Here is a 43,238-nt window from a genome sequence, read left to right as displayed (position 1 = left end):
GCGGGCATGTGGAAGGTGTAGACGGTGATGTAGAGCGCGGCCGCCGCCCTGCTGTCACCGCGCAGCGGCTCCCACGCATGGCCCATCGCCACCAGCACGATCGCCAGGTACTTGGCGTTGTCGAAGAACGAGTCCCGCTTCTTGGCCGGCCTCCCTGCCCGCGCCGCTGCGCCGCCCGGTACTGCCCCGCCGCCGGACGCCTCCTCGAGGGCGGTAGTGGGCCGCTGCGGGGGCAGCGGTATCCCGTGAGTGCTCGTGGACCGCAGCGTGTCGCTCAAGATGCCTCCCGCAGTGAACCCATACCTGCGCAATCACGTCTTACGACTAATGCGGGTACCACGCTGTCGCAGAACATTCCCCGCACCCTGCCACGCGCATCTACAGAGCTGTAAAACCTCACTGCTGGCGGTGGCGTGGTGGTAGCGGGTCGGTCGGCAACCCGCTGTCGCGAAGACAGGTACGGGGCGGGGTCACGCCTGACTGAGGATGACCAGCAGCGCCATGCCCTCGGCGACGACCTGGGTGGCGAGGGCGGCTTTCCGCATCCGCGCGGCCGGTGCGGCCAGGGCGAAGAGGAGCGCCATGGCGCCGACACCCGTACTCCACCAGAACAGCCAGCCGGGCAGTCCGGATGCGCACTGCTCGCCGTACGTCATACAGCGTGAAGTCCGCTCCGAGGCGAGAACCAACACACCGGCCGCCACCACCATCGGCACGAACAGGAGGGCGGCCACGGAGGCCCACAACCGCGTGCGGTCCTTCGTCGACACGGGCTGGGGAGCGGCGGGGACGGGGGCGGATGCGTTCATGCCCTCATCCAACTTGGGCGACCCCCTCCGCACAGCCGCCCAGATACTCAGATCCCGGGCCCCGCGTACTCAGGCGGCATGGGCCCATTCGGGTGCCCATCGCAGGTGCCAGCGGGCGGGCCTTGCTGCGCGTCTCCCCCTGTCCGAGCAAGAGCGCCGCGAACGGCTACGTCAACACACCGCCACACGTGGCTGATTCGGTGCCGCCGCCGACCGCGTCACCCTTCCATATCCTCTACAGTGCTGTAGATTTTTTTCCGGGCCCGCGCTGCGTGCCCACACGTGAGACACCGAGGAGGAGAGCAGTGGGAGTTTCCCTGGCCAAGGGTGGCAACGTCTCGCTCAGCAAGGAGGCCCCCGGCCTGACCGCCGTACTGGTGGGTCTGGGCTGGGACGTGCGCACCACCACGGGCACCGACTACGACCTCGATGCGTCCGCCCTGCTGGTGGACGAGTCCGGGAAGGTCCCGTCCAGCCAGCACTTCGTCTTCTACAACAACCTCAAGAGCCCCGACGGTTCGGTCGAGCACACCGGCGACAACCTCACCGGCGAGGGCGAGGGTGACGACGAAGTCGTCAAGGTGAACCTCTCCACCGTGCCCGCCGAGGTTTCGAAGATCGTCTTCCCGGTGTCGATCCACGACGCCGAGAGCCGCGGCCACAGCTTCGGCCAGGTCCGCAACGCCTTCATCCGGGTCGTCAACCAGGACGGCGGCACCGAACTCGCCCGCTACGACCTCTCCGAGGACGCCGCCACCGAGACCGCGATGATCTTCGGCGAGCTCTACCGCAACGGCGCGGAGTGGAAGTTCCGTGCCGTGGGCCAGGGTTACGCGTCCGGTCTGTCCGGCATCGCGAACGACTTCGGCGTCAACGCCTGACAGCACGGGCTTCGGCCTCGGTGTCCGGCGACACCACCTTGCAGTCCCCCGCCGCTCGCATCGCGACCCAGCGCATGCGGGCGGCGGCGCCCGCGTCCTTCCACCATCTCCCCACCAGGCGGCCTCACATGTCATCCGTGAACCTGTCCAAGGGCCAGCAGATCAGCCTCAGCAAGTCCGACGGCGGCGCCCTCAACGTCGTACGCATGGGGCTCGGCTGGCAGGCCGCCCCACGCAAGGGGTTCCTCGCCAAGCTGACCGGGAACCGCGAGATCGACCTCGACGCCTCCGCCGTGCTCATCGCCGGCAAGGAGGTCGTCGACGTCGTCTTCTTCCAGCAGCTCACCAGCAAGGACGGCTCGGTCCAGCACAGCGGCGACAACCTGGTCGGTGGCACGGGACAGGGCGACGACGAATCCATCGTCGTCGACCTCCAACGCGTCCCGGTACACATCGACCAGATCATCTTCACCGTCAACTCCTTCACCGGGCAGACCTTTGCGGAGGTCCAGAACGCCTACTGCCGCCTCATCGACGAGTCCAACAGCCAGGAACTCGCCCGCTACACCCTCACCGGCGGCGGCAGCAACACCGCCCAGATCATGGCCAAGGTCCACCGCTCCGGCAACGGCTGGCAGATGGCAGCCATCGGCGAACCCGCGACCGGCCGCATCTTCCAGGACCTGCTGCCCGCGATCACCCGCCACCTGTAGTCGCGACACCAGGGCTACCGGCGTATCGCCGAATGACTGAGCGCACAGGGGGCTGTCACTGCGGTGAGTCGCTGCCGCGAGACCACCCGCGCTTCTCTCCTTCATCGATGAGGCGCCGCCCGGCCTCCCACAGCGCGTGGGAGGCATCTCCGATCACGGCCTTGCGACTGCGCACGTCGTCCGCCGTGACGCCCGGTGTCCGCCAAGTGCCGCCGCGCGCCATCCAGTTGAGCAGCAGTGGCTGAAGCCGGTCCATGGCCTTGGCGAAGCGGGCTTCGGGAGTGTCGCGTGCTTCGAACTCGTCCCACAGGGCCCGGATACGCCGTGCCTGATCGTCGGGCAACAACGCGAACAGATCATCAGCAGCTGCCACTTCCCGCTCCTGCTGATCCAACCCGGCGGCACCGTCGTAGAGCGGGGTGTCCCCTGCGTAGATCTCAATGAGGTCGTGGATGAGGACGAGTTGGACGGTGTGTCCCACATCGATGGGCTCGTCGGAGTATTCGGCCAAGAGCACCACCATCATCGCCAGGTGCCATGAGTGCTCGGCGTCGTTCTCGCGGCGCTGGACCGCGGCAAGCGGCGACTGCCGCAGGATCGCCTTCAGCTGATCCACCTCGATGAGAAAGGTGAACTGCTTGCGCAACCGCTCGTCCAGATCCTCGGGGAACGGCGTCTTGTCTGCCAGCAAGCCCCTGTCATCGCTCATAGAGGCATCGTCACATGAGGCAGCCCCGGGCGGCGCGATCACAGCGCCGCGGCACTCACAACTGCTCGGCTCGCGCCTTGAGTTCCGCCGCCACCGGGCCAAGGATCTCCCCCTGGGCAACCGAGCCGCCCTCCGCCGCGTCGCCGAAACTGTTCACGGAGACCAGTTCGCCCAGCCCCGTCTTCTCCTCCAAGTCGGCCAGCCAGGGCCCGCCGCTGGATCCGCCTTCCATCGGGCAGCGCACGCTCTGGGTGCCTCCGGATGTGGTCGACGTGCTGCCCTCGCAGTACATGAGCCGTTCGCCGCGCTGCTCCTGGCTGTCGGGGTAGCCGAAGACGGTCACCTTGCCGCCGGGCTTGCGGCCCTGGGCCAAGGTCTGGCCGCCGACCGCGTCGGTCAGTGTCCTGCCCTTCTGCGGGTCCACCACGACTGCGGCGACGTCGGTCCTGGCGTCCTGCTCCCAACTGCGCGGCATCGCGACCGCCCGCACCACGAACGCCCCGTACGGGCGCTTGCCTTCGTCGTAGCCCGGCACGAAGACCATGTTGGTGTAGTGGTTTCCCGGGGAGGCGGGCAGCTGTACGCAGTGGCCGGCGGTCAGCACCGCGGAGCGGTTGCGGCTTTGGACCGCGGTGGCGGTGCAGTAGGAGTCCTGGCCCTTCTCGTTGGTGAAGAAGAGGCGTCCCACCGTCTTCATGGCCTCGCCGCGCCAGGGTTTGACGGACGCGGCGTCGTGGCCGAGCTCGACGCCCGCGGCGACCTCGTGCATCCGATCCGCGGTCCAGTACGCGAGGGTCTCCTGGCGCTCGGCCTCGGTGAACTTCACCGTAGTGAGTGCCGCCTCAGCGCTCGGCGGCCTCGTACTGCCGATCGGGTCTCCGGACCCGACGGCCACGACGGTGGCGGCAGCCAGCATGGGCGCGATGATCCAGCGCATGGCCTCACACCTCCTGCCCGGATGCGGCACGTGCGGCACAGGCAACGTGCGGCACAGGCAACACATGCGGCTCATGGGCTCGGGACATACCCCGGGTACGAGGTTATGCGAGGGCCGGACGATCCGCCTGTCGAGAGCCCGGATCCCTCTGCCATCCTGCGAATCTGCCCAGGTCAGTGGAGGGTGGGGCGGTAGATGAGCTCCTGTGTGTGGCCGTCGAGCGTGCGGTGCTCGATCAGTTCGAGGTCGAAGTCGGCCGCACCGCGGAAAATCGGGTCCACCCCGGTCTGACCGGTGATCACCGGGAAGAGCGTCACCTGAACGCGGTCGACCAGACCGGCAGCCATCAGCGAACGGTTCATCGACAGGCTGCCGTGCGAACGCAGCGGGACCGGGGACTCCTTCTTGAGCCGGGCGACGACGTCGACCGCGTCACCGCTCACCAGGGTCGCGTTCGGCCAGTCGAGGGGCGCTTCGAGCGTCGTCGACACCACGGTGGTCGGCAGGTTCCTCATCCGGGTGTTCACCGGGTCACTGACCTCGGCCTCCGCGGTGCTCGGGCCCAGCAGCTGAACGAACTGCCGGAAGGTGTTGGCTCCCAGGACCATCCGCTGTTCCTCGTTGTATGCGGCGAGGCGGCGGTCGAGGAACTCGGGGCCCTGCTTGCCCCAGTAGCCGCCCCAGTCGCCGCCGCTGTAGGAGCCAAAGCCGTCGAGGCTGCAGAAGACGTCGAACGTGTACGTGACGGTCATGATGCTCTCCTCGGGTGCGGGGCTTCGACACTGACACTGACCTGGGCTTCGGCGGCCTTTGCCTTCATAGACCCGGCGCGCACCCGAAACTCATCGTTTTGGCGACCCGCTCGGCTTCGCACCCTCAGGATGTTGCGTCCCCATAGCGTGCGGCGAGCGCCGCGGCCCGGTCGCGCAGGGAGATGCGCAACGACTGCGGAGCCAGGGCTTCCGCGTCCGTGCTGAGCTGCCACAGCGCCCAATCGGCGTGACGGGAATCCTGGAAGGTCACCTCCAGCCGCAGCCAGCCGTCCGCGTCGGGTTCTTCCGCGCGGACAGCCAGCGCGGTGTCCAGCAACTCCTCCCGCCGCATCGGATTCACCCGTACCAGCACGGTGATGTGGTCGCCGCCGGAGAGGAACTGCGCGGAGCGTTCCCGCCAGATCCGGTCCAGGTCGACCCGGTTGGGTCGCACGGCCGCTTCGGGAAGTTCCTCGGCGGCCACCACCCGCGACAGGCGGTAGGTGCGGTCCTCGCCGGATCTCGTGGCCAGCAAGTAGCCCCGGTCGCGTACGGTGACCAGGCCGATGGGGTCCACCGTGCGCCACTGCGGCGGCTGGCCCGTGGCCGCGTAGTGGATGCGCAGTTTGTGTCCGGCGAGCACCGCGCGCCTGACCTCGCTCATGGTGGTGCTGGGTACGTCCTCCATGACCAGCCGGCGTGACAGTAGGTCGGTCTCCGGGTCGACGAGGAATCGCTGGGCCGCGTCGCTCGCGGAGGCCCGGCTGCTCTCCGGCAGCGCGTCGACCACCTTCCGCAGGGCCGAGGCGAGCGCTGTTCCGAGGCCGAACACCTGCTCGCCGCGCCCCGATCCGGCGGTCAGCACGGCGAGGGCCTCGTCGTGATTCAGTCCGGTGAGCTCGGTGTGGAAGCCGGGCAACAGCGCGAACCCGCCGTGCCTGCCGCGTTCCGCGTAGACCGGGACGCCGGCCGCGGACAGTACCTCGATGTCCCGCAGCACGGTGCGGGTGGACACCTCCAGCTCGCGGGCCAGTGTGTCCGCCGTCATCCGACCGTGCCGGCGCAGCAGGAGCACCAGTGAGACCAACCGGTCGGCGCGCATGGGAAAACCCTAGCGAAATACATGACTGAGGGTGTCGTGATTTGTTGAGAGGCTCGTTGACGCGACGTCAAAGCCTGTGGCCCCGGCGGCTGTCGAGCCGATGACTGCGCACCTCCCATGAATCGAATGGAGCTGAAGTGGCAGTGGAACGAACGGCGATCAACCCGGTGACGTGGTCGGTGGACATGGGATTCAACCAGGGTGAGGTCGTCTCCGGTCACACACGGACCCTGTACATCTCGGGGCAGACCGCGATGAGCGGTGACGGCAAGCCCCAGCATGACGGTGACATCGCGGCGCAGTTGGCGCTCAGCGTCGACAACCTGGAGGGCGTCCTCGGCGAGGCCGGCATGTCGCTCGCCGACCTCGTCCGCCTCAACGTCTACACGACCGACGTCGACCTGCTCCTCCAGCACTACGGCGTGCTGGCGGCCCGGTTGGGCGCTGCCCGGGTGGCGCCGACCTCCACGATGCTCGGCGTGACGCGACTGGCGATCCCCGGCCAGATGGTCGAGCTCGAAGGGACCGCCGTCGCGTGATGCGACCTCACCGGCCCTGATGCTCCTGCCGGTTGAACCGCACGAGCAGCAGGGCCGGTGCCATCCACCGAGCTACGCCGGATCCGGCAAGTCCATCAGCGCCAGCTTGGCAGGGGCGATCACCACCGTGATATCGGCGATTCGGCCGTCGACGACGGCGAACGCGAGGACCGAGAGCGGGGTGCCGTCCTCGCGCCAGGACATGACCCCGGGAAGGCCGTTGACGAGTACCGCCCGCCCTTGCGCGGCGGCGCCGGCGGACAGTTGCGCGCCGGCCGCGACCTTGGTGGCGCCGAGGGTGACGACCACGCCGGCTGCGGTGTCGACGGTCAGTTTCACCTCGGGGTCGAGTACCCGCAGCAACTCCTCGAATTCGCCCCGGCGGGCCGCCGCCAGGAAGGCCTGGACCACCTCTCGCTGCTCCCGGCCGGTGCCGGTCGGCCGCTCGACCGCCCGCACCTTTCTGCGGGCGCGGCTGGCGAGCATCTTGGTGGCGGCGGTGGACTTGCCGAGGATCTGGCTGATCTCGTCGAACGGCACGGCGAACAGGTCGTGCAGTACGAACGCAAGCCGCTCGCTCGGCCCGAGCGACTCCAGGACGACGAGCAGCGCGACCCCGACCGAGTCGGCGAGCACTGCGTCGTCCTCGGGAACAGGACCGTCGTCAAGCGTCACCACGAGTTCGGGCAGGCCGACGTCGTAGGACGCCTCCGGGCGTGCCTGGCGCGAGCGCAGGACGTCGAGGCTGATCCGGCCGACCACCGTGGTCAGCCAGCCGACGAGATTGTGGATGGTCGCCGCGTCCTGGCGCGAGAGCCGCAGCCAGGCCTCCTGGACCGCGTCCTCGGCATCCGCGTGCGATCCGAGCATGCGGTGGGCGACCGCGCGCAGCCGGTCGCGCTGGGCCTCGAAAGCCTGGGCCATCGGGTCCGTCGCTTCGGTCGGGCTGGTGTCGGTCATGTAGTTACCTTTCTCGGCTCTGCTCCGTCATGGGTGATGACGGGCCCGAAGGGGCGCAGGTAACCGATGAAGGAGCCACATGCCACACCGTATGGAAGCACGCATGAACGTCCCGGCGAACCCCGATGTGACCACTGCGATACAGCACCTCTACAAGGCACTTCACTCCGGGGGCGTGGACACGCGCCTGCTGTCGCTCGTCCATCTGCGGACCAGCCAGATCAACGGATGCAGCCCGTGCGTCTTCGCCGCGATCGAGGCGGCACGCAAGTCCGGGGAGACGGACGAGCGGCTGCACAACGTGGTCGCGTGGCGCGAGACGCCCTTCTACACCGAGGAGGAGCGGGCGGCCCTCGCCCTTGCCGAGGCCGCCACCCGGATCCAGGACGGTGCGCCGGGCGTGACGGACGAGATCTGGGATGCCGCCGCCGACCACTTCAGTGAGGAGCAACTGGGCGCGATCACGCTGGAGATCGCGATGACCAACTTCTTCAACCGGATCAACCGCACGCTACGAGAGCAGGCCGGCAAGACCTGGTGACGTGAGCCGGGGCGTGCCCGGCCGTCGTTCGTACGCGGCGATGCGCGCGCCCTCCCCGGGAAGGGGCGACGCGCAGGGGCCGGGTCGGGGATCGTGGTGGCATGACGGAGCACAGGTTCGACGTGTGGGCCGCCGGGGACGCCTACGAGCGCTACATGGGCCGGTGGAGTCGTCTGGTCGCGGATGAGTTCGTGGCGTGGCTGGACTGCGGGGACGGTTTGCGGTGGCTCGACGTGGGCTGCGGGACGGGGGCGTTGACCGCGGCGGTGGCCGCGCGATGTCGGCCCCGGCAGGTGGTGGGGGTAGACCGGTCCGCCGGGTTCGTGGCTGCGGCGCGTGCCGCTCTCCCCTCGGCGTCCTTCGCCGTCGCCGACGGGCAGTCGCTGCCAGTGCGTCCTGCGGAGTGCGATGTTTCCGTCAGCGGCTTGGTGCTCAACTTCCTTCCCGCGCCAGGTGCGGCGGTGGCCGAGGCGGCGCGGGCCGTGCGGCCGGGCGGGCGGGTCGCCGCGTATGTGTGGGACTACACCGAGGGCATGGCGTTCCTGCGTCACTTCTGGGATGCGGCGGTCGCGGTGGATCCGTCGGCCTCCGCACTGGACGAGGGCCGGCGGTTCTCGGGGTGCGACCCGGACCGCCTCCGAGTGCTGTGGACGGAGGCTGGGCTCGTCGACGTGGCTGTCGCTCCGCTGGAGGTGGCCACCGTCTTCGCCGGCTTCCCTGATCTGTGGGAGCCGTTCCTGGCCGGGCAGGGCCCCGCCCCCGGCTACGTCGCCACCCTTGCCCCGGACGCCCGCGACCGGCTGCGCGAAACGTTGCGCGAGGGCGTGCCGACGCGGCCGGACGGGTCGATCGTGCTCACCGCTCGCGCGTGGGCAGTCCAGGGACGGCGGGCCCGCATCAGCGCCTGAGAGCGGCGGTCCGTGTTCTGGCGCGGCCATGCCTTCAGTGCTGGATGAGGCCGCCGACCGGGACAGGATCGACGTGGCCGGTTGCCGGGAGGACCTCCGCCAGGGCGAGGCCGATGTCGACGAGCGATGACCGGCGCAGGCCGGTGACATCGGAGACCGGAGTCCAGGCTGACTCGGCGATGTCGCCGTTCGGCTCGGGCCGGAGCCGGCCGCCAGTGATACGGACCCGGTAGAAGATGCCGACATTCTGGTGCTCGACTCCCGCACGTGCGGCGGCCGCAGGGATCACCCGTGAGTCGACTCCCAGCAGGCGATCCACCACGGCGGCGCATCCGGTCTCCTCGGCGACCTCCCGGATCACCGCGTCGAAGGGATCCTCGCCCTGCTCGACCCTGCCGCCCGGGAGCGTCCAGTTGCTCGCGCCCTCCGGTGATACGTGGCGGGTGAGCAGTACCCGCCGGTCCTCGATGCACACGGCGTACGCCGCCAACCGGAAACTCATCCCCCGCACCTCCCGCCGGGGACCCTACCCAACAGGTGATGTCACGGCGTACCTCCGAGGTCGTCGGAGCGCCCGGCTTCGAGGCGCGACCACTGGGGAATGGGGCGTCCGTTGGTCCGCATCTGATCGTCGTCCGGTGATTTCTGCACGCGGGGCCAGCCGGTGGGCGAGTCCTCCCACAACTCCTGTCGTCCGTACACGGTGAGGTCCATGAGCGCGAGGCTGTAGTCCATCTCCTCTACGCCGCGCAGGGTCGTCCAGTAGGTCTCGAAGACCCGGTCGCCGTCCCGCAGGTAACACACGAGGTGCATCATCCCGACGTGGCGCCCCACGAGGAGTTCGTCCAGGGACGGGAGTGCGGAGTACCACGGCACGGGCCAGTCCATGAAGTCGCGGTAGCGCCTGCTCTCCTCGTAGGGGCCCTGGCAGAAGACCGCGTACGTGATGTCGCGCGAGTGAAGGTACGACAGCTCCTGGACCTGGCTGGTGACCCAGGTGCAGCCTTCACACTGCTCGACCGCGGTGTGGCCGGGGTGCCACATGAAGTAGTACGCGATGAGCTGCCGACGCCCTTCGAACGCGTCGAGCAGAGTGACCGGACCGTCGGGCCCGGTCAGCTCGAGGTCGGCTGCCACCTCGACCATGGGCAGGCGGCGTCGGGTCGCGGCGATCGCGTCGCCTTCGCGGGTGTGCGCCTTCTCCCGGACCCGCAGTCCGTCCAGTTCGGCCTGGAAGACGGCTCGGTCGACCACTGGCGGAAACGCCGGCGCGGGGTCGACGGTCCTCTTCTCTTGGTCAGTCACGGTCCTGTCCCATCGTCGCTTCATCGGCGGGGTCGCTCGCCGGACGCTCCGCCAGTTCCTTGATCCCCAGCAGGCGGGTCTCCCAGGAGCGGCTGATCCGGTCGAGTTCCCGGGCCAGTGCGCCGATCCGGGCACCGACGGCGAGGTGGACGACCTCGCGCCCGCGCTGCTCGGACTCCACAAGCCCGACCTCGCGCAGCACCTCCAAGTGCTTGCCGATCGCCTGCCGACTCACCGGCAGGACCCTGGCCAGCGCGGACGCCGACATGGCGCCCTGACCGAGCCGGGTGAGGATCTCCCAGCGTGTCGCATCTCCGAGCGCGGCGCACACGGAGGGGAGGGTGGCGGTCACGGGTGTGCCGCCGGGGCCGGCTCGCTCTTCTCGGTGAACGCCTTCGCGGCTTCGAGCTCGGTGAGCCACCCCTTGTCGTTGCCTTCGCGCTCCTTGAGCCACGCGGCCGGGTCGTCGGCGAGGCCGGAGAATCCGCTCTCCACTACGCGCAGGGTGACCCCGCCGCCGTCGCGCTCGTCGATCCAGAACTCGACCAGTGTCGAGGGTGTGGTCTCGTCGCGGGACGGGGTTCCGATCCAGCGGAATGCGGCGTAGCGGGGCTTGTCGAGCTGCACCGTACGGAACCGGAACTCGCCCAGCGAGGCATGGCGCAGCACGGCCACGTCGCCCTCGTACCGCAGGTCGGGCGCGGCCTCGACCGCACCGTCGTTGACGTACCAACCGGGCCGAACGACCAGCTCCCAGACCCGCTCGGCGGAGGCGTCGATGTCGATGTGCCGAGCGATGCGATCGAGCTCGGCCAGTTCAGCGGCGGTGTGGGCGGTGTCAGTCATGGGGCTCTCCCTCGGGAATCATCCGGGAATCATCTGCAACTCAATGGTTGCAGATCCGGCGCTCGACTGCAACCGGAAGGTTGCAGGTGCGGTCGATTCCGTCTCCCGCGTGGGCGCCCCCCTCCCCGGCGGGTCCGTTCTCGCGCGCGGGCGGCGGTCCCTCCCCGGCAGATCCGTTTCAGGTGGCGAGCTCCCATCCCTACATCCGCAGGTCGGACGGCAGGGCCACTGGAGTGTCAGAGGTGGCTGCCATGATCCCGGGATGAGCTCCGACGCCCCCACCCTGCAGCAGTTCACGTGTTCCAGCGCCGTAACTCCCCGCCTCCGGCGCGCCCTTGTCGAGTGCTGGGTCGAGGTCACCAACACGGGTGGCGCGGCCGGTTTCCCCTTCCCGCCTGTCGATGCCGACACCGTGGCCCCGGCCCTGGATCGCATCATCGACCTGCTCTCCCCGGAAACCAGTCGACTCCTCACGGCGACCGTGGGTGGGGAGTTGGCGGGCTGGCTCAACGTCCGTCGCGACCGGTTCGAGCTGGTCGCACACTGGGGCACGCTCCACCACGTCCAGACCCGCCCCGACGTACGCGGGCGCGGCATCGGACTTGCCCTCATGAGTGGAGTACGCGAGGTCGCCCGCAACGAGATGGGGCTGGAGCAGCTGCACCTCGCCGCCCGTAGCGACGTCGGACTGGAGGACTTCTACGGGCGGCTCGGCTGGAGGGAGGTCGGTCGGTGGCCGGATGCCCTCCGACTTGCCCCGGGCGACGATCGCGACGAGGTTCTCATGATCCTCGCTCCCCTCTGAACGCCACCCGGACGGCCACTTGGAGCCCGACCACTGCAGGCTCGTCGTCCGTCAGCCGCAGCAAGTACCCCGGTCCGTCGCCCCAGTTGACGGCACCAGCACCCGCTTGGCCCCCTCGGGCTTCGCCGCGCGGACGATCGCCGAGTGCATGCCATCGCCGACCTCGTGAGTCGGGGTGACCTCGACGGCGGTGAATCCGGCGGTCTCCAGTCCCTGCCGGTACTCGGCGAACGAGAGCGCTCCGGCGATGCAGCCCACGTATCCGCCGCGTTCGGCCCGGTCCTCGGGGGAGAGGCGATCCTCGGCCACTACGTCCGAGATACCGATCCGGCCACCGGGCGCCAGCACGCGGAACATCTCGGCGAAGACGGCCGGCTTGTCCACGGACAGATTGATCACGCAGTTGGAGATCACGACGTCGATCGTTCCGGCGGGCAGCGGCACTGACTCGATCGCACCCTTCAGGAACTCGACGTTGGCGGCCCCGGCCTTCTTCGCGTTGGCCAGTGCGAGAGCGAGCATCTCCTCGGTCATGTCGAGTCCGTAGACCTTGCCCGTCTCCCCTACCCGCCGGGCCGAGAGCAGGACATCGATGCCGCCGCCCGAGCCGAGGTCCAACACCCGCTCCCCTTCACGCAGTTCTGCGACAGCGAGCGGATTTCCACAGCCGAGGGATGCCGCCACGGCCTCGCCGGGCAGAGCATCCCGCTCCTCCGCCCCGTACAGTCCGGAGCCGAAGTTTTCGTCGATCTCGACCGCCTCGGGGCCACAACAGGCCGTGCCACCGTCGATGACCTTGATGGCCGCTGCGGCGTAACCGGCCCGGACGCTCTCGCGGAGGTCGGACTGCTCACTCATGACGGAACTCCTTCCTCACTTCGAAGTCTGTGGAATCAAGCGTGCTCCCTGGATCGACATTCGTCAACATAGAGGTACGTCGAATCAGAGGGCGAGGCATCCGTGCCAGGCCCTCAGGCATGCAGGGCGAGATAGGGCGCAAGGGCCAGCAACGTACCGACCAGGACGTAGGTCAAGCGGTGTGCCGGTACCGCGTGGGCGATGCGCCAGCCGATGAGGACGCCCGCCAGTTCCGGCACTCCGACGAGCGCCGCGAGCGGCCAGTCGATCGCGCCGTGCACCGCGTACCCGACCGTTCCGATCGACGCGATGACCACGGACTGCGCCTGCGCGGCCGCCAGCGACGACAGGACCGGCAGGCCGCACGCCACCAACAGCGGCACACTCAGCATCGGGCCGCCCAGGCCGAACAGACCCGCGGTGGCCGACACCGCCACACCGACCGCGGCCGTCAGCGCCGCGGGAAGCCCGGCGGCGTCGTCGGCTCGCTCCGCCCGGCGCCGGCGCACCCACACCAGGATCCCCGTCAGGGCCACGGCCGCGGCGAGCAGCAGGCCGAACACCCGCCCGGAGACACGGGTGTTGAGCATGACGCCGAGCGGGGTTCCCACGAGCGCAGCCGCGGCCAGCAACACCGCCGTACGACGCGTGGCCTTCTCGCGCAGCTGGCCCGAGCGCGTGTAGGCGGCGGTCCCCAGCGCGCCGGTCGCCACGTGGGTGGCGATGGCCGTCCCCGCCACCCCGGCCGGGGAGAGGCCGGTCAGGAGGAACATCCCGATGGTGGGCAGTACGCCACCGGGACCCAGCGCCGCGATGCCGATCCCTCCCACGAGTCCGAACAGGGCCAGGGCCGCCAGGGTGAGCGGGCCGAGATCCGTGAGCACCGTGTTCATGCGCGGTCCGGCCGGATCGGGGCGCGCCGCAGTTGGGCGTGCAGGGCCAGGCGGTCGGCGCGCACTCTCAGCCACTCCGCGTCGACGGGGCGGCCGTCCGCCAGGCAGGTGAGCCGGTCGATGGCGAAGAGGGCGGCCCCATCGTCGACCTCCAGGAGCCGCGCGGTGTCCTGGTCGGCGGTCACCGCGTGCACCGTGACATCGGCGGCGCCGAGACGGATCCCGGAGGTCTCCTCGATCAGGTCGAACACATCACGATGGGCCAGGTCGCAGGCGAGCAACGGGCGGCCGATGTCCGGGGCGAGCCAGGTCGAGTCGGCGGAGAGGGGCCGTCCGTCCAGACAGCGGAGCCGTTCCAGATGCACGGCCTCGGCACCTGCGGGGAGCCGCAGCCGCTCGGTGACCGCGTCCGGGGCATGGGCCACCACACGGGCCACGCGCACCTCATTGGTGACCGTTCCATGTGCGGTGAGTGTCTCCGCCAGGCCCGTCAGACGGTCCAGGCCGTGGCCGTACTTCGGGGTCGCCACGAGGGTTCCGACACCGCGCCTGCGCACGATCAACCCCTCCTCACGCAGCATGCCGAGCGCCTCGCGCACCGCGTTGCGGGTCGCGCCGAACGAACCTGTCAGCAGGCGCTCGTCGGGCAGTACGCCGTCGGAGAACACGCCCTGGGTGATCTGCTGGCGCAGCATGTCGGCAACCTGGCGGGCCCGCTCAGCTCGTGGCCCCGACGGTGCGCCGGGGTCACGCGTCGACATGAGTCGTCGTTCAACCATCAGTCGATGCCTCCTGTTCCTGCCCGAACGTACTCCGCCTCGTGTTTCGCCGGAGTTACGCCACCATCGCTGACCTGCGCAAACGCATGACCTGCGGCTTTGTCGCGGCGGCGGACGGCAACGCCGGTCAGCCACGTGGGCCGATCGATCCGCGGCAGGGGCAGCAGGTCCCTGGAGCGACGTGCCGCGACGCGAAGGGGCAGCGCCCGTGCGGGACCTCACAGTAATCAGCCATTTATCCCAACTCACCCTGACACTAGGGCATTTATCTTCCGCGGCTGTCGCCCCGGCGTTACGTTCACCTCGCACCCAACCCGCCCCCTCCGGGACGGGCACCCACGCTCGTCAGGTGAGAGGAGATCAGCAGATGTCCAAGGTCGATACGTCAGGCACATGGACCGCCATCAGCATCAACCCGCCCAACCTCGAGGGCCTCACCACCGACAACGTCAAATGGGGCATCCCCGCAGGCAGCGGCAAGAGCGGCTACCTGTTCGCCGGCGGGACCGTCGACGTCCTCCTGGACGGAACGGAGTTCACGCTGGGCACCATCACCCACCAGAACTTCCCGATCCAGGGCATGCCGCAGAACCAGTTCGATGTCGACCTCGCCGTGCGCGTCCTGTTCGAGGACCAGGTCCCGCACGACTTCAGCTTCCGCTTCCAGCACAACGAGACACCCAACGTCGGCCCGAACCCCGAGGACATCGTCGACCTGCCCACCCGGGTGTCACCGGAGACCGTGACCATCGACAACACCGAGTACGCCGTCGTCATCACGGGGTTCAAACAGGGCGGCCAGATCGTCACCCGGTTCATCAGCCCGGAGAACGCCGCCAACAGCGCCGACCTGGTCGCCGTGCTCGCCCGCACCGGGCAGCCGGACGTCCACATCACCACGGTGCGCTTCAAGGGCGAGGTCAAGCGCACCCAGGCCGACGAATACGTAGAGGTCGTCAACCGGGGCACCGCGCCCGCCGATGTCTCCGGCTGGGTCCTTGGCGCCGACGACGCCGGGCAGAACTACACCTTCCCGCCCGGCACCGTGCTCCTGCCCGGCCAACGCATCCGCATCTACACCAACCAGATCCACGCCGAATGGGGCGGCCACACCTACGGCAGCGGACGCCCCATCTGGAACGACCGCGGCGACGCCGCCAAGCTGCGCGACACCCAAGGCGGCCTCGTCTCCGAGTACCGCTACGGATCCGCCGCCACCCCGTAGGAACCTGCTGCTCAACTCCGGGACCTGCAACAGGGCGACGTGCCCGAGCCCGCCCACACCTGACGAAGGGGCCGAGATGGCCGAGGTCGAGTTCGAGTACGAGTCGCCGGAGATCCCTGAGGACGGCTCCACCGTCACGTGGCGGTGGAGCGTCGTCAACAACCAGCCCCAGGCGGTCAACGGGGTCGTGATGACGCATCACTTGTCGCCCCCGCTGCCCATCGAGCGGGCGACCGGTCCGTCCGAGGTCCAGGGCGAGGTGATCAAGAGCCGGTGGGAGGCGATGGCCGCCGGTGAGCGCGCCACGGGCGAGATCGTCGCCAGGCTGCCCGATGACCTGACCGGCACCGTGCAGATCCGGGGCCGGGTCGTGTGGCAGAGCTCTGATGCGCCTGATGCGCCTGACCCAGTATTTGACGCAACTGACGCAACTGAGTGAGGCATCTGGCCACTTCGGTCGCCTGCGGCCGTGCCGGGCGGCACCTCCGCTCGGAGGATGACGACGCTCTCCGCCGCCCGGCTGATCATGCCGCTCACTTCTCACCCCGGCAGCATGCAAGTCCGCCGCTCAGGCTGACGGATCGCGTCGCCGTGCGTCTGAGAATCATCCGCATGAGCCTTCACCTGACCCCCGCGACAACATCCGTATCGGCACCGCCCCGTTGGGCGGTCTGGGCCGCGCACTTGACCGCACTGGTGGTCCTGCCGAGCGGACTGTGGCGCATCGCCATGGTCTTCGGATCCCCCGCCGGCTACACCGAGGCGGGCTTCGGTCCCTTCGAGACGTTCGGGGCCAAGGTATGGATGCTGACGCTCAGCGTGCTCTGCGAGGCGGCCGCCCTCCTGACGATCGGCCTGGTACGGCCGTGGGGCGAGGTCGTGCCGCGCTGGATCCCGCTGATCGGAGGGCGCGCGGTCCGCCCCATGGCCGCCGTCGTCCCAGCAGCCGTCGGTGCGGTGGCACTGACCGTGCTGTGGGCCAATGTTCCCTGGTGGTGGACGTTCCCGCACGATGACATGACGGACACGGGCAACCTCGTCGTCGGCATCCTCTACCAACCGCTGTTCCTCTGGGGCCCGTTGACCGCGGCCGTCACGATGTCCTACTACCGCCGCCATCGCGCCGCACAGCGCCCCCGGTCGGCAGGCTGAAGGGCACGACCGTGGCGGCCTCAACTCCCCTGAAACTGCCGCGTCGCCTCCTCACGAAGGGCGTCGATCAGCGCCGTGACATGGGGCCGGTCGCTCCGGTTGATCGCGGCCACGCCGATGTGTCGGACAGGACCCGGTGACTTCATCGGGACGGTGCACAGGCCGGGGATCAGCGGGGTGAGCGCGATCGAGGGGATCAGGGAGATTCCCACGCCCGCGGCGACGAGCGAGCGGGCGAAGAAGTAGTCGGTGGTGGTCCCGCGCACTTCGGGATCGAAGCCGGCGCGCTCGGCGTAGCGGCGCAGGTACGCCTCGGTCTTCAGGCAGCCGAGTACCCAGGGTTCGGCCGCCAGCTCGGCGAGGTCCAGCGCGCCGCGGTCGGCGAGCCGGTGCCCCTGTGGCAGCACGACGTGCAAGGGGTCTTCCAGGAGTTGCGTCCATTCCAGGCCGGCGCTGGAGCCGGGACCTACGGGCAGCGGGCCGTCGAAGTGGTAGGCGAGGGCGAGGTCCACCGCCCCCTGGCGGACGAGCGGCAGGGTGTCCTCCGGTTCGCCTTCCCTGATGTGGAGCACGGTGCGGGGATGGGCGGCCATGAGCCGGGTGACAGCGGCGGGCAGCAGGATCCTGCCGCCGCTGGTGAAGGTGGCGACGGTCAGTTGAGTACGGCCGGTACTGAGTCGAGCGATCTGCTGTTGTGCGTGTTCGAGCTCCGCGGCGACGGATTCGGCGGCGCCGACCATGATCCGGCCCGCCTGGGTGAGGGTCACGCCGCGCGTGCTGCGGGCGACGACCTGCGCGCCGAGGCTGCGCTCCAGGGAGGCCACGTGCTGGGAGACGGCCGAGGGGGTGAGGAGGAGAGCCGTGGCCGCCTGGTTGAAGCTGCCGTGCTCCGCCACCGCCCGCAGGACGCGGAGCCGCTGCACATCGATCAACAGTTTTCCTTAATACGCATCCAGTAAGTCATGGCTTCTACTGCTGACGATAGGTCTCCAGGATGGAGGCATGCAAAGGATCTGCGTCATCGGCGGAAGCCGCTACTTCGGAAAGCTCCTGGTGCAGCGTCTGTTGGCGGCGGGCCACCAGGTCACTGTGATCAACCGTGGTTCCACACCGCCGCCTTCGGGCGTCGAGCACCTCGTCGTCGACCGCGACGACGAGGCCGCCCTGACGGGCGCGCTCGCCTCCCGCACCTTCGACGTCGTGGTGGACCAGGTCTGCTACACCCCGGTGCAGGCCGCCATCGCCGCCCGCGCCTTCACCGGCCGCACCCGGCGCTACGTGATGACCTCCACCATCGAGGTCTACGACCCCATGACCGCCGCGCTGCCCGCTGTGCCGGTCGGCACGCCGGTTCCGGAGGAGACCGTCGACCCAGCCACCTGGCAGGTGGCCATGGACCTCCCCTGGCACGACGACGCGTACTTGGAGGCGCACTACGCCGAGGGCAAGCGCCAGGCGGAAGCCGTCTTCACCCGCGCCGCCGGATTCGCGTTCACCTCCGTACGCAGCACCCACGTACTGGGCGGCGGCGCCCAGGAGTTCACCGGGCGGCTCGCGCACTACGCCGAGCGCATCGCCCGCGGCGAGGCGATCACCGTGCACGCGCAGGCGCTGCCCACGGTCTTCATCCACTACGAGGAGCTGGCTGACCTGCTGCAGTGGGCGGCCACCGCCGACTTCACCGGCCCGGTCAACGCCTGCTCCGACGGCCCGCTCGACGTCCGTGACTTCACCGCGATCGTCGCCGCGCAGGCAGGTCGGGCGCCCGTCCACCGGACCGTTCCGGCCGGCGATGAGGCTTCGCCGTTCTCCTTCGACCGTCACTACGCCATGAGCAACGCCCGCGCGAAGCAGCTGGGTTTCTCCTTCTCCCGTACGACCGACTGGCTGCCCGGTGCCGTCGCCGAAGCCCTCGCCATCGAGCCGTCCCCCACCGCCTGAAGGAGCTGATCCACCATGCAGTACCGCACCATCGCAGGCACCGCCGTCAGCGCCATCGGTCTGGGCGCCATGCCGCTGTCCATCGAGCACCGCCCCGACGAGGCGCGGGCCATGGCCACCGTCCACGCCGCCCTCGACGCGGGCGTCACGCTCATCGACACCGCCGACAGCTACCACTGGCACGCCGACGAGGTGGGCCACAACGAGCAGTTGATCGCCCGCGCCCTGGCCCGCTACGGCGGCGACACCTCCGGCGTCCTGCTGGCCACGAAGGGCGGGCGCGGCCGCCCCGGCGACGGCAGTTGGACCGTTGACGCCACCCCGGAACACCTCGAGCGCGCCGCCGAGGCCTCCGCCAAGCGCCTGGGCGTCGACGCGATCGGCCTGTACCAGCTGCACAAGCCGGACCCGGCCGTCCCCTGGGCGGAGTCCGTCGGCGCGCTGCGCGAGCTGCTCGACGCCGGCACGATCCGCGCCGCCGGCATCTCCAACGTCACCACCGCCCAGATCCGCCAGGCGCATCAGATCCTGGGCGACGGACTCGGCTCCGTACAGAACCAGTACTCCCCCGCCGTCCGCGACAGCGAGCCCGAGCTGCGCCTGAGCACCCGACTGGGCCTGGCCTTTGTGCCCTGGAGCCCGCTGGGCGGCATCCGGCGCAGCTCCCTGGACGGCCCGTCCGGCCCCACCGCCGCGAGCACCGCCTTCCACCGCATCGCGGACGACCGCGGCGTCAGCCCGCAGCAAGTCGCCCTGGCCTGGCTGCTCGCCCGCTCCCCGGCCATGATCCCGGTGCCCGGAGCCAGCCGCCCGGCCTCCATCACCGACTCGGCTCGGGCCACGGACGTCGAGCTGAGCGCGGAAGAGCTGGCGCTGCTCGAGGAGGCTCTGCCGGGCTGAGGCGGGACCCTCACTCAGCCGCCGCGGGCAGGGGCGGGACGCTGAGGGACGCATCCCGCAGGATGTCGTCCACGCTCATCGCCGCGCCCCGCTCGTACGCGCCGTCGAACCCTGCGACGTCCAGGACGGCACGGATGCGCGCCTCAATGCGGGCGACGTCGTCCCGCTCGCCCTCCGGCAAGGGCGCGCCGACCGAGCGGCGGGCCGCGGCCGCGGCGCCCAGGAGCAGCGCCGCGTGCTCGGCCGCACCGGCCAATGCCCGTGCCCCCGCCAGGCCTTCGAGGCCCAGGGCGAGGGGCAGCAGCCCGGTGCCGCGGGCCGCTGTCAGGCCGTCGAGCTGGAGTTTCAGGGCGGTGTCCGGCTCGTCCCGGAGTTCGGCGATGAAGCCGAGCTCCGCCAGGATCAGCGAGGGCACCTCCGGCTCGTACCCCATCTGCCGGTGGATCTCCAGAACGCGTTGCATGTGGGTCTCGGCGGCGTCCAGGTCGCCGGCACGGCGTGCGCCCATGCCGAGCCCGATCTCGGCGTACTGCTCGCCGAACGCGTCCGACTGGGCGACCGCGAGCCGCCTGGCCCGCTCGTGGAACTCACGGGCGCGCGGATGGTCCCGGCTGAGCAGGGCGATTCGGCCGAGGCCCGAGAGCTGGTAGGACACCTGCGGCCACAGCTCCAGGTCCTCGGCCATGCGCAGCCCCTGGCGGCGCAGCCGCCCTGCCTGTTCGTAGTCGCCCGTCACCTCCGCGTGGACCTGCAGCGGCTCCATCGCCCTCAGTTGGCCCCACTGGTCGCCCAACTCCCGGAACAGCTCCAGGCTGCGCTCGCCGTGGCGCCGCAACGCGCTGAAATCGCCGCGCAGTTCGGCGTGGAAGGACTGGCCCGCGAGCGCCGCGGCCGTGCCCCACCGGTCATCGAACGACCGGAACGTGGCGAGCGCGGAGTCGATCAACCGCAGACTCGGTTCCGGGTCGCTGATGCCGTACAGGTTGGATGCCACGAACCACTGCGCGTGCGCTCGGCCCAGCGGGTCGTCGATGTCCTCGTACGGCCGCAGCGCGCTCCGGTATTCGCTGACCGGGTCGGCGCTGCCGCCAAGGAGCAGCCGGAAGCCGCCGAGCCAGGCCGTTGCCTTCGCGACCAGGACGGCCGGGGCGTCGGCGGCGGACAGGGCCTGGTTGAGGGAGCGTTGGGCCTCGCCGTTGCGACCCCTGAGGTACCAGTACCAAGCCATGGCGTTGACCAGGCGCAGGGCGCACTCGCCGTCCCCTGCGGCCAGGGCGCTCTCCAGCGCGGTACGCAGGTTCGCGTTCTCCGCGTCGAGGCGGCGCAGCCACTGGCGCTGTCCGTGTCCCCGCAGGTGCGGCTCGGCCTGCTCGGCCAGGGTCGTGTAATAGCCGCGGTGGCTGCGCTGCAGGGCGGCCGACTCGCCGGATTCCGCGAGCCGTTCGGCGGCGTAGGCGGCGACCGACTCCAGCATCCGGTAGCGGGGGCCCTCGGTGCCGCCCGACCCGTCGGTCATGACGAGCAGTGAGCCGTCCACGAGCCGGGCCAGCAGGTCGAGTACGTCCACGCGCTCCAGGCCTTCGCCGGCGCAGAGTTCCTCCGCCGCGGCCAGGGTGCAACCGTCGGCGTGCACGGCCAGCCGCCGCAGTACCGCCTGCTCCCGTTCACCGAGCAGCTCCCAACTCCAGTCGATCATCGCGCGCAAGGTGCGCTGGCGGGCCGGGGCGCCGCGCGAGCCCACGGCCAGGAGGTGGAAACGGTCGTCGAGGCGGGCCGCCAACTCGTGTACACCGAGCGCCCGTACGCGGGTCGCGGCCATCTCCAGGGCCAGCGGAATGCCGTCCAGGCGGACGCAGATCGACACGACCGCGTCGAGGGTGTGCGCGTCGAGTTCGAAGCGTGGAGCGGCGGCCGTGGCGCGGGCCACGAACAGCTCGACCGCACTGAACTGCCGTACGTCCGCGGCGCTCAGGCCGGTCGCGGACTCCGGACGCCGCAGCGGTGGCACCTCGTGGAGGCGTTCGCCGGTGATGCCGAGCGGCACCTGGCTGGTGGCCAGGATGCGCAGGGCGGGGGCAGCCTTCAGGAGTTGCCCGGCGAGTTCCGCGCCGGGTCCTGCGACGTGCTCGCAGTTGTCGAGGATCAGCAGGGTCGATCGGTCGCCCAGGGCGTGGGCGACCCGTGCGGCGAAGGCCGGCGGCGCGTCCCCGGGGTGTGCCGTGTCGTCCCTGATCCCGAGCAGTGCGCCGAGCGCCTCGTACGCCTCGGTCCACCCGGCCGCGGGGGCGGTGGACGCCGGGTCGAGCGCGGCGAACTCGGCGAGGTGGATGCCTCCGGGGAAGTGCGCGTCGAGCCGTCTGGCGGTGGCGAGGGCTAGCTGGGTCTTGCCCACGCCGCCGGGTCCGGTGAGCGTCACCAGGCGGTGGGCGGCGAGCAGCGCGCGCAGGTCCTCGACCGCCTCGCCCCGGCCGATCAGTTCGGTCAGGGCGGCCGGTACGTTGCCCGGCGGTCGGGCCGCGGAGGTGTCCGGGGGCGGCGGGGCGACCAGCGCCGGGTCCTGGGCGAGGATCGACTGGTACAGGTCCGTCAGCTCGGAGCCGGGGTCCACGCCCAGCTCCTCGACCAGGCGGGTGCGCAGTTCGGCGTAGCCGCGCAGCGCCTCGTCCTGCCGGCCGGTCAGGTACAGCGCCCGCACGTGCGCGGCGCGCATTCGCTCGCGCAGCGGGTGCAGGGCCACCAGGGCGCCCAACTCGTCCGCGACCAAGGCGTGTTCGCCCAGTTCCAGGCGCGCTTCGGCCTGTTCCTCCACCGCGGTCAGGCGCTGTTCCTCCAGGCGGGCGGCGGCGCCGCGGGCGAACTCCTCGTCGGCGAAGTCGGCGAACGCGGGCCCGCGCCACAGGGCGAGGGCGTCCGCCAACAGGGCTGCCCGTACCCGGGGTTCGGCGGCCTTGCGTGCGCGACCGAGCAGGTCCTGGAAACGGCCGGCGTCGATCGTGTCGGGGTCTGCCCGCAGTTCGTAGCCCGGTGTGCGCGAGACGACCAGGGACCGGCCGCCCGCTTCCGCGTCTTCCAGGACGCGTCGCAGTTGCCACACCTTGGTCTGGAGCACACCCTGCGGATTGCTGGGGAGCTTGTCGCCCCACAGGTCCTCGATCAGCCGGTCGGTGGAGACCGGGCCGCCGCGGTGGGCCAGCAGATACGCGAGCAGGGCGCGGACCTTCAGCTCGGGGACCCTGACTTCGGTTCCCTCGGCCGTCCACACCCCCAGCGGTCCCAGCACCCCCAAACGCATGGTGATCAGGCTAACCGACGCCCGTCGGGCACCTGCTCCTGCCGACGGACTCGCTCCTCCCGGCGGTTTCGGCCCGCCGAGAGGTCACCGGGAGAAGACCGGGAGAGGTCCGGGAGCGGCGGGGCGCACCGTGAGTCGTGAGTCCGAAGGAGCCAAGCCCAGGAGGGGAGTCCCGTGCCGGATCGCAGACTGAACGTGGCCGTGCTCATCGGCAGTACCCGCACCAACCGCTTCGGCCCGGTGCCCGCCCAGTGGATCGCCGCCGAGGCGGCCAAGCGCGACGACTTCGACGTCGACGTGATCGACCTGGCCACCGTGTGGCTGCCGGACGTGCTGCCGCAGAGCCTCGACGGCCGTCTGCCGCAGGCCGTGCGCGACCTCGCCCCCTGGCTGACGCGGGCCGACGCGTTCGTGATCGTCACGCCGGAGTACAACCACAGTTTCCCGGCGTCGCTGAAGAACGCCATCGACTGGTACGCGCAGGAGTGGAAGACGAAGCCGGTCGCGTTCGTCTCCTACGGCGGCATCGCGGGCGGCCTGCGCGCGGTGTCCGACCTGCGCGCCATCTTCCCCGGGCTGCACTCGGTCACCGTCCGGGACTCCGTCTGCTTCCCCGACTGCCGGGACAAGTTCGACGACGACGGCCACCCCACGGACCCCGAGGGCTGCACGGCGGCGGCCACCATCATGCTCGACCAACTCGCCTGGTGGGGCCATGTGTTGCGTGACGCCCGCACGCACCGGCCGTACCCGGGCTAGCACTCCCGCTCGCAGGCGGATGCCCGCACGCAGCGCCACACAACAAGTCAGAGAAAGGACGACTCATGTCACCGAACGCTCCCGAGGCGCCCGTCCGGAAGGCCGGGACACGGGAATGGCTGGGGCTCGCCGTGCTGGCCCTGCCCACCCTGCTGATTTCCCTGGACCAGAGTGTGCTGTTCCTGGCCCTGCCCCATCTCGCCGAGGCACTGCAGCCCACCGGCACGCAGACCCTGTGGATCATGGACATCTACGGGTTCCTGATCGCCGGATTCCTCATCACGATGGGCACGTTGGGCGACCGGATCGGCCGCCGCAAGCTGCTGATGGTCGGTGCGGTGGCGGTCGGCCTCACCTCGATCGCGGCCGCGTACTCCACCAGCGCGGAAGCGCTGATCGTCACTCGCGCGCTGCTCGGTGTCGCCGCCGCGGCGCTGATGCCGTCCACGCTCGCGCTGATCAGCAACATGTTCCAGGACCCCTACCAGCGTGGCCGTGCCATCGCGGTGTGGGCCAGCTGCTTCATGGGCGGCACCGCGCTCGGCCCGGTCGTCGGCGGCATGCTCCTGGAGTCCTTCTGGTGGGGTTCGGTGTTCCTGCTCGGCGTGCCCGTCATGGTGCTGCTGCTGATCGTCGCGCCGCGCGTGCTGCCGGAGTACAAGGACCCGAACGCGGGACGGATCGACCTGTTCAGCGTCCTGCTGTCGCTGGTGTCGATCCTGTCGATCATCTACGGCCTCAAGGAGCTCGCCCGCTACGGCTTCGAGCCGCTGCCGATCGCCGCGGTCCTGGTCGGCCTGGCCGTCGGCGCGGTGTTCGTGAATCGGCAGGGCACGCTGGAGCACCCACTGCTGGACCTGAAGCTCTTCAGGGTGGCCGCGTTCACCGCCGCGCTGCTGATCCTGATGGTGTCGATGCTCGGAACGGGCGGCGGCTACCTGTTCATCACCGGGTTCCTGCAGATGGTGGAGGGCATGTCGCCGATGGAGGCGGGCCTGTGGATGGTGCCGTCGGCCGTCGCGTCGATCCTCGCCGCGCAGATCGCACCGGTCTTCGCCAAGCGCTTCCAACTCGGCACGGTGATCGGCGCCTCGCTGCTGATCGGCATGGCGGGTTACGCGATGCTCGTCTTCGTCGACCCGGTCGGCGGACTGCCGCTTCTGCTCGCCGGTTTCGTCGTCATCTTCATCGGTGTCGGCACCTTCGGCGCACTGGGCACCAACATGGTCGTCGGGTCCGTACCGCCCGAGCGGGGCGGTTCCGCGGCGGCCCTCTCCTCCATCAGCGGCGACCTGGGCAACGCGCTCGGTGTCGCCACGCTCGGCAGCCTCGGAGCCGCCGTCTACCGCGACTCGATCGCACCGCCCGCCGGTACCCCGGCAGGCGCCTCCCAGGCTGCCGGGGCGAGCATGGAGGATGCCGTCAACGCCGCCCGAGAGCTGCCCGCCGAGCAGGCCGAGGCCTTGATGACCGCCGCCAGGAGCGCCTTCACCCAGGGGCTCAACACCATCGGCATCGCGTGCGTGGTCATCACCGGGCTCAGCACGGCTATTTCGCTGACCGTGCTGCGCAGGCGCCGCGGTGCCACCGCCTCCGGCGACGTCCCGGCCCATCAGGAGGAGAGCCGGGAAGAGCGCGCCGCCGAGGTGAACCTCACTTGATGGAGGTGTCCCCGAGGGCTTCAAGGACCGGCCGGAGGCCCTCGGCCGCCTTCCGCACCAACTCGCGGTCCACACCGGCGAGCAGCCGCGCGTAGTTCGCCAAGTGGTCGCTGAAGGCGGCCCGGGTCACCTCGTGCCCGCGCTCGGTGAGGCGGATCTTCACGGTGCGCCGGTCCTCCCCGTCGCGCACCCGTTCCACCAGACCCTTGGCCTCCATCTTGTCGATGCGGTTGGTGATCGTGCCGGAGGACACCATGGACGCCTTCAGGAACGTCCCGGCGGTGAGGGCGTAGGGCGGTCCGGAGCGCTGCAGGGTGGTCAGGACGTCGAACTCCCCGGCATCCAGGCCGTGTTCGGCCGCGGTTGCCTTGACCGTCTTGTCGACCATCACGTCCAGCCGCTGGATGCGCCCGAGGAGCTGAACAGGCCAGAGGTCGCCCTCCGAGTCGGGGCGCTCCTTGACCCACTGGCCGATGATCGCGTCCACGGCATCACTCATCGCCATCACTCCTCTCGATACGAACTCTCTCAATGAGGACTCTATCAGTGTTGGTTCTCTTAGTTTCGAGATACTTGACTCTGAGAGAGTCGGATGCTCTTATCTCACTATCGAGATTGTCGAGACTGAACGACAGGAGCACCCGATGTCCGAGCTGGCCCTTCACCCCGCCGCCCAGGACCTCCTCTTCCGCGAGGCCCGTACCGCCAACACCTTCACCGCCGAGCCGGTGACCGAGGAGCAGATCCAGGCGGTCTACGGCCTGGTCAAGTACGCGCCCACCGCGTACAACCAGTCGCCGCTGCGCGTGGTCCTGGTCCGGTCCGCCGACGCCCGCGAGCGGCTCGCGGACCTCATGGCCGAGGGCAACCGGCCGAAGACCGCGACCGCCCCGCTGGTCGCGATCCTCGCCGCCGACAACGAGTTCCACGACGAACTTCCCGCGCTGCTCCCGCACTTCCCGCAGGCCAAGGACCTCTTCTTCGCCGACCGCGCGGTCCGGGAGGACTCGGCGCTGCTCAACGCCACGCTCCAGGCGGCGTACTTCATCCTCGGCATACGCGCGGCGGGGCTGGCCGCGGGCCCGATGACCGGGTTCGACTTCCCGGGCGTGCAGAAGGAGTTCCTCGACGACGACCACACCCCGCTGATGGTCGTGAACATCGGCCGCCCGGGTCCGGACGCCTGGTACCCGCGCTCACCGCGACTCCCCTACGAGCAGGTCGTCACCACCGCCTGAGCCGCTCGGACGCCTCCGGGCGTCCACGCCCTCGCCCGCCGACCCGTCCATCCCGGAGCCGCCAGCATGTCTCAGCACACCCAGACCCGCCCCGGTCGCACGCCATCCATCGCTCGACCGTCGGCAGCTCGCCAAGTCCCCGCCGCCTGGCTCGCGTTGCTGGCCACCCCGGTCGCCGCGAGCGCCAACAGCCCCGTCCTGATCCTCCCCGGCATGGCCGAATCGCTCGGCGTCGGCACCGCCTCCGCGACCTGGCTCGTCACGGTCTTCGCCTGGGCCATGGCCGTCGGCACCCCGTTGATGGCGGGCCTGCTGCGCCGCCGCGGTCTGGGCACCACGCTCAAACTGAGCGCCACTCTGACCGTGACCGGCACCGCCGTCCTCGCCGTGGCGCCCTGGCTGCCCCTGGCCATGGCGGGCCGGGCCGCCCAGGCCGCGGGCGGCGCGGGCCTGATCACCGCGGCGATGAGCCTGGCGGGCTCGGTCCGCCGCATGGGCGTGATCACCGCGGGCTTCGGGACGCTGGGGGCGGTCGGCCCGCTGCTCGGCTCGGCGATCGCGGACACCGCTTCCTGGCGGGTGTCCCTGGCCATCGGCGCGGTCGCCCTCCTCGCCCTGCCGGCGGTCATGCGCCGCGCCGACCTGTCCGCGCCGTCCCGCAGCACCCCCCTCGACGGCCGGGGCGCCGCCCTGCTCGTCCTGACGGCCACGGCCCTGGTGCTCATCCCGCGCTACCCGCTCCCGGCAGTGGGCGCCGCCCTGGCGACCGGCGCGCTGCTGGCCCTGCACATCCGCTCCCACCCCACCGGCTTCGTACCGGCATCCCTGCTGCGCGCCCGCGCGTTCGTCCTCTCCGCCGCGCTCGCCTGCACCCTGGCGACCTCGTACTTCACCCTGCTCTTCACCGTGCCGCAGCTGTTGCGGGACCGCACCGACTGGTCGGCCTCCATGATCGGCACCGGCCAGCTGGTCGCCCTGCTCGCCGGCTCGGCGCTCTCCATGGCGCTGGCCGCGGCCTCGGCCCGGATGACCCGCCCCCGGGTCCTGACGATCCTGATCACCGTCGGCGCGCTCGCTCCGCTCACCGCCGCACTCACCCCGTGGGCGCCGCTGCTCCTGCTGGTCGCGACGCTGGCCGTCATCGCCACCAGCGCGGGCCAGGCCACGCTCGCGGTGTACGCGACAGCCGCCACCCCGGGCGCGCAACGCCCCACCGCCATCGGCCTGTTCAACCTCTGCTACCAGCTCGGCGGCGCCTTCGGCCCGGCGATCGCGGCCGCGCTCACACTGAGCGCCTGACGCATCCGGCCGCCTGGCATCGACGCTCGTGTGAAAGCTCCCATGGGGACTCAGGCCTGACCGACGACAGGAACCACGATGGAACCGATCGACTCGACAGTGACGATCTGGAACTCACCGAGGAGTTCCTCAGCAAGGCTTACACCAGATGCAGTTGGGCGGCGACGCCGAGTGCGCCCACGAACACATCTCACGCCAGGTCCTGGGGGCGGTCAGCGTCGACAGGATCGCGATCGCCTACGACATGGCCAAGGGCATCCTGGCGGCCCGCCTGGGGATCGGCGTGAACGAAGCCTTCAACCGACTGCGCTCCCACGCCCGCTCCGGCCGGCAGAAGCTAAGCGACGTCGCCGCCCTCACCGTACGAGGAGCCATCCCGCCCGAACTCGACGCGCAGCCACACCATGAAGCCCACTGACCTCGGCGCCGCACAGCACCCCGCGCACACCGCCAGGGATAGCATCGCCCGATGGGTGCGATGATTCGGGGAGCCAGCTTGCGTGGGTTCTCTCGGCTCGTTCGCGAACTCGGCGGCGATCCCCGGGAGTTCATGGAGCGGTTCGCGATCCCTCCGGAGGCGCTCACCTCCGAGGACGGTCTCGTCCCGATCACCAGCCACGACCTGATGCTCGACGCGGTCGCCCGCGAGCTTCGCTGCCCTGACTTCGGCCTCCGGCTGGCCGGCGACCAGGACCTCAGCATTCTCGGCCGGCTCGCGCTGGCCATCCAGTCCTCGCTCACGGTGGCCGAGGCACTGGAGTGTGCCTCGCGTTTCATGTTCGTGCACAGCCCCGCACTGAGCGTCGGCGTCGAACCGGATCCGCGGGGGCGCCGCGAAGTGGTCGCACTGACCTACCGCAAGGATCTGCGCGATTCGCCTTACTCCCCGCAGGCCACGGAGCTCGGGATCAGCCTCTTCCACCAGGGGGCGGTGGCGCTGGTCGGCAGCCTGGCCGGGCTTCGCTCCGTGGAGCTGCCGCACCAGCCCCTCTCGCCGGTCTCCCGCTACACCACCGCCTTCGGCGTGGACGTGAAGTTCGGGTGCCCGACCGCCGCGCTGCGTGTGGAACGGCGGATGCTCGACGAGGAGTTCCGCAGCGCGAACGCGGCGATCCGCCGCCTCGCCGTCCACTACCTGGCCAGTCACCACACCGATCCGGAGCGCCTGGTCTCCACGCGTGTCCGGCGTGCCCTGGCCAGGAGCGTCGGCACCACCCCTCCGGCGATCGGCCATGTCGCGCGGCTCCTCGCGATGCACCCCCGCACACTGCAACGCCGTCTCGCCGCGGAGTCGACCGGCTTCGAGGAGATCCTGGACGACGTACGACGTGATCTCGCGCTGCGCTACATCACCACCACTGACCTGCCTCTCGGGCAAGTCGCCGCCATGGCGGGGTTCGCCGACCAGTCCAGCCTCAGTCACGCCGTACGGCGGTGGCAGGGCGCCAGCCCGAGCGAGGTCCGGCGCCGGACGCGCGGCACGTTCTGAGATTGTCGCGCCAGAACAAATCCCGCCCCGCGCAGGAGGGCATTCTGCTGCCCGACGACGAGAGCGAGGAGTGGCCCATGGCGAAAGCCGGAACCGACCACCTGACCGGAATCGGCGCGCGAACGATCCCCGAGTTCGCCGGCGTCCACGACGTGTGGCCGCGCGGGGAGCGGCTGCGGGCCGTCCGCGAGGCGGCGACCGCGTACAAGGAGCGCTTCACGGCACAGGGCCAGGTCCACGCGGTGAAGTCGGTCGACATCGCCGCGGCGCCCTATCCGGTGAAGTACGCCTTCCACGACGCCGTATCGGTGCCGACGCTCCCCCTGATCTCGATGATCAACCGGATGATCGTCGTGCAGTACGACGACTTCGACGGCCGGGCCCGCACGCTGGTCTTCGAGCCGACGGTGCCGGACGGCTCCGCGGAGGCGCCGTTCTACCGCAACCTGCGGAAGGTGATCGACAAGGTCCCCGGCGGCAAACTCCTGGAGCGGACGGTACTGAGGTACTACGCGGAGCCCGGCGACGTGCTGCGCCGCCTGGGGCTCACCCCGGACGACATCGACTTCTGCACCTTCGACCACCTGCACGTGCAGGACCCGCGGATGATCCTGGGCTCCACCGAGGTGATCGACGGCGAACCGGCCCCCCGTGCACCGCTGTTCGGCGCGGCACGGATGCTCGTGCACAGCCGCGAGCTGGCGACTCTGCGGTCCCTGCACCCCATGCAGTGGGCGTGGTACGTCGACGGCGGTCTCGGCGGCGTCGACCCGGACAAGTTCGTCCCCTTCGACGGGGACGTCGAACTCGGCCCCGGCATCGCGCTGCTGTGGACCCCCGGGCACACCGACGGCAACCACTCGCTGGTGCTCAACACTCCCGACGGTGTGTGGGTCTCCTCGGAGAACGGCATCTCGCTGGACAACTGGCAGCCGGAGCTGTCCAGGATCCCCGGCGTACGGCGCTACCACGAGGCCTTCGGCCGCGAGATCTGTCCCAACGCCAACACGCTGGAGGACTCCCTGGACCAGTACGACTCGATGGTCAAGGAGAAGACACTCGCCGACCGGTGCAAGGCGGACCCGCGCTGGCTGCAGATCCTGCCCTCGACGGAGCTCGCGCCGTGGAAGCGGTTCTGGCCGGTGCTGCCCACCTACGTCCACGGCGGCATCGCCTACGGCACGATCAAGGGCGGTCGGCGATGAACCGCGCCCCCGCCGGCGCGGTGGTCACCGGAGCGGGCCGTGGCCTCGGCAAACGGATCGCCGCGGCTCTGGTCGAGCGCGGCCACAGCGTGCTGGTGACCGACGTCGACGAGGACGCGGCGCGCGCTGCGGCGGGGGAGCTCGGACCCGACGTGTCGTGGGCGGCCGTGGACGTGCGGGACGAAGTCCGGGTCGCCGCGGCACGGGACCGCATCGTGGCCGAGGCCGGCCGCCTAGACGTATGGGTCAACAACGCCGGCGTGCTCGTGACCGGCCCTGCCTGGGAGCAGCCGCCCGCGGTACGCCGCCTGATGCTGGAGGTCAACGCGCTCGGGACCGTCAACGGCACCGTCGCCGCCATCGAGGCGATGCGGGGCACGGGCGGACACATCGTCAACGTCGTGTCCCTCGCGGGACTGACCGCGGTGCCGGGCGAGGCGGTGTACGCCGCGTCCAAGCATGCCGCGATCGGCTTCAGCCTGAGCACCCTCGCCGATCTGCGCCTGGCCGGGATCAAGGAGATCGACATCTCCTGCATCTGTCCCGACGGCATCTGGACGCCGATGCTCCACGACAAGCTCGACGACCCCGCATCGGCTCTGTCCTTCTCCGGCAGACTGCTCACGCCCCAGGAGGTCGTCGCCGCGGTGCGCCACGTACTGGACCGCCCGCGCCCGGTCACCGTGGTCCCCGGGCGGCGAGGGTTCCAGGCCCGCCTGGCCGACGCCTTCCCCTCGTTGGGGTTGCGTGCCCTTCCCCTGGCGGTCGCGCGGGGCAGGCGGGTACAGCGCAAGATGCGGGCGAAGAGGGCCGGCTAGCGGTGCGGTCAGGAGCCGCCGGTCACGCCAGGACCTTCTTCAAGGCCGCAAGGGCACAGTGCAGTTCGTCCTCGGTGATGGTCAGCGGCGGCGCGAGGCGGATCGTGGAGCCGTGGGTGTCCTTGACCAGGACGCCTTCGGCGAGGAGCCGTTCGCTGATCTGCCGTCCCGTGCCGAGCGCGGGATCGATGTCCACGCCTGCCCAGAGCCCGCGGGCCCGGTAGGCGGTGACACCCGCGCCGGTGAGGTCCGAAAGGCCGCGGTCGAGTACGTCGCCGAGCTCGGCCGCCCGCCGCTGGAACTCCCCGGTGGCCAGCAGGTCGAGGACCGCCGAACCGATCGCCGCCGCCAGGGGGTTGCCGCCGAACGTCGAACCGTGCTCGCCGGGCCGCAGCACGGAGAGCACGTCGCGGCGGGCGACGACCGCGGAGACCGGAACGATGCCGCCGCCCAGGGCCTTGCCAAGGAGCAGGACGTCAGGCACCACCGATTCGTGGTCGACGGCCAGGGTGCGGCCCGTGCGCCCCAGGCCCGACTGGATCTCGTCGGCGATGAACAGGCATCCCGTGCGCCGGGTCAGTTCGCGGACACCGGTGAGGTAGCCGTCGTCGGGGATGAGTACGCCGGCCTCGCCCTGGATGGGCTCGATCAGCACGGCGGCGGTCGTCTCGTCCACGGCCGCTTCCAGCGCGGCGAGGTCGTTATAGGGAACAACTCGGAAGCCCGGCGTGAAGGGCCCGAATCCGGCGCGGGCCGTCTCGTCCGTCGAGAAGCTCACGATCGTCGTCGTACGACCGTGGAAGTTGCCGTCGGCGACCACGATCGTGGCCCGGTCCGGTGCGACGCCCTTGACCTCGTACGCCCACTTGCGGGCCACCTTGACGGCGCTCTCCACTGCTTCGGCGCCCGTGTTCATCGGCAGGACCATGTCGAGGCCGGTCAGCTCGGCCAGGCGCTCGGCGAATCCGGCAAGGCGGTCGTGGTGGAAGGCACGCGAGGTGAGGGTGAGTTCGTCGAGCTGGCGGTGCGCCGCCTCGGTGAGCGCGGGATGGCGGTGCCCGAAGTTGAGGGCCGAGTAGCCGGCCAGCATGTCGAGGTAGCGGCGGCCCTCGACGTCCTGCACCCAACTGCCCTCCGCGCGGGCGACGACCACCGGCAGGGGGTGGTAGTTGTGCGCGAGCACCGGAGCTTCGGCGCGGATCAGGTGCGCCGACGAACGCTTCTCGGACTCGGACTCGGATGCGGACGAGGTGGCGGGCAGGGCGGTGGCGAGGGCGTTCATGAGCGGATCTCCTGGGTGCAGCACTTGATGCCCCCGCCGGCCTTGCGGAACTCCGAGAGGTCGACGGGGACGGGGACGTAGCCACGGTGGGCGAGCTGAGTGACGAGACCGTGGGCCTGCGGGGCGACGAAGACATGGCGGCCGTCGGACACGGAGTTGAGGCCGAACGCGACGGCGTCGTCCTCGGTGGCGATCACCGCCTGGGGGTAGAGCCGCCGGAGGACCTCACGGCTCCCCGGGGAGAACGCCTCCGGGTAGTACGCGATGTTGCCGTCCTCTCCGCCGCCTTCCGCGTCACCCTCGTCCTCGCCGAGGAAGAACAGCGCGGTGTCCAGGTGGTAGAAGCGGGGATCCACCAGCTCCAGGCTGATCACCGGTCTTCCGAAGAACTCCTGCGCCTCGCGGTGGGCATCCCAGTGCGTACGGAAGCCGGTGCCCGCCAGCACGAAACGGCCGGCCGGGACCAGGTCTCCTTCTCCCTCGCAGACCGCCTCGGGATGGTGGGCGTCGAACCCGGCCGCCTTGAACCAGCTCTCGTACGCGAGGGACTCCGGGCGCCGCTCGGGCGCGTGGAAGGAGGAGCCGAAGACCCGGCCGTCGACGACCACGGCGGCGTTCGCCGCGAACACCATGTCGGGCAGGTCCGCCACCGGGGCCACCACCTCGACCGTGTGGCCGTGTGCGCGGTAGGCCTGAACGAGCGTCAACCACTGGTCGCGGGCGCGCTCGATGTCGACGGCATCATCCGTGTTCATCCACGGGTTGATGGCGTAGCGCACGTCGAAATAGCGGGGCTCGCACATGACATAGCGCCGGGGGCGGACACGGACGTGCGAGGCAGCAGCTCCTACAGGCACAGAGGGTCCCTCCGCTTTCTGCGGTGACGATTGGGGTACCGATTGGGGTACCTCCACCGTAGAAAGACGCCGATACGCGCGACAAGAAGGGAAAACTGCGTACACACGCAGGATCACTGCGTGAATAAGCCCTTCAGAGCACGATCGCTGCGCCCCCTGTCGTGTCGTCCGTGAAACTGTCCGGCGCGGACTCGCTGGCCCCCGCCTCCGGGCTCTCCGGCAGCAGGTGCGACAGCACCATGTAACTGATCGTCTTGCGGACGAAGGGTTCGTTGCGGATCCGCTCCAACACCTCCTCGAAATGCCCGACATCGGTGGCCCTGACGTGCAGCAGCGCGTCGGCCGCGCCGGTCACCGTCATGGCCGCCGCGATCTCCGGGTACTTGCGGGCGACCTCGGCGAGACGCCGAGGCGGTGCCGCGCTGTCGCAGTACACCTCGATGTACGCCTCCGTACGCCAACCGAGCGCGGCAGGCCGGACGGTGGCCCTGTACCCCGTGATCACATCGGCCTTGCGCAGCCGGTCCACCCGGCGTTTGACGGCGGTGGCCGACAGGCCCACGGCCGTACCGATCTCGGCGAAACTTGCCCGAGCGTTCCCGATCAGGGCCGCGACGATCTTTCGGTCCAGGTCGTCGAACGGCGTGGCTGTGGCGGTCATACGGACGATCCACTCCTCGTGCGCCCCCAGGCGGGGCCGTCTGATCCCATCTTGCCGGAGCGGCACCCGTGCACCGTGAGCGAGACGGAAGCCGTCCTCGCACTCGCCCAATTGATGCGCGTACCCGGGCCCGCGTACGTCATGATCGACCGGACCGAGAGGAAGACGATGGATACCGCTGAAGAGCAGGAGCGCCTACTGCGCGGGCCGCGAAGAGACCTCGAGCGAGCCCGGCGAAACCCGGCGACATGGCCCGGCCTGGCCTGCGTCGCGGAGAACACGGACGAAGGCCGCGCGATCGACCGCAACAAGGCTGCCCGCAGCAGCGTCCTGCGGGCACTCCAGTACGACCGCCGCCCCCAGGACCTGCCGCTCCTCCGCTTTCTCCTCCAGCAGGAGACGGCCTTCTACCAAGAGGTCGTTCCTTGGGGGCTGGCCCGGGATCTGACGCTCGCAGGCTTCCTGCTCGCCGAACACCGGCAGGTGGAGGATCTGTGGCTGCACTGGACCGCGAAGAACATCAGCTTCGACACGGCCCTCGGCTACCACCTCTACCACCTGCTCACGGGAGGTACCGGAGCCGCCGTCGAAGCCGTACGAGCCAGTACCCACCCCGATCGTGACCGGATACTGGACGACATCACGGCGGATCGCCATACCGACACCGCCGTCGAGGAGTGGCTCGACGACCAACGCGCGCAGTTCCCCGCCACCCCGGCCGACGAGAGCCTGAAATCATGGGCCCACCTCGCCGCGAGCCTCGGCGACCGCGAGACATCCCGCTTCTTCCTGACCGAATGGGCCGCCGGCGAGCCTCGCACCGAGGACACGCTCAACACCCTGCAGTATTTCTTGGCCCAACTCGGCTACGTGACCGAGGCGGTGGCGGTGCAGCGAGAAGTCGTCGCGATCAGCGAAGCCTCGTGGCCGGGAGGCAGAGCGAGCAACCTGCTCACACTTGCCCGGCTGCAGCGGCAGGCCGATGACGCTTCGGGCGCGTGGAGCACACTCGAAGAGGCGCACCACGACATGCCACCCGACAAGCAGGGGCTGCGCGCGGGTCTGTGGCGGCACCTCGCCAGGGACTGCTTCCTCCTCGTCCCGCTCACACCCGACGCCGCCACGGCTCGCCGCTGGTTCACCACGAGTGACGAGCACCTGCAAGGGATTCCTCGGCTCTGGATGGACGGAGTCCTCGACGCGGCGATGACGGCCGCGGAACACATCGGCGATCAGCGAGCGCTTCGCCGCTGTCGCGCGTTGCGGCATGCCGCAGCCCGTGAGCGTGAACAGGAAGTCGGCTGACCGACGCCCTCCCCGCGTCCCGCGTCCCGCGTCAGGAGCGCCAGCGGACTGGGGTCATCCATCGGCCGGTTTCGCGTACTCCTGAGCCATGGCTCCCGCGAAGTCGTACAGCACGACCGGTTCCTCACCCACGACCCAGGCATCGTGTCCGGGCGGAAGCACGAAGACATCGCCCGGCCCGACCTCGGCCTCGCCTCCGTCGTCCATGCGAATGTGCATCCGTCCCTCGACGACATAGCCGTTGTGGTGGATCTCGCAGCTCTCGGTCCCCGCGAGCGGGGCCACGGACTCGGACCAGCGCCAGCCCGGCTCGAAGGTGCCCACGGCGAAGTCCAGCCCCGTGAGGTGGACGGCTTCGAGGTGTCCCCGGGGGAAATCGCGTCGCTCGTCCGGCTTTTCGACCGCCTTGACCTCGATCATGACGACATCCTCCTTCTGTCCAGGCCAACAGTCCCGGAGTCAGTTGCGGAGGCAGTTGTCGACGTCGCGGTGTCCACGGCCGACGCCATCACGGCCGACCCCTTCCTTCCATCGTCTGCCTGTCCACCTGAGGACGCCACCCGGGCTTCCGGCGGTACCGGGGTCCGCAGAAGCCGGGCCCCTCACGATCCGAGCAACGCGTCCAATCCCGCGGCCAGTTGCCGCGGCCCGCCCTTTCCGTCCAGGGAGATGGCCGTGGCCCGCAGGCGCGGGAACTCCTGCGTCACATGTGCTGCTGTGTGTAGTGCGCGCGCAGCAGGTCGGCGCCCCAGTCGTGGCGGATGTGCCGCCAGACCGAGTGGGCGTGATTGCCGTCGTCCTGGGTGTTGTCGTACTCGATGAGGAAGTCCGGGGCCCGAACGCAGTAGTAGTGCCGCTCCCCCGGCGCGCGGCCTCCTGCCCAGGCGAAGGAGAGGGCGTCCAGTCCACCCGCCACGGTGTCGGACCAGCACTCCTGCGCGTACGCCGCGGGCGCGCGGTCCAGGTAGCGGCGTACCAGGCGCTCGAGCAGCCCCTGCTGACCGGGCGTCATGTCGCCGTACGTCAGGCCGGTCGGCAGCGCGTCCGGATCGGCGAACGGATCGTCACGGGTCAAGATGTCGTCCGGCGGTTCGACGGCGAAGGTCGCCCTCGCCCGCCGGCCGTCGTCCAGGTCCGTGACCAACTCCCGGGCCAGATCCTCCTCAGGTCCCAGCAGTCGGCGACCGGCCTGCGGACCGCTCGGGATCCGCGCGGGCTCGGCACCGATGAAATGCGGCGTCACCCGCATCCCGGCCTGCGTGATCAGTACATGGACGGCGAGATGATGACCGTTCATCCGCCAGCCCCAGGGCCCGTCGCCATCGGGGTCGCCCAGGAGCCGCAGCCAGTAGCGGTCCCCGCCCGTGCCGCCGAGCGCCGCGCGGCGATACCGCTCCACCTCGATCGCCCCACGCGCCAGCTCCGCGCCAGCGGCGCTGTGCGCCGCGGCCAGCAGCGCATCGACGGCCTTGCTCTGCCGACCGTCCATATGCTCGGTGGACAGCCCGGGGCGCGGGCCGGGCAGATACGTCCACTCCCGCAACTCGGGCGCATCCAGCCGATCGGGCACGGCACGCAGCTCACGCACCTGCTGCGGCTCCAGCACGGACAACAAGGCACGCACGGCTTCCCGCATCTCCGCGCCCGCGGCCTCCGACCGATACCCGTCCATCGCCACTCCTCCCCCTCCGCGCCGGATCCGGCGCACCCGCGAGGGCCCCTGAACCCCCTGATCCATACTGCGTCATCCGGCGGGGAGGAGACACCGGAACCACCTGCCCGCCTGCAACGCGCGCCCCGCTTACGGACGGACCCGGCCGGCGCTGTCGAGCACGGTGGCGTGCACCGGATCCCAGGGTCAGCGCTCAGCTTGCCTGCGCACGCGCACGCGCACGCGCACGCGCACGCCTCAGATGATCACGACCCGGCGTCCACGCGTGTGACCCGCTCGGCTGTCGATGTGCGCCTCCGCGGCCTCCGTCAGCGCGTACGACTTCTCGACCGGGATGTGGAGCTTGCCCCGCGAGATGAGGTCCGCGGCCTCGGTGAGCGCTTCTGGGACGCTTCCGGCCATGCCGGAGAAGCGGACGCCGAGCTCCGGCGCGGTGAGATCGGCGATGGAGATCACCTTGTGCGGATCCCCGGTCAGCTCGACGAGTTCGCGGATCACGCCCGAGCCCGCGAGATCGAGGGCCGCGTCGACGTGGCCGAGCTGTCGCACCCGCTCGACCCAGCCCTCGCCGTACGTCGTGGCGAGCGCACCCAGGCCGCGCAGATAGTCCTGGTTCGCGGCCCCGCCCGTGCCGATCACCGTGATGCCCCGGTCGCGGGCGATCTGCAGCACCGCCGACCCGACTCCCCCGGACGCACCGCTGACCAGCAGCGTCTGCCCGGACCGCACACCGACCTCGCGGATGACGCGCAGCGCGGTCTCCACCACGGAGGGGTAACCGGCGGCTTCTTCGAACGTCAGCCCTTCAGGCATGCGGGCCCAGGCCGAAAGGACGGCGAACTCGGCGTAGGTGTTCGAGCCTTCACCGAATACGTGGTCGCCGGCCTCGACCCCTTCGACGCCCTCGCCCACCTCGTCCACGACTCCCGAGGCGTCAAGGCCGACTCCGGCCGGCAGCTCGATCGGACGAACCTTCTGGAACTGGCCTTCACGGACCCGCCAGTCGACGGGATTCACGCCCGCCGCCCGCACGGCGATGCGTATCTGACCGGGGCCCGCATGTGGCTCCTCGGCGTCCAGGAGTTGCAGGACATCAGGACCGCCGAACTCGGCGAAACTCACTCTCTTCATGCGATCGACCGTAACACTAACGGTTAGTGTTTCGGAACGGTTTTTGTTTTGTACTTGATAGTGTCGACGCATGACCGTGCCGCCGGGACGTCGTGAGCGCAAGAAGGCCGCGACCCGCCAGAAGATCGCTGACACCGCCCTGCGGCTGTTCTTGGAACGCGGGTACGACGCGGTGGGCATCCGCGACGTGGCCGCCGAGGCCGACGTGGCCGTCACCACGCTCTTCTCCCACTTCGCCTCGAAAGAGGCCCTGGTGTTCGAGCAGGACCAAGACTTCGAGCTACGCCTCACGCAGGCGGTCACCGACCGAGCGCCGCACGAGCCCCTCATCCCCGCACTGCGCCGCGAGATCCAGGCCCTGGTGCGCCACTGCACGGCGGACAGTTCCGCCCCGATCTGGCGCCTGGTCGACGCATCACCCGCACTGCGGGAGTACGAGGAGTCGATGAGGCTGCGCCATGCGGAGGTGCTGGCGACGGCCATCGCCGCGGATCCTCATCTGCCACAGACCACAACTGCCTGCCGGACGATCGCGCGGTTCGCGATCGACGCCCATTCCCTGGCCCGTGAGGCAGCCGATCCGGAGGCGGCGGTGGACGAGATCTTCCGGATGATCGAGGCGGCCTGGGCAGTCGCCTGAGCTACTGGCCGCGTGCGCGTCAGGTCTCCGCACGCTCCCTGACGACCTCGGTCGGATCCTTGTCGTTCCGCAGCCCTTGATAGCGGGGGTGGCGCAGCATCCCGTCGCGCGTCCACTCCGTGAAGGCGATCTGCGCCACGAGTCTCGGCCGCGCCCAGTGGGCGGTCCGCTCCGCGACGCGGTCCGCGAAAGGCGATTCGGCCTCCTGAAGTTCGTCGAGTTGCCGACGCAGGGCGAGCAGGGTCCGCCGGTCGAATCCGGTGCCCGCCTTGCCCGCGTAACGCAGCCGACCATCTTCGTAGTAACCCAGCAGCAGCGCACCGATTCCCACCCGACTTCCGGCGGGTTCGGTGAATCCGCCCACCACGAACTCCTGGCCCTGGGAGCACTTCAGCTTGAGCCAGTCGTCCGAGCGGCGCGCTTGGTAGGTGCTGTCGGCGCGTTTGGCGATGAGCCCCTCCCAGCCGCGTCGGCATGCGTCGGCGAGGAGTTCCGGTCCGCCCTCATTGCGGTGGGCGCTGAAGCGCAACGGTGCCGCGAAGGCGATGGCGCGCCGTAGCAGCGACTTGCGGGTGCGCAGCGGCAGACGCCGCACGTCGACGCCGTCCAGACGCAGCAGGTCGAAGGCGTAGTAGGTCACCGCGACCCCGGTCTTCGCGACGTCGGAAGGACGGGTGAGTCCCATGCGCTGCTGGAGCCGCGCGAAGTCGGTGCGACCGTGCGCGTAGGCGACGATTTCGCCGTCGATGGTGAAGTCCTCGCACTCCTGCGCGGCGAGCGCGTCGACGATCTCCGGATACGTGGCATCCAGCTTCCGCCCCGTACGGGACCTGAGCGTCACCCGGCCGTTCTCGCGTACCGCCAGGACCCGGATACCGTCCAACTTCCGCTCAAAGAGCCATCCTTGGGGGAAGTCACGCCGGTCGGTGAGCGTCGCCAGCATCGGGGAAGCCGCCAGTTCAACGCCTGGCGCCGCCTTGCGGGTGCGGTCGTCCAGTTCGGTCGGCAGTGTGTCCAGCAGGCCGGTCGGCTCTGTCATCTCCGCCCACCACCGTCGTGGATCTGCACCACGAACGTGGGCTCATGCTCACCGCTGTGCGCCGGCTCGCTCCCGCTCCGCGTCTCGCTCTCGCCGCTCGGCTCACTCGTCCGCTCGAAGTTCCGCTTCCCGCGATAAGCCCGCCGTGCGTCCTCCTCGGCCACCTCAGCTCCCTTCCGCCGAGCCGCTGGTCCCACATACCGGCTGCCGACTGCCGACTGGCGGCCATCACCGGCACACGTCGGCCTCGCGTACCCGACCCGTTTCCGCTCGCCCTCCAGCCCCGGCCAGGTTATGCACCCCCGGTCTGCCGCGCACGGCGAGCCACCCTGGCCGCAAGCTGTCGGCCGGGCTGTCGCCTCACCCGGGTTTCGATTGCTCTCCTCTCGTACGTGTGAGCGTGCGGTCTGCGGGACACCCGCTGATCCGACGGCTTGCCTTCACGCAGGTCGTAGGCCGTGAGCAGCGTCAAGCGTTCGCGCCTGCGCGGAGCGCGGAGCAAGCTGGGAAGTGAATCCAGGGAGGAACAGCGTCGATGAGTGAAACCCCGCAGGATCCGACGACAAAGCACCCGCAGCCGGAGTTCGCTCAGCAGGATCAGGAGCCGCCGGGCTGGAGCGGCCCGATGGATCCGCCTCCCGACCACGGTGAGGAGTCCTACCGGGGAAGCGGTCTCCTCCAGGGCCGAGCAGCGGTCGTGACCGGAGGCGACTCCGGCATCGGCCGGGCCGTCGCTCTCGCCTATGCACGCGAGGGCGCGGACGTCCTGTTCACCTATCTGCCCGCTGAGGCGGAGGACGCGCGCGAGACGACTCGCCTCGTCGAGAAGGCGGGGCGCCGCGGTCTGGCCGTGCCGTGCGACATCCGAGAAGAGGAACAGTGCCGTCGGCTCGTCGAGCGGGCCGTGACGGAGTTCGGCCGGATCGATGTGCTGGTCAACAACGCGGCGTACCAAATGTCGCAGCCGCAGGGCATCGCAGACATTTCCACGGAACAGTTCGACCGCGTCGTGCGCACGAATCTGTACGGCATGTTCTGGCTCTGCAAGATGGCCGTGCCGCACATCCCCGCGGGCGGATCCATCATCAACACCACGTCGGTGCAGGCCTACAAGCCGAGCCCTCACCTGCTCGACTACGCCATGACCAAGGGCGCCATCGTCACCTTCACCCAGGGCCTCGCGCAGATGCTGGTCGACGACGGTATCGGGGTCAACGCCGTTGCTCCGGGGCCGGTGTGGACGCCGCTGATCCCGGCGACGCTCCCGGACACCAAGGAGTTCGGGAAGCAGGCACCCATGGGCCGGCCGGCCCAGCCGGCGGAGATGGCACCCGCGTATGTGTTCCTGGCCTCGGAGCACGCGAGCTTCATCACCGCCGAGGTCATGAACGCCACCGGGGGCACGCCGCTCCCATGATTCCTCCGGAGGGGGAGGCAGTAGACACATCGGCGTGAAGGAGGCGGTGACGTGAGCTCCACCGTTGAACTGCAGGTCGGCCGCCGCATGTTCGACATGAAGCGGCCGGAGAAGGAACTGTTCCCGCGAGACGGCATCACCAAGGCCGATCTCGCCGAGCACTATCGGCGCGTGGCACCACGCATGCTCCCCGAACTGCGCGGCAGGCCCCTGATGCTCGAGCGGATGCCGGACGGCATCGACGGAGAGCGCTTCTACCAGAAGGAGATCTCCGACTACTTCCCCGATTGGATTCATCGTGCCGCGGTGGCCAAGGAGGGCGGCGAAGTGACGCACGTGGTCTGCGAAGACACCGCGACCTTGGTGTACCTGGCGAGCCAGGCGTGTATCACCCCGCACCGCTGGCTGAGTCGCGCGGACAAACCGCGCAACCCCGACCGCCTGGTCTTCGACCTGGACCCGCCCGCCGACGACTTCAAGCCGGTGCGCCGTGCGGCTCATCGCCTGCATGAGCTCCTGGATGAACTGGACCTCCCCTCGGGCCTGATGACCACGGGCTCACGGGGCCTGCACGTCGTCGTACCGCTGAACCGCCGCGACGACGCCGATGATGTGCTGGCCTTCGCCCGCTCCGCCGCCCAGACGCTGGCAGCACGGTACGCGCGGGAACTGACCACCGAGCCCCGCAAGGACGCCCGCAAGGGGCGGCTGTACCTGGATGTCGCGCGCAACGGCTACGCCCAGACCGTCGTCGCTCCGTTCGCCGTCCGCTCCAAGCCGGGCGCCCCCGTGGCCGCGCCGTTGGACTGGGGGGAACTGGACGCACCCGAACTGACCGCACGCCGCTGGACGATGACCGACCTGGGCGACCGCCTCGACAAGGACCCGTGGGCGGGACTGGCCCGGCATGGACACGGCGTGACCACGGCGGCCCGGCGCCTGCGGGCTCTGGCGGGGAGCACGGCCCGCGACAGCGAGGGGTGACACGACCACGATCCGGCGAGCTCTGCCCAGGCATGTCAGACGTCAGGACGTGGCTTTATGCCGCCGCCCAGCCCCACGCAGGGCATCGAGGAGCTCTTTTCGGTTCATGGAGGAGCGGCCCGGGACCGAGGCGTCGACGGCCCGTTGGTAGAGCTCGGACTTCGTCAGGGAGTCGAGCGACGGCCCTCCCGTCTTCCCTCCCGTCTTCCCTCCAGCCTTACCCCCTGCCTTGCCCTCCGCCCTCCCTCCTGCTTTCTCTTGCCGCTTCCCGGCGCCGGCAGAGCGGCGCTTGGCTGCAGCTTCACGGATATCCGTCGGAGGCCGTGCACCGCTGTCGCCGCGCTTCTTGCTGCCGCTGCCCGAGGGCTTCTTCGCACGGTCCACGCTCGCCCGCAGGGCGTCCATGAGGTCGACGACGTTGGTGGACTCGGCCGGGGGCTCCGCCTTCTCGACCGACTCCCCCTTGCGCCTGGCCTCGATGAGAGCGGCCACCTGCTCCTGGTAGGTGTCGTGGAAATCCTCGGGCTTCCACTCGATGCGGAGTGTGTCCACGAGCTGACGCGCCATCTTCAGCTCACGGTCGGTGACCTTCGTCTTTCCCGGCAGGTCGTCGATCTCGTCGCGCGGGTCACGGATCTCGTCGGCCCAGTGCAGGGTGTGCAGCGTCAGGAGACCGGCCTCGGCCTTCACCGCGACCAGATACTGATGATTACGCATCACGAACGTGGCGATCCCAGCTCGGTTCGCCTCGGACAAGGCCTTCTCGAGCAGCGCGTAGACCTTGGCATACTCCTTGCCCTTGGGGCCGAGGTAGTACGTCTTGTCGAAGAAGATCGGCGCGACCTCCTCCAGGTCGACGAACCCGGTGATCTCCAGCGCCTTGGAGCGGCCGGGGGCGATGTCCTCCAGCTCGTCCGGCTCGATCAGTACGTAC

47 protein-coding genes and 1 pseudogene (1 of these 48 only partly in view) are annotated in these 43,238 nt (G+C 70.0%); 23 read left to right on the top strand and 25 right to left on the bottom strand.

The annotated features are described in order from the left end of the window. Together AC5P1C_RS24730 and AC5P1C_RS24725 are read right to left on the bottom strand one after the other, a co-directional pair. A pseudogene (locus AC5P1C_RS24730) lies at window positions 1-236 on the bottom strand (acyltransferase family protein); the annotation flags it as partial. 234 nt (window positions 237-470) lie between these two features. Further along, window positions 471-809: a hypothetical protein gene (locus tag AC5P1C_RS24725; protein WP_493868110.1), complete on the bottom strand. Its 339-nt coding sequence runs from the start codon at window positions 807-809 to the stop codon at window positions 471-473. 305 nt (window positions 810-1,114) lie between these two features. On the opposite strand from AC5P1C_RS24725, the gene AC5P1C_RS24720 reads away from it, so the two are divergent. Further along, window positions 1,115-1,690, top strand: a complete 576-nt coding sequence (locus AC5P1C_RS24720; protein WP_493868109.1) for a TerD family protein — start codon at window positions 1,115-1,117, stop codon at window positions 1,688-1,690. 128 nt (window positions 1,691-1,818) lie between these two features. Then, a complete protein-coding gene (locus AC5P1C_RS24715) occupies window positions 1,819-2,403 on the top strand; it encodes a TerD family protein (protein ID WP_493868108.1) in 585 nt (194 codons plus the stop codon). Between the two features lie 55 nt (window positions 2,404-2,458). Here AC5P1C_RS24715 and AC5P1C_RS24710 read toward each other — a convergent pair whose 3' ends face one another. The 4 genes from AC5P1C_RS24710 to AC5P1C_RS24695 form a co-directional block, all read right to left on the bottom strand. Further along, a complete protein-coding gene (locus tag AC5P1C_RS24710) occupies window positions 2,459-3,112 on the bottom strand; it encodes an HD domain-containing protein (RefSeq protein ID WP_493868107.1) in 654 nt (217 codons plus the stop codon). A gap of 55 nt (window positions 3,113-3,167) precedes the next feature. Beyond that, window positions 3,168-4,049, bottom strand: coding sequence for a trypsin-like serine peptidase (locus tag AC5P1C_RS24705; protein ID WP_493868106.1), 882 nt, complete (start codon window positions 4,047-4,049; stop codon window positions 3,168-3,170). 173 nt (window positions 4,050-4,222) lie between these two features. Next, on the bottom strand, window positions 4,223-4,801 hold the full coding sequence (locus AC5P1C_RS24700; protein ID WP_493868105.1) for a dihydrofolate reductase family protein: 579 nt from the start codon (window positions 4,799-4,801) through the stop codon (window positions 4,223-4,225). Window positions 4,802-4,925: 124 nt separating this feature from the next. Then, on the bottom strand, window positions 4,926-5,903 hold the full coding sequence (locus tag AC5P1C_RS24695; RefSeq protein ID WP_493868104.1) for a helix-turn-helix transcriptional regulator: 978 nt from the start codon (window positions 5,901-5,903) through the stop codon (window positions 4,926-4,928). Between the two features lie 143 nt (window positions 5,904-6,046). Between AC5P1C_RS24695 and AC5P1C_RS24690 the strand changes: the two genes are divergently transcribed. Continuing rightward, complete coding sequence (locus AC5P1C_RS24690) at window positions 6,047-6,442, top strand: RidA family protein (protein ID WP_493868115.1); 396 nt, start codon at window positions 6,047-6,049, stop codon at window positions 6,440-6,442. Between the two features lie 72 nt (window positions 6,443-6,514). Here the strand turns inward: AC5P1C_RS24690 and AC5P1C_RS24685 are convergent, their stop codons facing one another. Beyond that, window positions 6,515-7,402 carry a sigma-70 family RNA polymerase sigma factor gene (locus AC5P1C_RS24685; protein ID WP_493868103.1) on the bottom strand — a complete coding sequence of 296 codons (888 nt, stop codon included), beginning with the start codon at window positions 7,400-7,402 and terminating at the stop codon, window positions 6,515-6,517. A 91-nt stretch (window positions 7,403-7,493) separates the two neighbouring features. Between AC5P1C_RS24685 and AC5P1C_RS24680 the strand changes: the two genes are divergently transcribed. Further along, window positions 7,494-7,943: a carboxymuconolactone decarboxylase family protein gene (locus AC5P1C_RS24680; RefSeq protein WP_493868114.1), complete on the top strand. Its 450-nt coding sequence runs from the start codon at window positions 7,494-7,496 to the stop codon at window positions 7,941-7,943. Between the two features lie 101 nt (window positions 7,944-8,044). After that, window positions 8,045-8,851, top strand: a complete 807-nt coding sequence (locus tag AC5P1C_RS24675) for a class I SAM-dependent methyltransferase (protein WP_493868102.1) — start codon at window positions 8,045-8,047, stop codon at window positions 8,849-8,851. A gap of 34 nt (window positions 8,852-8,885) precedes the next feature. Here the strand turns inward: AC5P1C_RS24675 and AC5P1C_RS24670 are convergent, their stop codons facing one another. Genes AC5P1C_RS24670 through AC5P1C_RS24655 form a run of 4 tightly spaced genes read right to left on the bottom strand, consistent with a single transcriptional unit; the run spans window position 8,886 to window position 11,002 of the window. After that, window positions 8,886-9,353 (bottom strand): NUDIX hydrolase, encoded by a 468-nt coding sequence (locus tag AC5P1C_RS24670; protein WP_493868101.1) that lies wholly within the window; start codon window positions 9,351-9,353, stop codon window positions 8,886-8,888. 41 nt (window positions 9,354-9,394) lie between these two features. Continuing rightward, window positions 9,395-10,156, bottom strand: a complete 762-nt coding sequence (locus tag AC5P1C_RS24665; protein ID WP_493868100.1) for a DUF899 family protein — start codon at window positions 10,154-10,156, stop codon at window positions 9,395-9,397. Further along, window positions 10,149-10,508 carry an ArsR/SmtB family transcription factor gene (locus tag AC5P1C_RS24660; RefSeq protein ID WP_493868099.1) on the bottom strand — a complete coding sequence of 120 codons (360 nt, stop codon included), beginning with the start codon at window positions 10,506-10,508 and terminating at the stop codon, window positions 10,149-10,151. The genes AC5P1C_RS24665 and AC5P1C_RS24660 overlap by 8 nt, the downstream gene beginning before the upstream one ends. Further along, window positions 10,505-11,002, bottom strand: coding sequence for an SRPBCC family protein (locus AC5P1C_RS24655; protein ID WP_493868098.1), 498 nt, complete (start codon window positions 11,000-11,002; stop codon window positions 10,505-10,507). The genes AC5P1C_RS24660 and AC5P1C_RS24655 overlap by 4 nt, the downstream gene beginning before the upstream one ends. Before the next feature lie 262 nt (window positions 11,003-11,264). Between AC5P1C_RS24655 and AC5P1C_RS24650 the strand changes: the two genes are divergently transcribed. Next, a complete protein-coding gene (locus tag AC5P1C_RS24650) occupies window positions 11,265-11,807 on the top strand; it encodes a GNAT family N-acetyltransferase (RefSeq protein ID WP_493868097.1) in 543 nt (180 codons plus the stop codon). 51 nt (window positions 11,808-11,858) lie between these two features. Here the strand turns inward: AC5P1C_RS24650 and arsM are convergent, their stop codons facing one another. The 3 genes from arsM to AC5P1C_RS24635 form a co-directional block, all read right to left on the bottom strand. Then, window positions 11,859-12,665 carry an arsenite methyltransferase gene (gene arsM / locus AC5P1C_RS24645; RefSeq protein ID WP_493868096.1) on the bottom strand — a complete coding sequence of 269 codons (807 nt, stop codon included), beginning with the start codon at window positions 12,663-12,665 and terminating at the stop codon, window positions 11,859-11,861. Between the two features lie 113 nt (window positions 12,666-12,778). Then, window positions 12,779-13,558, bottom strand: a complete 780-nt coding sequence (locus AC5P1C_RS24640; RefSeq protein WP_493868095.1) for a sulfite exporter TauE/SafE family protein — start codon at window positions 13,556-13,558, stop codon at window positions 12,779-12,781. Then, the gene (locus AC5P1C_RS24635; RefSeq protein WP_493868094.1) at window positions 13,555-14,337 is read right to left on the bottom strand and encodes a GntR family transcriptional regulator; all 783 of its coding nucleotides are present in this window, start codon (window positions 14,335-14,337) and stop codon (window positions 13,555-13,557) included. The genes AC5P1C_RS24640 and AC5P1C_RS24635 overlap by 4 nt, the downstream gene beginning before the upstream one ends. A 367-nt stretch (window positions 14,338-14,704) precedes the next feature. Between AC5P1C_RS24635 and AC5P1C_RS24630 the strand changes: the two genes are divergently transcribed. From AC5P1C_RS24630 to AC5P1C_RS24620, 3 genes are all read left to right on the top strand, one after another. Next, window positions 14,705-15,562 (top strand): lamin tail domain-containing protein, encoded by an 858-nt coding sequence (locus AC5P1C_RS24630; protein WP_493868093.1) that lies wholly within the window; start codon window positions 14,705-14,707, stop codon window positions 15,560-15,562. 76 nt (window positions 15,563-15,638) lie between these two features. After that, a complete protein-coding gene (locus AC5P1C_RS24625) occupies window positions 15,639-16,001 on the top strand; it encodes a hypothetical protein (protein WP_493868092.1) in 363 nt (120 codons plus the stop codon). 173 nt (window positions 16,002-16,174) lie between these two features. Continuing rightward, complete coding sequence (locus tag AC5P1C_RS24620; protein ID WP_493868091.1) at window positions 16,175-16,714, top strand: hypothetical protein; 540 nt, start codon at window positions 16,175-16,177, stop codon at window positions 16,712-16,714. A 20-nt stretch (window positions 16,715-16,734) separates the two neighbouring features. On the opposite strand, the gene AC5P1C_RS24615 is transcribed toward AC5P1C_RS24620, so the two are convergent. Further along, window positions 16,735-17,646 carry a LysR family transcriptional regulator gene (locus AC5P1C_RS24615; protein ID WP_493868090.1) on the bottom strand — a complete coding sequence of 304 codons (912 nt, stop codon included), beginning with the start codon at window positions 17,644-17,646 and terminating at the stop codon, window positions 16,735-16,737. A gap of 70 nt (window positions 17,647-17,716) precedes the next feature. Here AC5P1C_RS24615 and AC5P1C_RS24610 point away from each other — a divergent pair, with 70 nt between their 5' ends. Both AC5P1C_RS24610 and AC5P1C_RS24605 read left to right on the top strand, forming a co-directional pair. After that, window positions 17,717-18,655 (top strand): NAD-dependent epimerase/dehydratase family protein, encoded by a 939-nt coding sequence (locus AC5P1C_RS24610; RefSeq protein ID WP_493868089.1) that lies wholly within the window; start codon window positions 17,717-17,719, stop codon window positions 18,653-18,655. Between the two features lie 15 nt (window positions 18,656-18,670). Continuing rightward, window positions 18,671-19,555: an aldo/keto reductase gene (locus AC5P1C_RS24605; protein ID WP_493868088.1), complete on the top strand. Its 885-nt coding sequence runs from the start codon at window positions 18,671-18,673 to the stop codon at window positions 19,553-19,555. A 10-nt stretch (window positions 19,556-19,565) separates the two neighbouring features. Here AC5P1C_RS24605 and AC5P1C_RS24600 read toward each other — a convergent pair whose 3' ends face one another. Further along, window positions 19,566-22,847 carry an AfsR/SARP family transcriptional regulator gene (locus tag AC5P1C_RS24600; protein ID WP_493868087.1) on the bottom strand — a complete coding sequence of 1,094 codons (3,282 nt, stop codon included), beginning with the start codon at window positions 22,845-22,847 and terminating at the stop codon, window positions 19,566-19,568. A gap of 174 nt (window positions 22,848-23,021) precedes the next feature. On the opposite strand from AC5P1C_RS24600, the gene AC5P1C_RS24595 reads away from it, so the two are divergent. Beyond that, on the top strand, window positions 23,022-23,606 hold the full coding sequence (locus tag AC5P1C_RS24595; protein ID WP_493868086.1) for an NADPH-dependent FMN reductase: 585 nt from the start codon (window positions 23,022-23,024) through the stop codon (window positions 23,604-23,606). Between the two features lie 65 nt (window positions 23,607-23,671). Next, complete coding sequence (locus AC5P1C_RS24590; protein ID WP_493868085.1) at window positions 23,672-25,267, top strand: MFS transporter; 1,596 nt, start codon at window positions 23,672-23,674, stop codon at window positions 25,265-25,267. On the opposite strand, the gene AC5P1C_RS24585 is transcribed toward AC5P1C_RS24590, so the two are convergent. Then, the gene (locus AC5P1C_RS24585) at window positions 25,260-25,766 is read right to left on the bottom strand and encodes a MarR family winged helix-turn-helix transcriptional regulator (RefSeq protein ID WP_493868084.1); all 507 of its coding nucleotides are present in this window, start codon (window positions 25,764-25,766) and stop codon (window positions 25,260-25,262) included. The two genes, AC5P1C_RS24590 and AC5P1C_RS24585, sit on opposite strands and share 8 nt — an antisense overlap. A gap of 145 nt (window positions 25,767-25,911) precedes the next feature. Between AC5P1C_RS24585 and AC5P1C_RS24580 the strand changes: the two genes are divergently transcribed. The 6 genes from AC5P1C_RS24580 to AC5P1C_RS24555 all read left to right on the top strand — a co-directional run bounded on the left by AC5P1C_RS24580 (window position 25,912) and on the right by AC5P1C_RS24555 (window position 31,316). Next, the gene (locus AC5P1C_RS24580) at window positions 25,912-26,505 is read left to right on the top strand and encodes a malonic semialdehyde reductase (protein WP_493868083.1); all 594 of its coding nucleotides are present in this window, start codon (window positions 25,912-25,914) and stop codon (window positions 26,503-26,505) included. A gap of 66 nt (window positions 26,506-26,571) precedes the next feature. Next, on the top strand, window positions 26,572-27,804 hold the full coding sequence (locus tag AC5P1C_RS24575) for an MFS transporter (protein ID WP_493868082.1): 1,233 nt from the start codon (window positions 26,572-26,574) through the stop codon (window positions 27,802-27,804). A 148-nt stretch (window positions 27,805-27,952) separates the two neighbouring features. After that, window positions 27,953-28,222, top strand: coding sequence for an ANTAR domain-containing protein (locus tag AC5P1C_RS24570; protein ID WP_493868081.1), 270 nt, complete (start codon window positions 27,953-27,955; stop codon window positions 28,220-28,222). A gap of 78 nt (window positions 28,223-28,300) precedes the next feature. Beyond that, window positions 28,301-29,293, top strand: a complete 993-nt coding sequence (locus AC5P1C_RS24565) for an AraC family transcriptional regulator (protein WP_493868080.1) — start codon at window positions 28,301-28,303, stop codon at window positions 29,291-29,293. A gap of 2 nt (window positions 29,294-29,295) precedes the next feature. Further along, window positions 29,296-30,498, top strand: coding sequence for an MBL fold metallo-hydrolase (locus tag AC5P1C_RS24560; protein ID WP_493868079.1), 1,203 nt, complete (start codon window positions 29,296-29,298; stop codon window positions 30,496-30,498). Beyond that, complete coding sequence (locus AC5P1C_RS24555) at window positions 30,495-31,316, top strand: SDR family oxidoreductase (RefSeq protein ID WP_493868078.1); 822 nt, start codon at window positions 30,495-30,497, stop codon at window positions 31,314-31,316. The genes AC5P1C_RS24560 and AC5P1C_RS24555 overlap by 4 nt, the downstream gene beginning before the upstream one ends. A gap of 22 nt (window positions 31,317-31,338) precedes the next feature. On the opposite strand, the gene rocD is transcribed toward AC5P1C_RS24555, so the two are convergent. The 3 genes from rocD to AC5P1C_RS24540 all read right to left on the bottom strand — a co-directional run bounded on the left by rocD (window position 31,339) and on the right by AC5P1C_RS24540 (window position 34,116). After that, on the bottom strand, window positions 31,339-32,598 hold the full coding sequence (rocD, locus tag AC5P1C_RS24550) for an ornithine--oxo-acid transaminase (protein ID WP_493868077.1): 1,260 nt from the start codon (window positions 32,596-32,598) through the stop codon (window positions 31,339-31,341). Further along, window positions 32,595-33,401, bottom strand: a complete 807-nt coding sequence (gene ddaH, locus AC5P1C_RS24545; RefSeq protein WP_493868076.1) for a dimethylargininase — start codon at window positions 33,399-33,401, stop codon at window positions 32,595-32,597. The genes rocD and ddaH overlap by 4 nt, the downstream gene beginning before the upstream one ends. A 187-nt stretch (window positions 33,402-33,588) precedes the next feature. Then, on the bottom strand, window positions 33,589-34,116 hold the full coding sequence (locus tag AC5P1C_RS24540; protein ID WP_493868075.1) for an Lrp/AsnC family transcriptional regulator: 528 nt from the start codon (window positions 34,114-34,116) through the stop codon (window positions 33,589-33,591). Between the two features lie 75 nt (window positions 34,117-34,191). Here AC5P1C_RS24540 and AC5P1C_RS24535 point away from each other — a divergent pair, with 75 nt between their 5' ends. Next, window positions 34,192-35,421, top strand: coding sequence for a hypothetical protein (locus AC5P1C_RS24535; protein ID WP_493868074.1), 1,230 nt, complete (start codon window positions 34,192-34,194; stop codon window positions 35,419-35,421). Window positions 35,422-35,475: 54 nt separating this feature from the next. Here AC5P1C_RS24535 and AC5P1C_RS24530 read toward each other — a convergent pair whose 3' ends face one another. The 3 genes from AC5P1C_RS24530 to AC5P1C_RS24520 all read right to left on the bottom strand — a co-directional run bounded on the left by AC5P1C_RS24530 (window position 35,476) and on the right by AC5P1C_RS24520 (window position 38,224). Continuing rightward, on the bottom strand, window positions 35,476-35,841 hold the full coding sequence (locus AC5P1C_RS24530) for a cupin domain-containing protein (protein ID WP_493868073.1): 366 nt from the start codon (window positions 35,839-35,841) through the stop codon (window positions 35,476-35,478). A gap of 283 nt (window positions 35,842-36,124) precedes the next feature. Beyond that, window positions 36,125-37,093, bottom strand: a complete 969-nt coding sequence (locus tag AC5P1C_RS24525) for a DUF3500 domain-containing protein (RefSeq protein ID WP_493868072.1) — start codon at window positions 37,091-37,093, stop codon at window positions 36,125-36,127. Between the two features lie 237 nt (window positions 37,094-37,330). Next, window positions 37,331-38,224: an NADP-dependent oxidoreductase gene (locus tag AC5P1C_RS24520; protein ID WP_493868071.1), complete on the bottom strand. Its 894-nt coding sequence runs from the start codon at window positions 38,222-38,224 to the stop codon at window positions 37,331-37,333. A gap of 70 nt (window positions 38,225-38,294) precedes the next feature. Here AC5P1C_RS24520 and AC5P1C_RS24515 point away from each other — a divergent pair, with 70 nt between their 5' ends. Continuing rightward, window positions 38,295-38,864 (top strand): TetR/AcrR family transcriptional regulator, encoded by a 570-nt coding sequence (locus AC5P1C_RS24515; protein WP_493868070.1) that lies wholly within the window; start codon window positions 38,295-38,297, stop codon window positions 38,862-38,864. A 19-nt stretch (window positions 38,865-38,883) separates the two neighbouring features. On the opposite strand, the gene ligD (AC5P1C_RS24510) is transcribed toward AC5P1C_RS24515, so the two are convergent. After that, window positions 38,884-39,903 (bottom strand): non-homologous end-joining DNA ligase, encoded by a 1,020-nt coding sequence (ligD, locus tag AC5P1C_RS24510; RefSeq protein WP_493868069.1) that lies wholly within the window; start codon window positions 39,901-39,903, stop codon window positions 38,884-38,886. A gap of 535 nt (window positions 39,904-40,438) precedes the next feature. Between ligD (AC5P1C_RS24510) and AC5P1C_RS24505 the strand changes: the two genes are divergently transcribed. Then, complete coding sequence (locus AC5P1C_RS24505; protein WP_493868068.1) at window positions 40,439-41,320, top strand: SDR family oxidoreductase; 882 nt, start codon at window positions 40,439-40,441, stop codon at window positions 41,318-41,320. Window positions 41,321-41,407: 87 nt separating this feature from the next. After that, window positions 41,408-42,304, top strand: coding sequence for a non-homologous end-joining DNA ligase (gene ligD, locus AC5P1C_RS24500; RefSeq protein ID WP_493868113.1), 897 nt, complete (start codon window positions 41,408-41,410; stop codon window positions 42,302-42,304). 42 nt (window positions 42,305-42,346) lie between these two features. Here the strand turns inward: ligD (AC5P1C_RS24500) and ku are convergent, their stop codons facing one another. Further along, on the bottom strand, window positions 42,347-43,238 hold the 3' portion of the coding sequence (ku, locus tag AC5P1C_RS24495) for a non-homologous end joining protein Ku (protein WP_493868067.1). The gene runs 209 nt beyond the window's last position; 892 of the gene's 1,101 nt are visible here — the last part of the coding sequence; the start codon falls outside the window, past its right edge; it ends in the stop codon at window positions 42,347-42,349.

This window comes from Streptomyces sp. A18 (assembly GCF_059026065.1).
This window is presented reverse-complemented; position numbering and strand designations above follow the sequence as displayed.

What these genes read in the sequence shown, in the direction of transcription:
- AC5P1C_RS24585 (WP_493868084.1), bottom strand. Translation starts at nt 25,766, where the DNA reads ATGAGTGATGCCGTGGACGCGATCATCGGCCAGTGGGTCAAGGAGCGC.
- rocD (WP_493868077.1), bottom strand. Translation starts at nt 32,598, where the DNA reads ATGAACGCCCTCGCCACCGCCCTGCCCGCCACCTCGTCCGCATCCGAG.
- AC5P1C_RS24515 (WP_493868070.1), top strand. Translation starts at nt 38,295, where the DNA reads ATGACCGTGCCGCCGGGACGTCGTGAGCGCAAGAAGGCCGCGACCCGC.
- AC5P1C_RS24670 (WP_493868101.1), bottom strand. Translation starts at nt 9,353, where the DNA reads ATGAGTTTCCGGTTGGCGGCGTACGCCGTGTGCATCGAGGACCGGCGG.
- ddaH (WP_493868076.1), bottom strand. Translation starts at nt 33,401, where the DNA reads ATGTGCGAGCCCCGCTATTTCGACGTGCGCTACGCCATCAACCCGTGG.
- AC5P1C_RS24575 (WP_493868082.1), top strand. Translation starts at nt 26,572, where the DNA reads ATGTCTCAGCACACCCAGACCCGCCCCGGTCGCACGCCATCCATCGCT.
- AC5P1C_RS24525 (WP_493868072.1), bottom strand. Translation starts at nt 37,093, where the DNA reads ATGGACGGGTATCGGTCGGAGGCCGCGGGCGCGGAGATGCGGGAAGCC.
- AC5P1C_RS24635 (WP_493868094.1), bottom strand. Translation starts at nt 14,337, where the DNA reads ATGGTTGAACGACGACTCATGTCGACGCGTGACCCCGGCGCACCGTCG.
- AC5P1C_RS24710 (WP_493868107.1), bottom strand. Translation starts at nt 3,112, where the DNA reads ATGAGCGATGACAGGGGCTTGCTGGCAGACAAGACGCCGTTCCCCGAG.
- AC5P1C_RS24520 (WP_493868071.1), bottom strand. Translation starts at nt 38,224, where the DNA reads ATGAAGAGAGTGAGTTTCGCCGAGTTCGGCGGTCCTGATGTCCTGCAA.
- AC5P1C_RS24640 (WP_493868095.1), bottom strand. Translation starts at nt 13,558, where the DNA reads ATGAACACGGTGCTCACGGATCTCGGCCCGCTCACCCTGGCGGCCCTG.
- AC5P1C_RS24650 (WP_493868097.1), top strand. Translation starts at nt 11,265, where the DNA reads ATGAGCTCCGACGCCCCCACCCTGCAGCAGTTCACGTGTTCCAGCGCC.
- AC5P1C_RS24505 (WP_493868068.1), top strand. Translation starts at nt 40,439, where the DNA reads ATGAGTGAAACCCCGCAGGATCCGACGACAAAGCACCCGCAGCCGGAG.
- AC5P1C_RS24715 (WP_493868108.1), top strand. Translation starts at nt 1,819, where the DNA reads ATGTCATCCGTGAACCTGTCCAAGGGCCAGCAGATCAGCCTCAGCAAG.
- AC5P1C_RS24580 (WP_493868083.1), top strand. Translation starts at nt 25,912, where the DNA reads ATGTCCGAGCTGGCCCTTCACCCCGCCGCCCAGGACCTCCTCTTCCGC.
- ligD (WP_493868113.1), top strand. Translation starts at nt 41,408, where the DNA reads ATGTTCGACATGAAGCGGCCGGAGAAGGAACTGTTCCCGCGAGACGGC.
- ligD (WP_493868069.1), bottom strand. Translation starts at nt 39,903, where the DNA reads ATGACAGAGCCGACCGGCCTGCTGGACACACTGCCGACCGAACTGGAC.
- AC5P1C_RS24700 (WP_493868105.1), bottom strand. Translation starts at nt 4,801, where the DNA reads ATGACCGTCACGTACACGTTCGACGTCTTCTGCAGCCTCGACGGCTTT.
- AC5P1C_RS24555 (WP_493868078.1), top strand. Translation starts at nt 30,495, where the DNA reads ATGAACCGCGCCCCCGCCGGCGCGGTGGTCACCGGAGCGGGCCGTGGC.
- AC5P1C_RS24625 (WP_493868092.1), top strand. Translation starts at nt 15,639, where the DNA reads ATGGCCGAGGTCGAGTTCGAGTACGAGTCGCCGGAGATCCCTGAGGAC.
- AC5P1C_RS24705 (WP_493868106.1), bottom strand. Translation starts at nt 4,049, where the DNA reads ATGCGCTGGATCATCGCGCCCATGCTGGCTGCCGCCACCGTCGTGGCC.
- arsM (WP_493868096.1), bottom strand. Translation starts at nt 12,665, where the DNA reads ATGAGTGAGCAGTCCGACCTCCGCGAGAGCGTCCGGGCCGGTTACGCC.
- AC5P1C_RS24725 (WP_493868110.1), bottom strand. Translation starts at nt 809, where the DNA reads ATGAACGCATCCGCCCCCGTCCCCGCCGCTCCCCAGCCCGTGTCGACG.
- AC5P1C_RS24620 (WP_493868091.1), top strand. Translation starts at nt 16,175, where the DNA reads ATGAGCCTTCACCTGACCCCCGCGACAACATCCGTATCGGCACCGCCC.
- AC5P1C_RS24600 (WP_493868087.1), bottom strand. Translation starts at nt 22,847, where the DNA reads ATGCGTTTGGGGGTGCTGGGACCGCTGGGGGTGTGGACGGCCGAGGGA.
- AC5P1C_RS24630 (WP_493868093.1), top strand. Translation starts at nt 14,705, where the DNA reads ATGTCCAAGGTCGATACGTCAGGCACATGGACCGCCATCAGCATCAAC.
- AC5P1C_RS24680 (WP_493868114.1), top strand. Translation starts at nt 7,494, where the DNA reads ATGGAAGCACGCATGAACGTCCCGGCGAACCCCGATGTGACCACTGCG.
- AC5P1C_RS24610 (WP_493868089.1), top strand. Translation starts at nt 17,717, where the DNA reads ATGCAAAGGATCTGCGTCATCGGCGGAAGCCGCTACTTCGGAAAGCTC.
- AC5P1C_RS24540 (WP_493868075.1), bottom strand. Translation starts at nt 34,116, where the DNA reads ATGACCGCCACAGCCACGCCGTTCGACGACCTGGACCGAAAGATCGTC.
- AC5P1C_RS24590 (WP_493868085.1), top strand. Translation starts at nt 23,672, where the DNA reads ATGTCACCGAACGCTCCCGAGGCGCCCGTCCGGAAGGCCGGGACACGG.
- AC5P1C_RS24570 (WP_493868081.1), top strand. Translation starts at nt 27,953, where the DNA reads ATGCAGTTGGGCGGCGACGCCGAGTGCGCCCACGAACACATCTCACGC.
- AC5P1C_RS24685 (WP_493868103.1), bottom strand. Translation starts at nt 7,402, where the DNA reads ATGACCGACACCAGCCCGACCGAAGCGACGGACCCGATGGCCCAGGCT.
- AC5P1C_RS24655 (WP_493868098.1), bottom strand. Translation starts at nt 11,002, where the DNA reads ATGACTGACACCGCCCACACCGCCGCTGAACTGGCCGAGCTCGATCGC.
- AC5P1C_RS24695 (WP_493868104.1), bottom strand. Translation starts at nt 5,903, where the DNA reads ATGCGCGCCGACCGGTTGGTCTCACTGGTGCTCCTGCTGCGCCGGCAC.
- AC5P1C_RS24605 (WP_493868088.1), top strand. Translation starts at nt 18,671, where the DNA reads ATGCAGTACCGCACCATCGCAGGCACCGCCGTCAGCGCCATCGGTCTG.
- AC5P1C_RS24530 (WP_493868073.1), bottom strand. Translation starts at nt 35,841, where the DNA reads ATGATCGAGGTCAAGGCGGTCGAAAAGCCGGACGAGCGACGCGATTTC.
- AC5P1C_RS24675 (WP_493868102.1), top strand. Translation starts at nt 8,045, where the DNA reads ATGACGGAGCACAGGTTCGACGTGTGGGCCGCCGGGGACGCCTACGAG.